Below are 57,671 nucleotides of genomic sequence, written 5' to 3' on the forward strand. Positions count from 1 at the left end.
TTAAAGGCCAAGAAGAAGGCGTGAAAATTAAAGTCGACCAAGTAGGAATTGCTCCGCTGCCAAACGGCGGCTCTGTCGGCGGATGGTTGTTGGGGATCAACAAGAACTCTAAAAATGTAGATGGAGCTTGGGAGTTCGTTAAGTTTGTTGCCGGTAAAGAAGGACAAAAAATTATGTCAACAAAAGGCGGATACCTTCCAGGATATAATGCACTTCTAGAAGACCAAGAAGTAATCGCTGCCAACGAGATGCTTTCTTATGAAGGCTTTAAGAAAGCACTTGCAAATACAATTGCCCGTCCTGTATCTCCTGAGTACTCAAAAGTTTCTGATACCATTCAAATTCAGGCCCATAAATATTTGAGCACTGGTGAAGGTCTTGACCAAGCTGTTCAAGAGATTCAGAAAGCATTAAGTGAATAATATGGGGTGTTGACTCTGGGCAAAGGCTCTAATTTTAGGTTAGGGCCTTTTTTTCCTGCAAATTCTTGTATATACATGGACCGGAGTTTCGTATTCATGAAAAGAGGTGTTCAACAATTGAAAAAGTTGGGCTTTAAGGAATACTTATTTATTATTCCTACAGTCGTTTTAATCGGGATCTTTTCTCTATGGCCGGTTCTTCAATCTTTTACGTACACATTTTTTGATTATCGGCTTAATGACCAACAAAAGGCCGGCTTATATATGAGTGAGCGGTTTAATGTTGAATTGTTTCATGAAACTCAAACTTATTTAACAATGTTTCTTGAGGAAGATAAAGAGCAAGTAACAGATCCTGCCCTTCAGCAAAAGATTGATCAATTGATTCGAAAAATTGAAAAGACAGCAGAAGCATATGAAGGAAAAAAGGGCGTTCAGAAAATTAGCAAAGAAGAAAAAGAAAACTTAGTCGCTTTATCGAAAGAAGCGAAACAAGTCGTGAAAGAAATGTCAGATAAGTATGATACGACAAATGAGGAGAATCTCCCTTTGATCGTGGAAGATATTGATAAGAGTATCATCTCTTCCAATTTTATTGGTTTAAAAGGTTACAAACAAGCGTTAACCGATGCTCGTCTCGGAAAGGCGCTTTGGAATACAACTGTTTTTACTTTTATTTCGGTGTTTTTGGAATTGGTTCTTGGATTGGCGCTTGCGTTAATCATGAATAAAGCGATAAAAGGCCAAGGGTGGATCCGGACAACTTCCTTAATCCCATGGGCTATTCCGACGGCTGTAGCAGCGCTGATGTGGAGCTATTTGTACGATGGGAGCAGCGGGATTATCGCAAATATTTTTGAAAAGATCGGACTTGTAGAAAACTCCCGTGAACTTTTAATGTCTGAAACAGGGGCAATGGTTTCGGCCATTTTGGCTGATGTATGGAAAACAACTCCTTACATGGCGCTATTATTGCTTGCCGGATTGCAGAATATTTCTCGGTCAACGTACGAAGCTGCTGAAATTGACGGGGCGAATGCGGTTCAAAAGTTCTTCCGTATTACGCTGCCGCTTTTAAAGCCTTCCATATTAGTCGCTCTATTATTCCGAACTCTCGATGCCTTCCGTGTGTTTGATTTGATTTATGTGTTAACAGGAGGAGGACCCGGCGGAGCAACGGAAACTCTGTCCATTTACGGTTACAAAACAATGTTCGCACAAACGAATTTCGGGTACGGTTCGGTCATTGTCATGATTATGTTTGTAAGTGTTGCGATTATTGCCGCTATTTATGTGAAAATACTTGGAGCAAATTTAATGGATAAGAATTAAGGAGGTTGCTCTATGGATACACGAGACAGGAAGCTTAAAGTGGCGATTGGACTCTTAATTGCGATGTTTCTGTTCGCAATGTTTTTTCCGTTTCTATGGGTTTTCATAACCTCCTTTAAAACCTCCGGCGAAATTTTCGGAGAAGGGGCGTTTCGGATTATTCCGGAACATCCGACACTCGGCAACTTTGCGAAAGTCATTACGGAAAAAGGGATTCTTGATGCGATTAAAACGAGTTTCATTGTTTCTTCAACAACAACAATTTATATTGTCATTGTTGCGACTTTCGCTGCCTATGCGATTTCCCGTTTTGATTTTAAAGGAAAAAATATTTTACTCGGTTTGATTCTTGCAGTTTCGATGTTTCCGCAAATGATCGTGATAGGCCCGGTATACAATCTGTTTTTAGACTTAGGATTGACGAACAGCTATGCGATCGTTTTGCCATATTCAACAATTACATTGCCTATGGCCGTTTGGATTTTGGTCACTCATTTTAACCAAATTCCCCTTTCGCTGGAGGAATCGGCGAAAATGGATGGAGCCACTTCATTCCAGACATTATTCAAAATCGTTTTTCCGCTGGCTGCCCCGGGCGTTTTTACAACGGCAATCATCGTATTCATATCAGCCTGGAATGAATTCCTGCTGACTATAACGATAAACTCAAACAAAAGTTATCATACCGTACCGGTTGCGATTTCCTTTTTAAGAACACAATTTGAAATTTTGTGGGGCGAAGTAGCTGCTGCAACAACGATTGTAACGATTCCTACATTGTTAATCGTCCTTTTCTTCCAGAAACAAATCGTTTCCGGCTTAACTTCCGGAGGTGTAAAAGAATAATAGTTTGGAGTGTAGCTTATGACCTGGACTTTGACTGACAATCAATTAACGGAACAATCTTTATTAACTTCAGAAAGCTTATTTTCATTAGGCAACGGCTATCTCGGCGTACGCGGCAATTTTGAGGAAGGCTATAGAGAAGGCATGAAATCGATTCGGGGAACATACTTAAATGCCTTTCATGATATTGTTGATATTTCATATGGCGAGAAACTTTATGCTTTTCCGGAAACTCAGCAAAAACTTCTCAATGTGATTGATTCTCAAACCATTCACATTTACTTTGGAGAAGATCAGGAACACTTTTCCCTTTTTGATGGGGAGGTCCTTTCCTACGAGCGAAAGCTTCATTTTGACCGTGGCTTTTCAGAGAGGATCATTCACTGGCGGTCACCTAAAGGCAAAGAGGTGAAGCTTGCGTTTCGCCGTGCAGTTTCTTTCGTAAAAAGAGAAGTGTTTGCGATCGACATTTATATAGATCCAGTTAATTTTTCCGGTTTAGTAAAAGTCGTTTCAACTGTAAATGGGGATGTTTCCAATTATAGTGAAGCAAATGACCCGCGGGTTGCTTCAGGACATTCCAAACGCCTTCATGTGAAGGAAACCGGTTTTGGCGATGCGTTTCAATATGTTTTAAATGAAGCGCAAGTTTCAAAACTGCAAACAGCTTGTGTCAGCACTTATCATGTGAAGGGAACATCATATAAGACTAATACAAGGAAAACAGAAAAGTCTGTTGAAACCGTAATAGTCTTTGAGTTAACAGATGCTGTTCAGCTGACAAAATGGAATGTATATACAGATACACTTCGCCATGAGGAAAACCTTGTCCAAAAAGCCATTCATATTCATCAAACATTGAATATGGACTTTGAAGGCTTATTGCAGCAACAAAAAGAATATTTGGACGATTTTTGGGACAGTGCGGATATAACGATCGATGGGGATGAAAAGCTTCAGGAAGGAATTCGCTTTAACTTATATCATTTGCTGCAGTCGGTCGGCAAAGATCGATTCAGCAATATTTCAGCGAAAGGCTTGTCCGGTGAAGGATATGAGGGACATTATTTTTGGGATACAGAAATCTATATTTTTCCGGTATTTCTTATGATTAAGCCGGAGCTTGCCCGCCAGCTCCTTATTTATCGTAATTCAACACTTGATGATGCTAGAAATCGAGCGAAAGAAATGGGGCATACGAAAGGAGCTTTGTTTCCTTGGCGGACAATTTCCGGAAGCGAATGCTCCTCTTTTTTTCCGGCAGGAACTGCCCAATACCACATAAGCGCCGATGTAGCTTACAGTTATATTCAATATTACCTTGCAACAAATGATGATAATTTCTTAAAACAGTTTGGTGCCGAGGTGTTGTTTGAAACGGCGCGTTTATGGATGGAAGTGGGCCATTATCAAAATGGGAAATTTAAGATTGATGCAGTGACCGGGCCTGATGAATATACTTGTATCGTAAATAACAATTACTATACAAATGTGATGGCAAAATATAATCTCAGGTGGGCAGCGGATGTCTATGAACGGCTGCATCAGATTGACTCGAAAAAGCTGCAGGAGCTGACAGACAGGCTTGAGGTTACGGAAGCTGAGGTTTGTCAGTGGAAAGATGCGGCTCGGAACATGTATTTACCGTATGATGAAAAATTAAAAATGAATCCGCAGGATGATACTTTCTTGCAGAAAGCGATCTGGGATTTTGAAAATACACCGAAAGAGCATTACCCGCTTCTTTTGCATTACCATCCTTTAACACTATATCGCTACCAAGTTTGCAAACAGGCGGATACGGTTCTTGCCCATTTTTTACTTGAAGATGAGCAAGATTTTGATACGATTAAGAATTCTTATGACTATTATGAAAAAATCACAACCCATGATTCTTCGCTGTCATCGTGTATTTTTAGCATTATGGCTTCAAGAATCGGCTATCGCAAGAAAGCATATGATTACTTCATTGAAACTGCCCGGTTAGACCTTGATAATACACATGGAAACACAAAAGACGGCCTTCATATGGCGAATATGGGCGGAACATGGATGTCAATTATCTTTGGTTTTGCCGGTGTCAGAATAAAGGAAACAGGATTATCGATGAGCCCTGATATCCCTGACAACTGGAACCACTATGCATTTAGCGTCCAGTATCAAGGGAGAAAGATTAAAGCTGAAATTAGCAAGACGGGAATCCGCCTGCAATTAGTTAAGGGTGACGATTTGAAGATAAAACTGTATGGGAAAGATGTTACACTCCTTTCTGGACAGCTTTTTGAAACGGATCTTTTGTTGCAAAAATAACATATTGGGGCTGATTCATAACACAGAAGGTCAGATCCATTTAATATATTGTTTTCGCAGAGGTAAAATAGTAAGAAGGTGCAGACAATGACGAAAACACTTCGAGCTGTTATTTTTGATTTGGACGGGGTTATTACGGACACCGCTGAATACCACTACTTAGCATGGAAAGCGCTTGCTGAAGATCTCGGAATTCCGTTCACGAGGGGATTTAACGAGGAATTAAAAGGGGTCTCCCGCATGGATTCGCTTGAAAAAATCCTCGCCCGCGGCGGAAAACAGCACGATTTTTCGAATGAAGAAAAAGAAAAGCTTGCAGATCAAAAAAACCGCCATTATTTAATGCTGATTAAAAACATAACTCCTTCCGACATATTGCCTGGAGTAAAAGAATTCATTTCGGAAATTAAAACAAGGGGAATAAAGATTGGATTGGCTTCGGCAAGCAAAAATGCTTATCAAGTTATGGAGTCTCTTCGGATGAAAGATCAATTTGATGCAATTGTCGATGCCAGAAAAATAAAAAACGGTAAACCCGATCCGGAAATCTTTTTGGCGGCAGCGAAGCTTTTGCAAGTGGAACCTGATGAATGCATCGGGATCGAAGATGCAGCTGCAGGAGTGGAATCGATTAAACGCGCAGGGATGTTTGCGGTGGCAATCGGGGCTAAAGAGAACTTTCCGGGCGCTGATCTCGTATACAGCAGTACCGCTGAACTTTCTTTTGAAAAAATACTTGAAATCTATAACAAAAATTTGACTCAATAGGCATTCGGAGACTTTTCCGGATGCTTTTTCAATGCTGCTACATCGGAACGTTTTGGAAGTGATTCATCGCACGAAGAAATGCAATAGGTTTTTGTTGAGCGCTCATCAGCGGAAAAATAAATGCAGGTGATCCAGCCCTCTTTTTGCGAAACTTAAAGGCAACCAGACGTCAGAACAAAGAACCAGGACGGCGCAAATTTTAATTGCCGGCCTGGTATTTTCATAGAAATGTAACAAAAAGCGCCAGTCAGCGCATTCTTTCGTACCTTATTAAAACGTATTATAAACATTTTCACATGTTTCGGCGGTTGGTTCATAAAAACAGTGAAGTTTGTAACGACCCGCATGCGGCTGATTATACCATGTAGGAGGACAGGCGCCCGGCGGCCTGAAATACCACAAACTGAATTTAGCCGGCCAATATCTTTCTCCTCTAATTGAGCGGCGGGCTAACTGTTTTTCACTTTCCCTTGCCCTCTGATAAAAATATCCTTTCGTAACAGCTTCAAAAGCATGCGGCTGATAAACCATTTGCGGGATCGTACGTATCCCTTTGAAATCGGAACAGTTTGCCCTAATACGATTTATGCCGACATTGCCGACAAGCAGCATTCCCAATCTGCCTTCTCCCTCAGCCTCTGCCCTTAACAATCTTGCCAAAAGATTAATGTCTGATTCCGTTGCCTTTACAACTGCCACAACATCACCTCCAATGTCTCATCACATTATCATATGTGATCAGTCAGATAGATGATAGAAAAAAATTTAGTGAGTCTTTTTCGTCATGTTGAATGGCAGTATGTCAAATTTTCTATCATCCTTAAAATTGAATGTCAGATTTTCTTACATAAATATGTTAATATTCAGCTGTAATTTGTATAATTGTTATTAAAGATGGTGATTTTGAAAGAGGTGTGAAAAGGCGATGGCAATTGATCCTTCCTATAAAACAAAAAAAGTAATCACGATAGGAATCGTCAGTGAACTAACAGGATTATCAGAACGGCAAATTCGATACTATGAGGAGAGGAAGCTTATTTTTCCCGAACGTACGGAAGGCGGCAACAGAAAATATTCTTTTGCTGATGTAGAACAGCTTATTGAAATTGCCAATAAGCGGGAAGAGGGTATTCAAACATATGAAATCAGGCAGGAAATGCTAAAAGCAAAAGAAAAGAGAAAAGAAGAAGAAAGAAAGGTGCGTAATCAAATGCTGAGGGGGCAAATAAACGCAAGGTTCGGGATTCAAAATAGAAATAACTCCCAGTACTAAAATATGGTTGAAATCCGCTTTTTTCGGGCAATATATTAAATACTCGTTTTTAACCTTCTCGATCGGTTCATATAATTTATTACAGGAGCCGGACTAGGCAAAACAAAAATTGGAGGAAAGCGGATGCCTGTTATAAAAGAGATTGACGAGATGTTATCAAAGAAGTTTTGGGAGTTTATGGGGGAAATAATTCGGAATACAAACCAAACAAAGAAGGTGCTTTACCACTATACAAGTTTAGATCGTTTTATGGGAATGATTGAAAGCAATAACCTCTGGATGTCCAAAGGTAATTTTCTTAATGATTCGAGCGAACTGATCTATATTGAAAAGATTGCCAATGATACGATAAATAAGCTCGAGGACCGGATTATCGAAAAGTATGGAAACAGCGGGACAGACGCTATATTAAGAAACGAATTTATTAAACAATTAAAGGTTTCAATCGGCAAATTTATTCATGATATCACCATTGATGACTTTGAGGTTTATGTACTCTCTTTAACGCAGAATCAAGATTCATTGACTCTCTGGTACCATTATTCTAAAGGAGACGGGTATAATATTGGCTTTTCGACAGAAGCATTGATCAATAAAATGAATGAGGTAAAAAAAAGAATTGAACATGAATTCAACCTCTTTTATGGAAAAGTCATTTACGATAAAGACCAACAAGAAAAAATGTTAATGGAAGCATTAATCCGTTCTTTTGATTGTGTTTATCAATTTAAAGACCGCATCAGCTTTGAGGAAATGGCTGAAAATTTGTACCATCATTTCTTTTTGGTTATCACGTCTTTCTCGATCTTTTTTAAGCACGATTCGTTCCGAAACGAAGAAGAGTATCGGATTGCCTTGACAAGAAGAAGAGAAAGAAAACAAGAGACTGAAGTACTTTTCAGAGCAAGAAATGGCATTATCATACCTTATATTCAGATTCATTTTGTTGAAAAACTTCCCGTACGCCATGTCACAATCGGGCCGAAAAACAATATTGCGATTGCCAAAAATGGTGTTGAATATTATTTGAGAAATAAAGGCTACAACTTGGATGAAATTACAGTCAGCAAATCAGTAGCCACATTAAGATATTGAAAAAGAAATTTTTTGTGATTGAGGCCTCGAAAAACGAGAGGCCTTATCTTTTGGGCTGCTTATTCATTAAACTTTGCTCAGCCATTTTTACTAGTTCACGTACCATGCTGCCCCCGATATTTCCGCCAATTTTTCCAGCTTGGTTGGCAGTCAGGTTGCCATTATATCCTTTTTTCAGAGGAATTCCAGCTTCTTTTGCAATTTCAAATTTTGCTTCATCGGGATTTTTTGCTCCGCTGACCTTTGCATTTAGCTGATTGAGTCCTTCTCTCGCTTCCGGAACGAGAATTTTATTTTTTCTTGCCATTTTGAATACCTCCTTTCTTTTAAGTATTTCCTATAGTCACGTTAAAATTTTTTATAGTTTTTTCCTATTTTTAAAAAAGGCAATAACGAGAAACAAAAGGGGGATGATTACTTGAAAAGGAAGATGCAAAACAAGCGGAACAACCTGTAATCCTTCTTTAAAGTGTTCCGGAAAATTGCTGGCAATTATGATGGATAAGAATAAAATAACAAGCCCAATCGGATAAACAAGCTGCGAAGGTTCTTTGACGCGAAATAAGTTTGCAATGCCTGTTACCGCTGCATACATATATACGGATATTTTAAAGAAGCCGCAGATAGTCAAGGCAAACATAAAAAAAACATCAAGACGTTCTAAAAACTCTGCTACTTGGATTGTTTGTATTGTACTGAGCAAAGGAAATTGCGAACGTGAAGTGAGATTAACACCGAGAACGCAGATGTTAATAGTCATTACAAGAGCCAAGTTGATGCCGCTTAACCCTAAGGCCAATATACCGGTGATTTTCACCTTTTTTGGGTTATTCAAATAAGGGAAAATCATCGCAAATACGATCGATTCCCCAAACGGAATGTACCAGGTTTCAGTATATACAGATTTCATTATCGGCCAAATTCCTTCTTCAAGTACCGGTTTTAAGTTATTGATATCAATCAAACCAGAAGCAATAATAAGAATAAAACCGGAGATAGCAAGAAAATATATGATAACAAAAAGCAATTCCCCTGTTCTTGCTAATACCTCGATTCCTTTTCGAACAGTATAAACAATCACGATCATTAATAATGAGTTCACAATGAACAAAGGAGTTTCTGGATAGAAAAATGTTACAAGCATCTCTCCGAAATCTCTCAAAACCCTTGCAGCAAGATAGGCAAAATAGAGTATGTAAAGAAAGGCAAATACCCGACCGAAAAATTTCCCCATTATTTTTTGTGCATATTCTGTTGGTAGGATATCAGGATAAAATTGATAAAGACGATGATAGACTAAAAATAATAAAAAGCCGCCTGCCATTCCAATTAGAATGGCAAGCCAAGCATCTTGCTTCGCCTCAATCGCAAGAGGGATCAACAAAGCACTGCCTAATTCAAATAATAAAATCAGGACAAACAGCTGGCTTGCGTTGATTTTCGCTTTCTCCACTGATTTGTCACTTCCTTTTCACTAACGATTCATTTCTATATCAGAAAGGTGCGGTTTATTCCTTAAACCGGTGCGGCGTATAAAAGCATCTACCGTCACGTCCACTTCTAATTCATGGAAGTGGACATCATTCCAATCGTGTTTCATCTTTTTCCAAGCTTTTGGATCGGAACGGCGTATCGTTTCGCCAAAACCAAAAATGTCCGATTTATTTTTCTGGGCGCGTTCTACGGCAACATATATCTCTTTTTTTATTTCTTTTTCCAATGCTTTTTCTATGTTCGACAGTACACGCGGATCGGTTAGATCAATAGGTAACGTTACCTCGCCAATGTCTCCTTCTGCACGGACATGAATCGAAATTTTTGGTTGTCCATTTTTCATGTTAGCAGAGACTTTCGTTTTTTGGCGGATTACTTGATAAGCGATTGCCTCTTTTTTTTCTTCCCAGTTGATATTGACATCGGTTGCTTTGATTTTATCAAGTCCCCATACTGCACCTCTTGCTGTTTTCCCTTGAATCCAGTCGATCAATTTCCCTTCTTTAAAAATGGCAATGCCGCTGGCTTCAAGGGATGCTTCGGGGGCGGTTTCTTGAATATTCTCCAGCTTTTTAGCATGTTTGGCAGACCCATCTAAGTGAAATCCGGTGATGACCGGTTCTTTTCCGGGAGATTCGAGAGATCTCATCACTTCTTGAATATTGACGTTCAAATGCTCTCCATATCTTTTTTCCGTAAATTTTAATGTTTTAATTACTTTATTAGCCGGAATTTTATCGAGAGGGGTCAACGTTTTAACGATATCAGCTGCTTTCGTATCACGGGCTATCACAACTGTTGCCGTGCTTCGGAATTCAGGATCGCGATCAAGAGCATCAAAAATAGTGGTGATGCCTTGTTTTTTTGCCAGTTCATCACTAATGACGACAAGGTTTGTATGAGCATAATAAAGCCTTCGCGAGAACTTGCTTGATGCATGCCGGCTCACTTCAACGATATTGTCCCCGGTGCTGGAATATATGATAATTGGCGGCCTCTCCCCGCCTCCTCCACCTTGCAGGCCCCCTGCCACGTTTCCTGGATTTATAATTTGAAAGGTTCCGACATACGTGCCATCTTCATTTATGTCAATACCGAAGGCCGCGATTAATGCAAGATCGGTTAGTTCCTTTTTACTCCAGCACCCTGAGAGCAATAGTGTGGCTGTCAACACTAAGAATAGAAATACTTTTTTATGATTCATTTCGGCCACCTTTTTCAATGTCACGATTGACCATCACACGTTTTTCAGGAGGCTGCGGTCTCTGGTTTTTCCCTTCACGAATCGGATTTTTATCGCCGATTAATCTTGCTCTATTCCTTAAAGCCCACCATGGAACCCGGACGAATGTATCACCCGCATTTGCCGGAATGAACGGCGCAAGCGGAGACATATAGGGAACGCCGAATGAACGAAGGCTGCATAAATGAGCGGTCATCATGATAATTCCTAGAATAATCCCATAGAAACCAAATGTTGCCGCACTGATCATAAACAAAAAACGGATTAATCGTGCGGAAATCGCAATCGCAAATGAAGGCGTTGCAAAGTTGGCGATTGCTGTAATGGCCACGACAATCACCATGGCAGGTGAAACAATTCCGGCCTGTACTGCTGCTTGTCCGATCACAAGAGCCCCGACAATCGATACTGCCGAGCCTACGGCTTTTGGCAATCGGATCCCTGCTTCTCGTAAAATTTCAAACGATACTTCCATTATGACCGCTTCAACAAATGCCGGAAAAGGCACCGCTTCCCTCTGAGCCGCAATTGCGATCAACAGCTGTGTCGGAATCATCTCTTGGTGAAATGTAGTAGCAGCAATATAAACAGCAGGTCCTATAAGGGAAATAAAGAGAGTTAAAATCCGCAAAAAGCGAAGGGCTGTTGCGATATCGAAACGCGCATAATAATCTTCAACTGACTGGAAAAACTGAATAAATACAGCAGGAGCTAAAAGCACGAAAGGAGTACCGTTTACAAAAATAGCAACCCTTCCTTCAAGCAGATTGCCGGCAACGATATCCGGTCTTTCTGTATGATAAAGTGTCGGAAAGGTTGTCAACGTCTGATCTTCAATCAGTTGTTCAATATAACCCGATTCTAAAATGCCGTCGATGTCAATCCTTTTTAGTCGTTCACGTACTTCTTCGACGATTTTCTCTTCGGCAATTTCATTTATATACATAATCGCAACATCTGTTTTCGTAATCTTGCCGATTGTCATCGACTCAAGCCATAAGTCCGGATTTTTAATAATCCGACGCACCATCGCTGTATTTGTCTGAATGTTTTCCGTAAACCCTTCTCTTGAACCACGGACCGATATCTGTGTACTTGGATCTTGAACCGCCCGTTTTTCACCGCCCTTTGTACTAGCGCTCAGAGCCTCATTTATTCCATCGACTAAGATTATGGTTTCTCCTGACATTAACGATAAAAATAACTCATCCCAGTCACTTACTGTTTTTACTTTACCGACAGCAACCATCTCTTCTGCGATGATTTCCAAAGCATTTTTTCGAATTAGCTTTTCTTGTAAATCACGATTCATCGTCATGGATTCGATTATGAAATCGTTGATGAATTGAGTGTCCACAATGCCTTCGAAATAAACAATTGCGGTTTTAATCTCAGAATGATTGCCGATTTTCAACGTTCGGATGACTAGGTCTGAACTTTTTCCTGTTTTCTGTTTTATGATTTCAAGATTTGCTGACAAGGAATAATCAATAGGCTCTAAAAAACGATTATTGGACTGTTCTTGACTGTTTTTCTCTTGTTTTTTCCGTTTAAAAAATGAAGGCATACCATAAAATACCTTTCTTTTTTTATTATATTTTTCGCAGTATATACCTCAGTTATGCATTTATTTCTTATAGGTATAACAGTTTTGTGAAGGAAAAAGATATGGATGGAGAGTGATTAGAAATGAAAAACATTGGTATTGCAATTTTGATGATGGGGCTTTTAATGGGATTGTCTCTAGGAATCGATATTCTTCAAGGGTTTGATATCAGCACTGCGCTGCGCAATGCTTTTAATCCTTTCCTTTTGATGGAAGTTATTGAATTATTTATACTCTTTCTTTTTATTTTCACCTTATTGATTAAACCTGTTCTTTTCTTTTTTCAAAAAAGAAAAGAACAAACAAGCAATCCTCAGTCTGAAAAATAATAAACGGGAACAGGTTGGCCTGCTCCCGAGGGATATGTTGGATTCTGAACAATACTCTAATATTTTTTATAAAGGTCAATAACTGCGTTTATCCCTTTAAAACATACGAGTTTCCGTCTTCATCAAGGAATGTTGCAAAAGTTCCCCATTGCATTTGCTTCGGTTCACTTTCGAATTGGACTCCATTTGCCTTCATTTTTTCATAAGTTGCTTGTATATCATCACACACAAAAACGATGGAAGGCTTCATTTGCTCCCAGCCTTTCATCATTGCTTTCGGGTAAAGAACAAGTGCAGTTTCGGCGCCTTTTGGACCAACTTCAAGCCAGCTTCCGCCAGGACCCATTGGAGTTTCGAGAATAACTTCAAATCCGACTTTTTCAGTCCAAAATGTTTTTGCTTTTTGTTGGTCTTCTACATAAACTGCAGCAGTTGCTATTTTAGTTATCATTGTTTTTCCTCCCTATAAAGTTTTGACAAATGAACTTTATCATGTCGATGAATTTTCGTCTTGTAAAAAAACGACATCCTTTGATTCTCTAATAAGAGTTCATAAACAAATTATAACAACAATTACACATAGCGGTGAAGGGGTCTGGCCCTCAACGCTTTAACGCGTTAACGCTTTTATGCAGAGCGGGCCTGGCCCTCAATATCTGAAAATTAAGATGAATTTAAGGTTGGCTGAACGTGGAGTTAAGGTAAGGTGTTTATATTCAATTTGTAAAGAATGGAGGAGGAAGGTTGTAATGGAGAATTTGATTATTGAAACTAGGAATCTTTCAAAGAGGTTCGGAAGTTTTACGGCGGTAGATGATATTGATTTGAGAGTTCCAAAGGGAAAAATTTACGGTTTTCTTGGTCCAAATGGGGCCGGCAAGTCCACAACCATTCGAATGCTTCTCGGTCTAATCAAGCCGTCAAAGGGCGGCGTCCGCCTGGTCGGCAAACCAATTGACAAAAACAGAATGGAAATTCTCAAGAAAATCGGTTCTCTTGTAGAAAGCCCTTCTTATTACGGGCATTTAACGGCATATGAAAACCTTGAGATTACAAGAAAAATTCTTGGGGTAGATAAAAAAGAGATTGACAGAGTATTAGACATCGTGAAACTCTCAGATGTTAAAAATAAATTGGTAAAAAAATATTCGTTAGGAATGAAGCAGCGCCTTGGAATTGCACAGGCTCTTCTTGGAAATCCTGAACTGCTGATTCTGGACGAACCGACAAACGGCCTTGATCCAGCAGGCATTCAAGAGATACGCTATTTGATTAAAACCTTGCCGGAAAAAACGGGAATGACGGTAATGGTGTCAAGTCATATCTTAAGCGAAATCGAGCTGATTGCAAACCACGTTGGAATTATCCATAAAGGAAAACTAATCTTTCAGGGAACAATGGATGAACTTCGCTCAAGAGGAGAGTCGCATATTACGATCGGAGCAAGTCCGGTCCACGAGGCTGCCAATTTTTTAAAAGAAAAAGGATATTCCATAAAGATAAATGAGAATGGAATTATTGTGAAAGATCACTCCGTCAATCCTGCACAAATTAACAGAGAACTCGTTCTTGGTGAATTTGATGTTTATCACCTGAGCCAAAAGAAAGAGACGCTCGAGCAAATCTTCTTGAATATTACTGCAAAGGAGGACGGGAGATGAGGTTCTTAAATCTGGTAACAGCCGACTTTCTCAAGCAAAAAAGAGGGCTCATTTGGCTGTTTTTACTCGTGATTCCGCTCGGAACGACTTCAGCCATGTTTTTGGATATGTACATCAGATACGATGATTACCTATATTTCCGGGCGCAGGAAAAGGGTGTTTCCTCTTGGGAAATGCTTCTCGCTGAAAATCATGGAGTCTTAAACTGGGGTTTGTTTTTGCCGGTATTCGTAGCTGTGATAAGTGCCATCATCCATTATACCGAAACAAAACAAGGCGCCTGGAAGAGTCTATTAAGTTTGCCGGTTTCAAGAACTTCAGCGTTTCTATCTAAATTTTCGGTCATTGTTTTTTTCAGCTGGCTATTGATCACTTTGAATTCGCTTGGTCTATTTCTTGTTGGTAAAGTCATTGGCTTTCCGGAGCCGTTTGAAGCCGATTTGTACATGGAATATGTTTTGTACCAATTTGCCGGTATTCTTGGTTCAGCAGCCATTCATAACTGGGTAAGTACACTGTTGAAAAATCAAATAAATGCCATTTTGATCGGATTTCTCGGTATGGTCATTTCAATGATTCTATTATTTCAAGCACCTGATTTAAAGGAATTTTCACCTTATCTTTACCCTTATTTTGCTTATTCGCTTGAGGGAAATGAGCTAGCTGCAGCCATTGTTGGCGGAGTTTTGTCTTGTGCCGTCTTTTTATTAATTGGAATTTTTGAATTTAATAGAAGGGATATTTTATAAGGAGCTATTCCTGTAATGAAGAAATTTGAGGTTTGAAACAAAAAGAGCCCTCTTGGTATAGTACAGGGTGTCAATGCATTGACCCCGAATTAATAATTACCAAGGAGGACTCAAGATGAATTATACGCAAAATCGTAAAATCTCGCAAATTACACCATCAACATTAATTGTAGGCATTGATATCGCCAAAGACAAACACGTCGCTCGAGCTCAGGATGATCGAGGAATCGAATTTGGAAAAAGACTGATCTTTGAAAATCGCATACATGGCTATCAAAAACTGCTTGATTGGGTTTCGAGGCATCAAAAGGAACACCAAAAAACACATGTCATTTTTGGTGTTGAGCCGACCGGTCATTTCTGGCTGAGTCTGGCCTATTTCTTGACTGCTAAAGGTTATGACTTTGTCTTGGTCAATCCTATGCATGTCAAAAAAACTAAAGAGCTGGATGATAACTCTCCAACTAAAAACGATACGAAAGATGCACGTGTGATTGCACAGCTGATTAAAGATGGGCGATACTCCGTACCAAATCTCTTAGATGGCATCTATGCAGAGCTAAGAGAAGGCGTCAAATTAAGAGATCAGCTCATCCAGCAGCTTATGATCACAGAAGGTCGTATTCAAAATCACATCCAGCGTTACTTTCCGGAGTTTTTCGATGTATTTAAAGACTGGGAAGGAAAGGCAGCTCTTTGTACATTAAGAAACTTTCCATTCCCCTCTCAGATTAAAGAAATGACATCAGAAGAAGTTCTTGCGAAATGGAAACAAGAAGTAAACCGTGGTGTAGGAATCAAACGAGCTACAAAGTTAATAGAAGCAGCGAAAAAGAGCATTGGTATCCAAATTGGTATCAAGTTTGCTAAACGTGAATTGGATTATTTACTCGATCAATATGAGCTATACAAAGAGCAATTAGGACAGTTAGATAAGGATCTGGAAGCACTTGTAGTAACGATACCTGGAGCGAAGGAAATGATCAATATTCAAGGCTTAGGTCCTACAACAGTCGCGCTATTCTTCGATGAGGTCGGGGATATAACAAAGTATAGTCATCCCCAGCAATTAGTAAATCTGGCAGGGCTGTCATTACGTGAACATAGTTCCGGGAAGTTTAAGGGGCAAACCAAGATCACAAAACGAGGACGAAGTCGATTGCGAAGAGCTTTATACTTGGCCATTCGTCCACTCGTTGCCCATAATCCAACGTTTAAAGCCCTGCATCAATACTACACAAAGCGTCCTGATCGACCTTTGAAGAAACAGCAGTCACTGATTGCCTTGTGTTGTAAATTACTACGTGTCTTATTTGTCATTGGTCAAAAACAGTGTGAATTTGATGGTTCAAAGTTATTGAGAGGTTTGCCTCAAATCGATTCATTACAGGCAGCTTAAGGCTTTATTAAGTTCATGAAATCATTTCAGAATACCGTAATTATCTCAAATGACAAACACCAATAGTGCAGAGTTGGAGCTTATTTATTCCATACGGGCATGTGACCCAGCAAAGGAGCATATCCAACCTCCACCTCATGGATACGCAGGACGAAGGAATGTATGGAATTCAATCCGGAGAGATGTGGGAGGGTTAGCGACCGTGAGTGATGTGGAGATGATGAAGCACGGTTATACCTTATTTTTACCAAATAAATACAATTTGGTTGATAGGATGCCCCCTACCTTGTAAATTATTTAAAAAAATTCAACATATATCCATTAAATGAGGTGTGTATTCTATTAAGTGTCTATGAAATTTTGAGAAAAAGCGAGTATTCGGGAGAAAAATAAACTTTATTGAGGGAGGAAGAAACATGTTAAAGGTGCTTAAGATCGAATGGTATAAATTAAGGCGAACAAAATTAATTCTTACGGCAACATTGCTTCCGCTTCTTGCCGTTTTTCAAGGCCGGTTATTTGCCTTATCTAAGGAAGAAACCGAACCAAACTTATGGGGAACGATGTTTATCGGAACCATGTCTCAATATACATGGCTTCTTTTTCCAATCCTTATTACCGTTGTCATCGCGATTATGGCAAGAATGGAACACAGCAATAACAGCTGGAAACAGCTTTTATCCTTGCCTGTAAAAAGAGAATCCGTCTATTTTTCAAAATTAATCATCAGCCTGTTCATTATTTTTTACAGTATTTTCGTTTTGATAGCGGGAATGGTTTTAGCTGGAATTTCAATCAGGGCAAGCGGACCGATACCGATTGAAATGGTTGTTAATAGGCCGATTATATCTGCCATTGCTTCACTTCCTATTATCTCGCTGCAATTCTATTTAAGCTATCGCTTCTCTCATTTTGGAATTCCGCTCGCAGCAGGGATAGGAATGAGTTTGCCTTCGATGCTGGTTGTCAACTCAGGAAAATATTGGATTTATTACCCATGGACCTATCCGATTGTATCCGGTTTGAGCGAGATGTTTGGAACAGACGGAAAAGGTCCAATCATGTATACTGTGTGTTTTGTATCGTTTCTTCTGTTCATTTTGTTTGGTCTTTATCAGTTTAGGAAAAAAGATATCTTTTAGGGGAGAAATTTTATGCATGTTGAGGGAATTGCTGATCGGAAAATACTCTTGATTGATGATGAAGAGGATATCTTGAATCTTCTTGAAACAGTACTGTTAAAAGAAGGTTTTCAGCATATTTATAAGGCCACAACAGGCGGGGAGGGCATTCAGCTCTGCAAAGAGTTAAAGCCGGATATGATTGTTCTTGATATTATGCTGCCTGATATTGATGGCTTTGAAGTTTGCAGGAGGATTCGGAAATTTTCATTTGTACCAATTATTTTTCTGTCTGCCAGGTCGGATGACCTCGACAAGCTGCTTGGACTAGGAATTGGCGGGGATGATTATGTGACAAAACCGTTCAGCCCAAAAGAAGTTGCGTTTCGAATGAAAGTTCACTTCAGGAGAAAGCAGTATGACGGGCTGGAAGACGAAAAAGAAAATCGGAAATATGTGTTCGGTGATATTGAAATTGATCCTAAACGGGGCGAAGTGACAAAAAGCGGCAAACCCGTGATTTTAACAGCCAAAGAGTATCAGCTTCTCTTGTTTATGGCGGAAAATCAGAATCAGATATTAAGCAAACGGAAGATTTGCGAACGGGTTTGGGGAGAAGATTATTTTGGCTATGATAATACGATTATGGTTCACATCCGCCATTTAAGAGAAAAACTCGAGGATGACCCGGGAAATCCGGTTTATATTAAGACGGTAAAAGGGCTCGGATACAAGTTAGTTGCAAGGAGAGAATAACGTGAAGTGGAAAATTACAAGCAGATTCCTTGCTGCAATTATTATTACTATCATTATTTCTTTATTTGGCATTATGTTTTTAAACATAATGATATTTTATAAGGGTCCGAAAGATCCGGAAAAGCTTTTAAGTGTAAATGCTTCTTCGATCACATTGGAGTTTGGCGAAAATATAAAGTACCAGGATGGAAAAATTCACATACCGGAAGATAAACTTCAGGAATTGGAAAACTATCAGAGCTGGATTCAGGTTCTTGACGAAGACGGAAATGAAATTTTTCAAAAATATAAGCCGGCCCATGCACCAAATCATTATACACCAGGCAAGCTGATTTTTTACCATAAGTATTCAGGTGCAATTAAGGGATATACGATCTTTGTAGGAATTTTAGATGTCGGTGGGCGCAATCTCAGTTATATTATGGGGTTTCCGGTTGAAACCGTTGCAAAGGCCTCATTTTATTTCAACCCAAAGACAATCATTAGGGATATGCTTCTTTTTTTCGCAGGAACAACGGTTATAATTATATTGATTTCATCGATTGTCGGTTATTTGTTTAGTGCCCAGTTAGCGAAACCGATTCTAAAGGTCATCAGCGGAATTCAAGCTTTGGCAGAGGGGAAATATGTAAAAAAAGAGGCTCCGAAAGGGATTTATAAGGATGTCCATAAGAGTTTGAACCACTTATCAGATACTTTGGAGCAAAATGAAATGGAAAGGCGAAAAACGGAAAAAATGAGGGAAGAATGGATTACAAACATTACTCATGATTTGAAAACGCCGCTTGCTTCTATTAAAGGTTATTCTGAAGTGCTTGTCGATTCTAAGTACGATTTGGTAACAGAGGAGAGAATAAAGTACGCAAGTATTATTTTAAGCAAGTCAAAATATATGGAAAACCTTGTGGAAGATTTGAAGCTTACGTATCAACTCAAAAATGAACTTATTCCGCTGAACCGAAGCCGTGAGAATATCGTAGAGGTGGTAAGAGACACGATTATTGATATTTTAAACCATCCACAATACGAAGAAGCACCTATATCGTTTGAGGCAGGAGCAGAGGGGATCATGTTTTTTGGGGATCAGCTGCTTTTGAAGCGGGCAATCTCCAATCTTATTTATAATGCGCTTGTTCATAACCCGAAAGGTACTGAAATAAGGGTAAGAGTTAAGAAAGCTGAACAAATAATCATCGAAATTGAGGACAATGGAAAAGGGATCGAGCCAGAGGAACTCGACAGATTGTTTGACCGATATTACCGCGGAACGAACACAGGAGAAGCCCACAAAGGCTCCGGCCTCGGCCTTGCCATCGCTAAACAAATTATCGAAGTACACAATGGTGACATATACGTCGAAAGCAAACTCAATTACGGCACAAAAGTAACGGTTTTATTTGGAGGTCAGACCCGCGACGCTTTACCACTTTAACGCTTTTAAGTAGAGCGGGCCAGGCCCTCAATGCTTTACAGCGTTAACGCAACGCGGGCCGGACCCTCAATGTGGTGATGGTATTCCTTTTGTTGTTTTTTCAAAAGGGTATTGTTTAAGTAATATTGCTTCTTCTAATGCTTGATCTGTGATTTCAGTTTTTCCGCTTAGATCGGAAATGGTTCTCGCAAGACGAATGATCTTGATTTGATGCCTTGTACTCAAATTTTCTTTGATTGAAACTTGATTTAAGAATTTTTTTTGATACGGCAAGAGAGGGGATTGTTCTAAGAGTAAATCAATGGGAACTCTGGCATTGCTGATTGTAGTACCATATCTTGCATATTGAAACTTTCTCGCAACCGCAACTCTTCGCTGAATAGAGGCGGAGTCTTCGTTATGCTTTTGGCTTTCTTCTTCTATGTTGACTGATTTTAAGGTTAATAGTATATCCATCCGGTCTTTAATTGGACCGGAAATTCTTCTTTGATATGAAAAAATTTGTCTGGGGGAACATACACAGTATTGAGTATTAGAATTCAAATAACCGCAAGGACAAGGGTTCATGGCACCAACAAGAATAAATTTTGCCGGATAAGAAACGGTTGATTGGACTCTGCTTATCGTTACTTCCCCGGTTTCCAGTGGCTGCCGCAGCATATCAAGCGTTTTCTTTGAAAACTCTGCCATTTCATCTAAAAATAAAACACCATTATGAGCCAAAGAAATTTCACCGGGACGAGGGAAGGAGCCTCCGCCAATAATAGAAACAGAGGAAGCTGAATGGTGGGGATTTCGAAACGGCGGTTCATATACGAACGGATACTGTTGTCCGGCTAATTGATATAAACTCAATACTTCAAGACTTTCTACTTCTGTTAGCTGCGGTAAAATAGTAGGGAAAGCTTCAGCTAACATACTTTTCCCGCAGCCCGGAGGCCCAATTAGCAGAATATTATGTTGGCCGGCAGCAGCAATTTCTAAAGCTCGTTTTGCCTCTTTATGTCCATAAATATTGGAAAAATTTCTATCATATGAATGACTAGTTTGAGTGGAAGGAAGAGGATCGCTTCTTCTTGGAAGTATTAGAGTCTTTTCCCCTTGAAGATACCGAATTGTCTCTTCCAAGGAATTGATAAAAACCAATTCGACTCCGCTCAATTTTTCAAACGGGATAGAGTCATCAAACGGGCAGAATATTTTCTTAATGCCTTTTTTCTTTGCCCCTATAATGGCAGGTAAAATGCCACTAACTGGCTGTACAGTGCCATCTAACGACAAGGCGCCCAAAAAAGCACTATTTTCCGGGATTTCTTCTTTTATAAAATGAATATTTTTTAAAATTCCGATTGCAATGGCCAAATCAAAAAAGGGTCCATTTTTCTTCTGTTCAGGCGGTGAAAGGTTCACGATGATCTTTTTTTCGAATAATCCTTCCGAAAAAGATGAAAGTATTGCCGCCAGCACCCTCTGTTTTGATTCTTTAACTGAAGTGTCCGGCAATCCGACGATTCTAAAAGAATGCGGACCATCAAATACTTTTACTTCAACATTTACGATATATCCTTCCATTCCTTTCAGACCTAAGCTTTTTGTAACAATAGACATGTATGATCATCCCTTTTCGTTTTATTAAAGTTTACTGAAATGAGAATTTTTCAAAAATGGATTTTTTGCTAACAAAGGCGTTAGGAGTTCACTATTTCTTTCTTCTAATATCAAATAACGCATATAATTCTTATTTGAAGGAGAAGAAAAATATGAAAGGATTCTTTCCGTGGAAATAAGAGGATTTGTTTTTTGAGGTGCAATATAAGCTGCGCAGCTGCTCCAACGGTAGTATTCGGGACTTTCAACCATTTTCGCTTCAACGGGGTTTAAGTGAATATACTTGCTTGCCTCCAACATATACCAATCGTCAAGTATTAATCTTGCCCAATATCTGTCTTGAAAGACATGTCCAATTAATTCAAACTTCTTGTTAAAATAAATAGCGTATCGGCTATTTATAATTCTCATTATGTCACTTAAAGGGGTTTCTTTTGTTTCTAGCTGGAGATGAATGTGGTTAGGCATTAGACAGTAAGTGTGGAGAATAAAGGGTAGTTTTTGCTGCGTTTCTTCTATTAGTCCAAGATACTTTAAATAATCCTTGTTGTCATAGAAGATTTCGGATTTTCTATTTCCGCGCAGAGTAATATGGTAAATAGCACCCGGGTACCATATTCTCGGTTTTCTAGGCAATGAAACCACCTTCCTTTCAAATATTTGCAATACACTATTTCTCCATTGATTCAAGAAATCCTTCTTGCAAAAAGAGAAGATAAAACAAACAAAGGCCGGTATCAAAACACTAACACTTTAACGCATTAACGCAGAGCGGGCCAGACCCTCAGTGCTTTAACGCATTAACGCAGAGCGGGCCAGACCCCTAATCTGAAAGGAATTGATTGATGTGATTGAGCTTTTGTTTTTGATGCTTGAGCGGGTTGGTATTTTGATTATCATGGCGTTTTTGCTTTCGAGGATGAAATCATTTCGCCAAATCGTTCATAATGAACACAGGTTTAAAGAAAAAATGATCTTGATCGCCATTTTCGGAACATTCGGAGTGATCAGCAACTATACGGGAGTTGAAATTGAGGAAGGATTGATTTCTTCCCGATCGTGGCAGACGGATGTCCATTACGACGGCGCTCTGGCCAACACAAGAATCATGGGAGTCGCCATCGGTGGATTACTCGGCGGACCTCTTGTCGGCTTGGGCGGTGGACTTATTGCCGGTCTGCATCGTCTGACACTTGGGGGCTTTACAGCTGCCGCATGTTCGATTTCAACGATTTTGGCCGGAATTGCGACCGGCCTGATTGGCAAGCGTTTCAACATTCAAAAAGAAAAATCACCATTGTGGGCGATGTCGATTGGAGTTTTGATGGAATGCATTCAAATGGGAATCATTCTTCTTATTGCAAGGCCTTTTGAATCTGCATACCACCTTGTTGAAGTCATTGCCTTACCTATGATCACCATTAATGGGTTTGGAACGCTTGTCTTTATATTAATCATCCAAACGATACTTTTAGAAGAGGAAAAAACCCGTGCATTGCACACTCATAAAGCGTTGAACATCGCTGAGCAAACTCTTCCTTTTTTTCGCCAAGGGCTGAATGTTGAGTCTTGCCGGGAAGCAGCAGAAATTATTTTAAAATGTACGAATGCTGATGCCATATCGATAACGGATGAACATCTTGTTCTAGCTCATGTCGGCATTGCATCAGACCATCATAAACCAATGGAAAGCCTGAGAACCCAATTAACAAAAAAAGTATTGGAGCAGGGAAGGATCATAAAAGCGAAAACACGTGAAGAAATCCAGTGCGTGAAAAAGGATTGCCCATTACAGGCAGCCTTAGTCATGCCGCTCAAAGCTCATAATCAAACGGTAGGAACGCTAAAACTATATTATTCTCATCCGGACAAGCTCGATCAGGCAGAGCAGGAGCTTGCGGAAGGGCTAAGCAGACTTTTTTCCACACAATTGGAGCTTGCAGAAGCCGAACTGCAGCGAAAGCTGTTAAAAGACGCAGAAATTAAAGCGCTGCAGGCCCAGGTCCATCCGCATTTCTTATTTAACGCAATTAATACGATCTCAAGTCTTATTCGAATAGACGCAGATAATGCAAGAAAGCTTTTAATTCAATTAAGTGTGTTTTTTAGAAGCAATCTTCAAGGGGCCAGACAAATGCTTATCCCACTTGAGAAGGAGATTGAACATGTAGAAGCATATTTGTCGTTGGAACAAGCCCGTTTTCCGGAAAAGTACACAGTCAAGATCGAAATTGATCCATCCTTAAAAAAAGTATATGTTCCGCCTTTTACTCTCCAGCCTTTAGTTGAAAATGCCATCCGCCATGCTTTTGCAAAAAGCAAAAAGGGCGAAGTCACCATAAAGGGCTGGTCTGAAAATGGAAAAATGATTCTAACAACGGATGACAATGGAAGGGGAGTTCCGCCGGAACTTTTAAGTTCACTTGGGAATACAACGATAAAATCTTCTAATGGAACGGGAACTGCATTGTGGAACATAAAAAAGCGGATCGAAGAAATTTTTGGGCCTGATGGGGCTTTTATAATTGAAAGCGAGCCTGAAGCGGGCACAAAGGTTACAATTACCCTTCCACTTGTACAAACGAAGGAGAGTGAGGAATATGCTAAAGGTTTTTATCGTTGATGATGAACCTCTGGCTAGGGATGAGCTGGCATATTTGCTTCGGAGGACAAAAGAGGTAGAAATAGTTGGAGAGGCAGACAATGTCGCAGCTGCTTTGGAACAAATCAAAATGGTAGAGTCAGATGTTATTTTTCTAGATATACAGCTCGCTGATGAAAGCGGCTTGGATATTGCCCAAAAGATGTTTGAACTTGACCGCCGGCCTGAAATTGTTTTTGCAACCGCTTATGACGATCATGCTCTAAAAGCATTTGAGTTAAATGCGGCCGATTATATATTAAAGCCTTTTGATGAAATACGGGTTAAGCAAACAATTGAAAAATTGAACAAGCTATTTAAAAAACGGGAAGAAAAGCAGGAGGTTATGCAAAAATCGTTTAATAAGGACCGGACGGAAAAACTGGCTATAAACGTTGAAAATAAAATTGTTTTGATTAACATTAAAGATATTTTATATATTTGCACGATTGAAGGAAAGACAGTGATTAAAGCAAATAACAAAAAATATCAGGTTGCCGAGCCACTCGTTACATTTGAGCGGAAGCTTCAAAACACCCCGATTATCCGTGTTCACAGGGCCTACCTTGTTAACCTGAATGCCATTACGGAAATTGAGCCGTGGTTTCATTCCACATATAACTTAATCATGCAAGATGGTGAAAAAGTTCCAGTCAGCCGGACATATACAAAAGAACTTAAGGAGCTACTTGGATTTTGATAAAGTGCGGGTACAAAATATTCACAATACACAACAAAATTATGAAAAAAGAGTATTGCCTGTAAGCCAAAATTCATTTTTGCATTTCAATATTATAATCTTGCTTTCCAGCCCTCCATTTTAGCATTTTGACATGAAAATCGTTTATGAATGTTTTCATCAGGTATGATGAACTTAAAGAATAAATGGAGGTTAAAGAAAAAATGAATGCGGTTACAATTGTTATCGGTTCTATTTGTATTTTAATGATCGCTTACCGTCTATATGGAACATTTATGGCGGTGAAAGTCATGAAGCTGGATGATTCAAAAGCTACTCCGGCACATGAGTTAAGCGATGGCAAGGATTATGTTCCAACAAATAAATGGGTTACGTTTGGGCATCACTTTGCAGCAATTGCCGCAGCAGGTCCTCTTGTTGGGCCGATTTTGGCAGCGCAATTCGGATATTTGCCTGGACTCGTCTGGCTTTTAATCGGTGCGGTAATTGGTGGAGCCGTTCATGATGCGGTCGTTTTATTTGCATCAATGCGGAAAAAAGGGAAATCACTTTCTGAAGTTGCAAAAGAAGAATTGGGGCCTGTGGCCGGTTTTTGTACTGGTCTAGCCATGTTGTTCATCATCACGATAACAATGGCCGGTCTTTCTATGGTTGTCCTTCACGCTCTTGAAAATAACCCTTGGGGAACTTTCGCCGTTGGAATTACGATTCCGATTGCAATGGGAGTAGGAATATTTTATAAAAAGACAGGCAATTTAAAACTTGCATCGACTGTTGGATTTATACTTCTAATGATTGGGGTCTTGATGGGTCCTTCCATTCAAGAAACGGCTCTTGGGAAAATGCTGACTTTTGATTCAAAAACATTAGCAATTATTCTTCCTGTTTATGCTTTCTTTGCGGCAGCTCTGCCGGTGTGGTTGTTGCTTGCACCGCGTGATTATTTAAGCAGTTTTATGAAAATAGGTGTATTTATAGCGTTAATTGTCGGTGTGTTTATTATCAATCCATCGATTGAAATGCCTGCTGTAACTAAATTTATTAACGGCGGCGGTCCTATTTTGGCCGGTCCTGTCTGGCCGTTCATTTCAATAACAATTGCGTGTGGTGCGATTTCCGGATTCCATGCTTTTATTGGTTCCGGGACAACACCGAAAATGCTTGACCGCTGGAGCGACATTAAAGTTGTTGGATTTGGCGCAATGCTTGTTGAAAGTCTAGTTGGGATTATGGCATTAGTTGCTGCAACGTCGCTTCAGCCTGCTGATTACTTTGCGATTAACTCAACTCCGGAAGTATTTAAAACACTTGGAATGAATGTTGCTCATTTGCCTGAATTAAGCAAGGAAATTGGTTTGGATCTTGAAGGCAGAACTGGCGGTGCTGTAACACTGGCGGTTGGGATGACGTATATTTTTACAAAAATACCATGGTTCAGCCATCTTGCTTCTTATTTCTTCCAGTTTGTCATTATGTTTGAAGCGGTTTTCATTTTAACAGCAATTGACGCCGGAACACGTGTTGCCCGTTATTTAATTCAGGATTTCTTCGGTGAGTTATATAAGCCGTTGAAAAAAGTCGACTCGATTCCTGGTTCCATTTTTGCCAGTGCATTGGCATGCTTTATGTGGGGATACCTCCTGTATTCAGGAGATATTGGTTCCGTTTGGGCCTTGTTCGGGGTTTCAAACCAGCTGATGGCATCAATCGGTTTGATTGTTGGAGCTACCGTTATTTTGAAAATTGCGGATAAACGAAGATATATGCTTACATGCCTCGTTCCGTTAGGTTATTTATTCTTAACTGTAAATTATGCAGGGTATTGGATGATAACGAATGTTTACTTGAATCCGGCAGCAGCTGGATACAGTGTGCTAAACGGTATTTTATCCATCATCATGTTGGCTCTTGGGGTTATTATCATGGTAACAGCCATCAAAAAATGGGTTGAAATTTGGAATTCGCCGCAAGCTCGATTGGAAGCAAAAGCCGCGTAAATTTAAAGAAAAAAATGAGCCTCAAATGGCTGACTGATAAGGGTCTGACTCTCTCCTTTGTATTGGAGGGGTCTGACCCTTTTTATATTTAAAAATAAATAATGTTAGATTACAAATATTATTTTTGAAAATATTGACTATTATTTGAACTTTTTTAAAAATTATTGCTTTTTTACAAAAAAATTATTATTATCTCAATATAGAAAACCACGAAAAATGTCGAATGTTGTTTTCTGAAAATTATGACATATATACGGAGGTCTTTTATGAGCTTATTTAGAAAAAAATCGATTGACGCTCTTTTAAGAGAAACTGACCAAAAGGAAGTTTCTTTGAAAAAAGATTTAGGTGCTTTTGATCTAACAATGCTTGGGATCGGCGCCATTATTGGAACAGGTATTTTCGTACTGACCGGAGTTGCAGCTGCTAAACATGCAGGGCCCGCTCTTGTTCTTTCTTTTGTATTATCCGGATTGGCGTGCGTATTTGCAGCTCTTTGTTACGCTGAATTTGCTTCAACGGTTCCGGTCTCAGGAAGTGCATATACGTACAGTTATGCAACATTTGGTGAATTAATTGCTTGGGTATTGGGATGGGATCTGATTTTAGAATATGGTCTTGCTTCGTCAGCCGTCGCCAGCGGGTGGTCAGGATATTTTCAGGGCCTGCTTGCCGGATTTGGTCTAGAGCTTCCAAAAGCTTTGACGAGTGCTTATGACCCGGCAAAAGGAACTTTTATTGATGTTCCTGCTATCTTGATAGTTTTTTTAATCACATTGCTTTTAACTCAGGGTGTAAAAAAGTCAGCACGCTTTAATGCGATTATGGTTTTTATCAAAGTTGCTGTCGTCTTAATGTTTATCGGTGTCGGTGTTTGGTATGTTAAACCGGAAAACTGGGTTCCGTTTATGCCATTCGGCTTTTCAGGAGTCACTGCAGGAGCTGCAACTGTATTTTTTGCTTATATAGGCTTTGATGCGGTATCAACGGCAGCGGAAGAAGTACGAAACCCGCAGCGGAATATGCCAATTGGAATTATTGCGTCTTTAGCAATTTGTACATTACTTTATATTATCGTTTCCTTAATTCTAACGGGTATCGTTCCTTATGAACACCTCAATGTAAAAAACCCGGTTGCATTTGCTCTTAATTATATTAACCAAGATTGGGTTGCCGGATTTATTTCTTTAGGTGCTATCACAGGTATCACGACAGTACTGCTTGCGATGATGTATGGACAAACTCGCCTGTTTTATGCAATCAGCCGTGATGGTTTACTTCCAAAAGTTTTATCTCGTGTTGATAAAAAGAAACAAACACCTGTTATTAATTCCTGGATTACGTGCCTTATTGTCTCGTTTTTTGCAGGTGTTGTTCCATTAAACAAACTTGCTGAATTAACAAACATTGGTACATTATTCGCGTTTATGACTGTGTCAATCGGTATTTTGTATCTTCGTAAAGCGAAAATTTCTTCTGGAAGAGGATTCAAAGTGCCATTTGTTCCGTTGATTCCTATATTGGCATTTTTATTCTGCGGATATCTTACCCTTCAATTGCCGTCTACAACATGGATCAGTTTCGTTTCATGGCTTGTAATTGGTCTAGTAATCTATTTTGTATACGGAAGAAAACACAGCACATTAAATAACACAACAATCTTAGAAAGAAAAGTCGGTTAAAAGCAAAAAAGCTTGCAGAAGTACTTCTGCAAGCTTTTTCATTGTTGAAGGGGTCAGACCCTTAATGCTGTACCGCGTTAAAGTACTGCGGGCCAGACCCTCATCGCAGTAACGCGTTAATTGATTAGAGATTGTAGTGGGGCTGGAATTCTGCCGCCCCGCTGAATAAGTTTTTCTGATTGAAATGGATTTACGCCTATTACCGGGGCACGGCCGAGAAGCCCGCCAAATTCGACGATATCTCCTTCACGTTTACCGGGAACAGGAATGACTCTGACTGCTGTTGTTTTTTTGTTGATCATTCCGATCGCCATTTCATCAGCGATAATTGCGGATAGGGTGGAAGGAGTTACATCTCCTGTCAGTGCAATCATGTCAAGGCCGACAGAGCATACGCAAGTCATCGCTTCAAGTTTTGACAAAGATAGCGCGCCATCAAGGATTCCCCGGATCATTCCATTATCTTCACTGACCGGGATAAATGCGCCGCTTAACCCGCCAACGTAGGAGCTTGCCATCGCGCCGCCTTTTTTCACCGCATCGTTCATGAGTGCCAGTGCCGCAATCGTTCCATGTGTTCCAACTCGTTCAAGGCCAATTTCTTCTAAAATTTCTGCGACACTGTCATTCATCGCATTTGTCGGTGCAAGGGATAAGTCCATAATGCCAAAAGGAACTCCCAAGCGTTCAGCGACGACCCGCCCGATTAATTCTCCTGCTCTCGTAATTTTGAAGGCTGTTTTCTTAATAATTTCAGATACTTGGCCAAGATCTGCTTCAGGATGGCGCTTCAATGCATTTAATACAACACCCGGCCCGCTGACCCCTACATTTATCACGGCTTCTCCTTCACCGGCGCCATGGAAAGCTCCAGCCATAAACGGATTATCCTCAACAGGATTACAAAAAACTACGAGTTTTGCACAGGCGATCCCGTTCCGATCGCTTGTTTTTTCTGCGGCTTCCTTTATAATCAATCCAAGCTGGCGCACTGCATCCATATTGATGCCGGTTCTGGTGGTTGCGACGGATACGGAAGCACAAACACGTTCTGTTACACTCAATGCCTCTGGAAGGGCAGCGAGCAGTGTGTGATCTCCTTTCGAAAAACCTTTATGTACAAGGGCTGAAAATCCACCGATAAAATCAACGCCAAGGTTGCGAGCAGCAAGGTCAAGTGTTTTTGCAAGCTCAACGGCCTGTTCAACTGAAGCATTGCCGAGAATTTCTGCAATTGGAGTAATTGAAATTCGCTTATTAATAATCGGAATGCCGAATTCTTTTTCCACTTCCTCAGCAGTAGATTTCAAATTCTGGGCAAAACTCATGATTTTCTCATAGACAAGTTGATTCATTTTTTCGAAATTAGAATCCGTACAGTCACGAAGGCTGATTCCCATTGTAACGGTTCGAATATCGAGGTTTTCCATTTGAACCATTCGGATCGTTTGGAGCATTTCATCCATTGCAATCGTCATTAGAATCTCTCCTTAAAAGTTATATCCGATGCATTGCCTGAAAAATTTCTTCAAGTTGAATATTTATTTTTAAACCCATTTCATCTCCCAGATCATTGAATTGCGTGCGTAATGTATCTAAATTTTCGATTCCGGAAACATCAACTATCATCATCATCGTAAAAAATTCCTGAAGGATCGTCTGGCTAATGTCGAGAATATTAATTCTATTCTCGGCGAGAATCGTCGTCACTTTCGCAATAATACCAACCTGGTCTTTCCCGATAACACTTACAACAGCACGTCTTTTTTCCATAAACTCCACCTCTTCACTTTTTGTAATAACAAAAAAGATTGGATGATTCATCCAATCTCAACAAATAAGAAGAGTGCAGTTTTCCACTCTTCTGTCCTTTTGCCTGAGATTGTGAATCCTTCGGCGCCGCAATCGTGCGGTCTCTCCAGAAGCTGCTCCAGTTATAGTTTTACCCACAACCTTCATCGCCTGCTTTATTAAGTTAATTATAAAGATAGTATCAGTATAATGCCGGTTCGGTCAATAAAAATTTTACCGCAATAACGCAGCGCGGGCCAGACCCTCAACGCATTAACGCTTTAAAGCAGCGCGGGCCAGACCCTCAATACGTTAATGCTTTAATGCGGAATAGGGGCCAACCCTCTGGCCCCTGCTTTTATACTGCTTTTTGTTTTGTATTTGCTGCTACTGTTTCGAGTGGCGCATGAAATTCGTTTTCCATTTTGGACACTACCACTGTAGCAACTCCGTTTCCGATTAAGTTGGTAATTGCACGGGCTTCTGACATGAATCGGTCAACACCGAGCAATAACGCAATTCCTTCAACCGGAATCATTGGGAAAGCGGCTAGGGTAGCAGCCAAGGTAATGAATCCAGATCCGGTTACACCGGCAGCCCCTTTAGAAGTCAGCATTAATACTCCAAGAAGGGTAAGCTCTTGCCAGATCGTTAAATCGATTCCATAAGCCTGAGCGATAAAAATTGCAGCCATGGAAAGATAGATCGACGTACCGTCTAGGTTGAAGGAATATCCTGTCGGAACGACAAGTCCGACTACCGACTTTGAACAACCATATTTTTCTAATTTTTCCATCAATTTTGGAAGAGCGGATTCAGATGAAGATGTTCCTAGTACAAGCAAGATTTCTTCCTTAATATAAGCCAAAAATTTAAAAATATTAAACTTGTAAAATTTCGCAATCCCACCCAATACGAGGACGATAAACAGGAACATCGTAATATATACGGAACCCATTAATTTTCCAAGTAAAAATAATGAACCGAGGCCAAACTTTCCGATAGTAAACGCCATTGCTCCAAATGCAGCAATTGGAGAAACTTTCATAATCATATTTACTATTCCGAAGAAAACATCCGTTAATTTTTCGAAGAGAGTGACAACAGGCTTGGCTTTTTCGCCCATTGCTGACATGGAAATCCCGAACAGGACGGCAAAGAATAAAATTGGAAGTAATTCACCTTTTGCCATGGCTGCAACGATATTATCGGGAATAATACCCACTAAAAACTCGATAGCACCGTGGCTTGTTGCTTCCGCTTGCTTAGTATATTCAGAAATGTTCCCGCCTTCAACAGCACTTGTATTAAAACCTACACCAGGCTTTACTAGATTGACTACAATGATGCCGATAGCAAGCGCAAACGTTGTTACAATTTCAAAATAAATCAGCGCTTTTCCGCCGATTCGGCCAACTTTCTTAAGGTCGCCTATGCTGCCAATTCCAATAGCAACCGTGAAAAAGATAATCGGCGCAATCACCATTTTGATTAATTTAATAAAAACATCAGCTAAAACCTTTAATTTTTCACCGTACTCAGGGAAAAGAAAACCGACTATAATACCGAGTATAATCCCGATAATGACTCTTACCGTTAAGTTATTTAATAGATTTTTAGATTTCACCATTTCATCCTCCTTATGTTAATGTTAGCGCTTTCGGAATTTGTTTATTCAATATTAGCAGACAATTAAGAAAATAAGTTTTTATGGTTATATTGTTCTTTTTGTTCATTTTGGTCGAAATTTCGGAGCCAAAAAAAGAACACGATTGATCGTGTCCTTTTAATCTCCAGCCTCTTTAATTTTTTCAATCATGTCTGATCCTACCTCTTGTTCAACTTCTTCATATAAAGGTTTGAATTTCTCGATCCATCGTTCCTTAGCTTCGGGAGGCAAATCATAGATTTTTAAATCAGACTTGTTTTTTAGTTCCTTTAGCTGTTTTTTATTCATCTGACTGGATTCATTTAAAATCCAGACTGTCGTTTCATCGAGCGCTTCTTTTATTTTATCCTGAATTGATGGAGAAAGCTCATTCCAAAAATCTTCATTTATAATGACTGCATAACCAAGATAGCCATGATTGCTCAGAGTAAGATTTTTTTGATGTTTATATAAGCTTTTGGAATAAATATTAGAGATCGTATTCTCTTGGCCGTCCACTTTCTGATTTTCCAATGTACTATATACTTCGTTAAAAGGGGTGGCTACAGCTTCTGCGCCAAGCATTTGAAATTGTCTCTCCAGCACTTCTCCAGACATGACCCGGAACGTCTGTCCTTTAAAATCTGAAACCTTTAGCAATGGCTTTTTTCTGCTTGTCATTTGCTTAAAGCCATTGCTCCAAAAAGCGAGTGCTTTCATTGATTTTTCGTCTAACATATTCAGCATTTCTCGGCCAATTTCACCTGTAAAAACGAATTTTACATGTTTATCATCGCGAAAAAGGAATGGTAAATCCAATACTTTCCATTCAGGAACAATATTCGTCATTTTTGTAAAGCTTGGAGCTGCCATTTGAATCTCTCCACGCTCTAAGGCGTCCAGTTCTTCGCCATCAGGATAAAGAAAACCGTTTGCGTACACTTCTACTTTTACCTTGCCGTTTGTTTTTTTCTGAACTAACTCAGCAAACTTTTGCGCCGCGAGTCCTTTAGGTGTATTTTCGGAAACTACGTGGCTTAAGCGAATAACAATTTGTTCCTTCAATCCTTTCTGCTCATCGTCTTCAGGAATTTTGCTTCCGAATCTCTCATTTTCATAAACTAAAAAGATCATTAATATAAAAACTGTTATGCAGCTTGTAATAATAAACCATCTCAAATTGATCACCCAGTTATTATTTTATCGCGTTAAACGTTAGTAGACTCTCATCTCTATAAGACCATATTTTTTCAAGAGAAATGATAAAGCTCCACCAATTGTAGAAGAGGGCATGTAATGTGTATTTTTGTTTTTGGTTCCATCATACCATTTTTTCAAGATTATTATTAAAATAATGAACATGGAACAATGTGAATGAAGTTTGAAAAAGAGAGATGGTCGTTCATCATTAGGCGTATGTCGATTCGCTGGAAAATTACGGGGTTAATATTTTTTTTGCTGGGCCTCTCTTTATTTCTACTTGGAATTTTTTTAGTAAGAGAATTTATCAAAGCAGAAGAAAATGAATTAAAAGAACAAGCCATGCTGACAGCAAGGACTGTTGCAGAGCTTCCGGAAGTTTCAGAAAATATCTCGCAGGGTGGTGCACGGTCAGAATCCCTTTCTTTAATTGTTGAGAAAATTCGGATGATCAATAATGCAGACTATATAACGGTACTCAATATGGATCGGATGCGTTTGACTCACCCGGTTAAAGGAATGGTCGGAACGATATCTGAAGGTGCTGACGAAGGGCCTGCTTTTGCAGAACATTCCTATACGTCGAAAGCAAAGGGTGAAATTGGAACGGTCATCCGTGCATTTACACCTGTGATGAACAAGGATCATGAACAAATAGGCGTGGTTATTGCAGGGTATAAGATCCCGAGCTTTTTTGAGACATTGTTATCACTCAAAAAACAAATAGTCTGGACGGGTGTGCTTGCATTATTTTTCGGTGGATGGGGTGCATGGCTTCTGGCGCGGCATATTAAAAAGCAAATGTTTCAGCTTGAACCGCATGAAATTGCCAGGCTGCTTGTGGAACGGACCGAAACATTTAATGCCATGCATGAAGGAATCATAGCGATTGATATGGAAGAAACGATTACGATTTTTAATAAAAAGGCTAAAGAGATGCTGGGAATTGATGGGGATGTTGTCGGGAAAAAGATACGGGATGTCCTCCCTGATACACGTCTTCCTGAAATCATAGAATTAGAAAAGCCAATTTATAATAAAGATTTGCAGATCCGGAATTTGGCAATTGTCAGCAACAGGATTCCAATTAAGGTGAATAATAAAACAGTTGGGGCGATTGCTATCTTCCAGGACCGTACTCAAGTAAAAAAACTGGCGGAAGAATTAACGGGGGTTAAAGCTTTTGTAAACGCATTGCGTGTCCAAAACCACGAGCATATGAATAAGCTTCATACGATAGCGGGATTAATTCAACTGGGAAATAAGGAAAAAGCGCTCGAATATGTTTTTGAAATAACGGAGGAGCAAGAAGAGCTGACTCGTTTTTTAAGCAAAAACATTCATGATGACAGCCTTACCGGTTTGTTGCTTAGTAAAGTCAGCCGCGGTAAAGAACTTGGCATTCAAGTTACAATTGACCGCCATAGTTCTTTGAAACAGTTTCCGCCATTTATGGACCATCATGATTTTGTGTTAATTTTGGGGAATTTAATTGAGAATGCATTTGATTCTTTTAAAAATGTGATGAATGATGATAAAGAAGTTTATGTAAGAATTCAGCAAAACGATCAGTTACTATGTATATTAGTAGAAGACAATGGAAGCGGCATACCTGAACATGTCCAGCCGTTTATTTTTGACCAGGGATATTCTACCAAGTCTGAGACCGGACGAGGAATCGGATTATATTTAGTAAAGCAGGTTGTTGAAAAAGGGAAAGGGGATATTCTTTTAGAGTCATCGGTAGGAAAGGGAACATCATTTTCGATAACATTTTCAATGTATACTGAACAAAAGGGGGCAGAAGGGTGATCAAAGTCGTGTTGATAGAAGATGATCCTATGGTACAGGAAGTAAATCGGCAATTTATTGAGAAAGTCGACAGCTTTAAAGTGGTCGGAGTGGCATCAAACGGCTTAGAGGGTATAAATTTGGTTCGATCGAAGAAACCGGAGCTTGTGATCATTGATGTGTATATGCCCCAGCAGGATGGGCTCCAGACTCTTCAGGTGATCAGGACGGAAAGGATAAATGTGGATATTATTCCGATTACAGCAGCCAGCGACATGGAAACAGTCCGCTCGTTTTTACAGCACGGAGCGTTTGATTATATTGTGAAGCCATTTAAATTTGAACGGATCAAAAAAGCACTGGAAAATTACCGGTCTTTTCGAATGAAGTTTGATGAAAAAGAGAGGATTTCCCAACAGGAACTAGATGAATTCTTTTTCCGCAAAGAACAGGGCAATACTTTTGATCTGCCAAAGGGGTTGAATGCCTTGACGCTTACAAAGATTTCGAAATTCCTGGCGGAAACAAAAGTGCCGATTTCAGCAGAGGAAGTCGCTGAAGGGGTGGGGATCGCCAGAGTAACGGCGAGACGCTATCTCGATTACCTTGAAAAATGCGGGCATGTCCAAATCGATTTCCAATACGGCGGCATTGGCCGGCCAATAAACCGATACAAACTAAACAAATAGTGGCCAGGCTCCCTCACTGCTTCACCGCATTAACGTGGTGCGGGCCAGACCCTCACCGCTTCACCGCATTAACGTGGTGCGGGCCAGACCCTCACCGCTTCACCGCGTTAACGTATCGAGGGCCAGACCCCTCATATCCTTTCCTCCCGCCTATTCCTTTACTTGCATTTTTGAGGGTGGAGGAGTAGACTTAGAATTAAATTGAATAGTTTACGGGAGCCCGCGGAAGCAGGCTGAGAGTGCGGCTATTCCGTCGCAGACCGTTTGAACCTGTTGGATAATGCCAGCGTAGGGAAAAGTGCTGAGGATATTTTCGGCTGTAAATTTTACATGATCCTATCAGTCTATTTAGAGACACTTTGCTTACGCAGAGTGTCTTTTTCGCTATTAGAGGCAATCTTCCATTTGCAAAACGTATAGGAAAAAAGCAAAATAAGAAATTCAAAAACTCAAAACGGATTGTTCATATTATTTGCTGGCGGCTCATCAGGTGATTTTCCTCTAACTTGCTAGAAAGGGTGCTTGATCAAGATGAATACTGAAACCATTGCTGCTTCACTTGAGAAAGTGAGAAAAGCGAATCCGCTCGTACATAACATAACGAATATTGTCGTCGCGAATTTTACTGCGAACGGCTTGTTGGCATTAGGAGCTTCCCCGTTCATGGCAGCCGCAAAAGAAGAAGTTTCGGATATTGCGAACATAGCAGGAGCACTTGTTTTAAATATCGGCACGCTGAATCCTAAGACCGTCGAGGCAATGATGTTCGCCGGAAAGGCGGCAAATGAAAAAGGCGTTCCAGTCATTTTAGATCCTGTCGGAGCGGGAGCTACCCCTTACAGGACAGCTGTAGCGAAGAAAATTGTCAATGATCTCAAAATTTCCGTCATCAGGGGCAACGCTGCAGAAGTTGCAAATGTGATCGGTGAAAACTGGTTTATTAAAGGCGTTGATGCAGGGGAAGGCAATGGAGATGTTATCGAACTGACCAAAAAAGCTGCCAGACAATTGGGAACAACCATTGCTGTTACAGGAAAGGAGGATGTAGCTTCCGACGGTGAAACGACATACCTCATCCGTAACGGACATCCAATTTTAACTAAGGTTACTGGTACAGGGTGTCTGCTGACTTCAATTATCGGCGCCTTTTCTGCCGTAGAAAAAAACCTATTAGAAGCTTCTGCCGCTGCATTAGCCTGCTATGGAGTGGCAGCTGAAATCGCGGCTGATAAAACATCTGACAAAGGACCATGCAGTTTTCAAATTGAATTTTTAAACCAGTTAGCCAAACTTTCATCTGATGATATAAGAAACTTAGCTTCGGTTGAACGAGTGTAAAGGAGGCCAGAATCTATGAAAAAAGTACACAAAGCTTTAACGATTGCCGGTTCGGACAGCGGAGGCGGAGCCGGGATCCAAGCCGATTTAAAAACTTTTCAGGAACTAGAAGTTTTTGGCATGTCTGCCATAACAGCTGTTACGGCCCAGAACACTTTAGGGGTTCAAGGTGTTTACCCGCTTTCCGTTCAGGCTGTTGAACAACAGATCGAATCGATAGGTACAGATCTTGGCGCCGATGCAGTGAAAACAGGCATGCTGTTCAACAGTGAAATCATTGAGGCTGTTGCCGGCAAAATCAAAAAATTCGGCTGGAAAAATGTTGTTGTCGATCCGGTTATGATAGCAAAAGGAGGAGCACCGTTATTGCAAAATGAAGCGATCAGCGCTTTGAAAAATCGCTTGCTCCCGCTTGCGGAAGTTGTTACCCCAAATATTCCGGAAGCAGAAGCAATAACAGGAATCAAAATTGAAACGATTGAAGACCGCTTTGAGGCAGCGAAGTATATTTTTGAACTGGGAGCCAGAAATGTTGTCATTAAAGGCGGACACGAAAACGCGAGTGAAGCGGTTGATGTGTTATATGACGGTCGGGAGTTTTACTATTTTAAAAGCAAAAAAATTGAAACTAAGAACACACATGGAACCGGCTGTACGTTTGCTGCAGCGATTGCTGCTGAACTGGCTAAGGGAAATACGGTACAAAATGCAGTCCAAACAGCAAAAGATTTTATCGCTGCCGCAATTGAAAATCAACTGGGAATCGGACTAGGACACGGGCCGACAAATCACTGGGCTTACCGGCAAAAACTAGTATCTGAAAAAAGGTGATATCATGGCTGGAATTTCAAAAGAGAATATGCGGGAGCTGTTAAAAGTTTATTTTATAATGGGGAGCAACAATTGTCTAAAAGATCCTCTTGAAGTTGTAACGGAAGCCCTTCGGGGAGGGGCGACTTTGTTTCAGTTCCGCGAAAAAGGAAACGGAGCTTTGACCGGAGAACAGAAAAAAGATTTTGCCAAGAAAGTTCAAAGCATTTGCAAAAAACACGGTGTGCCATTTATTGTAAATGACGATGTCGGCCTGGCAATTGAATTGGATGCCGATGGGGTCCATATTGGCCAGGAGGATGAATCCGCAGATTCTGTCCGGCAAAAAATCGGCAATAAAATCCTCGGCGTCTCCGCTCACAATCTCGAAGAAGTGCAGGCTGCAATTCAAGCGGGCGCTGATTATGTCGGCATTGGCCCTATCTTCCCGACAGAAACAAAAAAAGATGCTAAACAAGTACAGGGCACCGCCATGCTCCGTTTACTTCGAGAGAAGCGAATCGACATCCCGGCAGTCGGGATTGGCGGTATAAATGCCAAGAATGCCGCACAAGTTGTCGCAGCCGGTGCTGATGGCGTCTCTGTCATATCTGCCATCAGCATGGCCGCTTCTCCTCTGGAAAGCACAAAGCAAATTAAAGAAGCAGTAGTTTCTTTAGCCGGATTGCAAAAATAAATTCTTAAGTTCGAGGAAAGAGTGCTTTTTATAAGGCACTCTTTTTTAAACTCTTCCTTTCGATATTGAAAAAGATGTGGAATAATACTCTTTATAAAATATTCATAAGGAGATCCTACATGTCAGAAAAACAATCAATCATTGCAACATTACAACCGTTTATACAAGAAGCATGGAATAAATCAGGCTTTGAAAATCCAACATCAATCCAAAAGCAGGCGATTCCGCTTATTTTACAAGGAAAAGATGTGATAGCAGAATCCCCGACTGGAACGGGAAAAACACTTAGCTATTTGCTGCCTTTGCTTCATAAAATCGATCCGAATAAAAAAAGCGTACAAGCTGTGATTTTGGCTCCCTCTCAGGAACTTGTAATGCAAATTTTAGGTGAATTCCAAAAGTGGTCTGAAGGAAGCGGAATAAGAGGCGCTTCCTTTATTGGGGGAGCCAACTTGAAGCGGCAGCTTGAAAAATTAAAGAAAAATCCTCATGTTGTGATTGGCACACCGGGGCGTACATTTGAACTAATCAAACAGAAAAAGCTGAAAATGCATGAAGTAAAGATGGTCGTTCTTGATGAAGGCGACCAGCTTCTTATTCCTGAACATGCCGATACCGTTAAAAATATCATTAAAACAACGTTAAGTGACCGGCAGATCGCACTTTTTTCAGCAACACTTGCATCCAAAACAGAAGAAGCGGCAAAGGATCTTGCAAACGATCCTGAAGTCATTCGCGTGAAAAAGGATGAAACAATCGGCTCCTCGAATGTTGAACATATTTATTTTGTTTCGGAGCAGCGAGATAAGATCAAATTACTGGAGAAAGCCGCACGGCTAAAAGGGATAAAAGCACTTGTTTTTGTTAAGGATATCGGCAACTTACAGGTGCTTGCAGAAAAACTTCACTACAAAGAACTCCAAGCAGAGAAATTGCACAGTGAGATGAATAAAATCGAACGCCAAAAAGCATTAAAAAATTTCCGGACAGGAGAAAGTAATTTACTGCTGGCAACGGTTGTGGCAGCGAGAGGCCTTGATATTAAAGGGATTACACATGTGATTCATTTCGACTTTCCGAAAGACTTGAACCAGTACGTGCACCGTTCAGGGAGAACCGGTAGATTTGGCGAAAGCGGCACTGTCATTTCGTTTGTGACAGACAGGGAAGAGCGGGAATTAAAGAAATTCGCTAAAGAGTTGAAAATACCTGTTCATAAAAAAGTCTTTTATAAAGGAGCAATAACCGACGATCATGCGAAAAAAGAAATGAAAAGCTAGGCAGCAAGGCGCCTAGCTTTTTTATGGCGAAGTGAACGAATCGCTGTAAAATAGAAAAAATCGCAATAATACCCGAATTATCGCAGTTAAATTAAAATAATCGCAATAATATCCGAAAAATCGCAATTAAATTGAAAGAATCGCTGTAATATCGAAAAAATCGCTTTTATATATTTTACGGAATCTGCTTTACAGCGAAGCAAAAATATTGCTATGACAAGGAACGGAAGCAAAAAGATCACTTAATTAGGAAACGCTTGCCGGGAATAATAAACAAACGAAAAACCAATACTACTTTTGAAAATTAGTAAAGGAGTCGAGCTGCAATGGGACGTACAAAACCGGCAAATGCAAACGCACAAAGAAACAACAATGCGAAAAAAGGAAACAATCCGAGTGAAGAGTTGGTCGAATTTACTTCACCAAAAAACAAAAAAAATCAAAACAATCCCGAGGATTAACTGATGGGCACCGAAAGAGGATTCGTTCAAACGGACCTCTTTTAATCTTAAAAACCCAGTTGACGAATCAACTCGTTTTTTGTTATACTCCAGCTAATATTATGAATTTTAGAAATTATACTCTTATCAGGAGAGGCGGAGGGACAGGCCCTGTGAAGCCCGGCAACCTGCATGGTTCATTGCAAAGGTGCCAAATCCTGCAGACAGAAGTTCTGGAAGATAAGAGGAGGATATGAACTTTACGCCTCTTCTTTGTGAAGAGGTTTTTTATTATCATGTTCTAATCACCCGTAGTTCCTCACCTATATAGGTGGAAGGTAACGGGCGCTTGGATCTGATTTGTTCTACATAATATGAGCCTCGATAAAGTTTCAATTTTTTTGAAGAAGGTGGAAATGTTGACGGAGAGGTTTGAAACGAATTTATTGCACAGTGTAAAAAAACAAAAACTCCCGATCAAAAGTAAAGTTACCCCGATTTATCAAACTTCCGCGTTTACGTTTGACGATCTTAATGATCTTGAACGATATTACAAGGGAGAAGGCAACTACTTATATACCCGTACGGGCAATCCGAATACTGATGAACTCGGTGAAGCAGTGGCAGCTATCGAGGGGGCTCCAGCAGGTGTTGCGACATCTTCCGGGATTTCAGCGATTCTTGCCGGGGTGCTGTCAGCAGTTAAGAGCGGTGATCACATTGTTGCTGCAGATGACCTGTATGGAGGAAGCTTTCATTTATTAAAAAATGAATTGAACCAACTTGGAATTGAGACCACTTTTGTACCATTTTCAGACCTTCAACAGGTTGAACAGGCGATTCAGTCTAATACAAAGCTCCTTTACACAGAGTCAATTACGAATCCGCTGTTGAGAGTTGAAAATCTTGAAGCTGTTGTGGATCTTGCCAAAAAGTACAATCTTGTCACAATTGTTGATAACACATTTGCATCTCCTTACCATTGCAATCCTTATAAACTAGGGGCAGATTTAGTTATTCATAGTGCGACAAAATATATTGGCGGACACAGTGATATTACGGCCGGTGTGGTTGTCGGCAAAGAAGAGATGGTTGCCAAAGCACGGAAAAAAGTGGTGAATCTCGGTGCGAATGTCAGTCCGTTTGAAGCGTGGCTTACATGCCGTGGATTGAAAACTCTCGCTTTAAGAATGAAAAGCCAGTCTCAGAATGCCAGGAAGCTGGCCGAAGCTCTAAAGACAAATGAAAATGTGGCTAAAGTATACTATCCTTTTGACCATTCAGAAGAAGGCTTTGGGGCGATCGTCACAATCGAGCTATCGAAAATAGTGGATGTAAATAAGTTTTTCCGTGCACTTTCTTGGGTGAAAATTATTCCGACGCTTGCCGGAGTGGAAACGACTGTTTCACATCCGATGTCAACTTCCCACCGTGCTCTGCCTCCTAAAGCAAGAGAAGCATTAGGAATCACGAAAGAAGTTGTCCGTATATCAGTCGGAATTGAACATCCGGAAGACATCATTCAAGTGTTCGAAAAAGCGATTGAAAATTCTGTTTAATGAAAAATTATGTTTGACTTGATTCATAAACTAAATTATAATCCTTTATAAAGTTAACGAATTAATATTTTAATTGATTAAAATTAGAATATCAGCAATCTCTTATCAAGAGTGACGGAGGGATCAGGCCCGATGAAGTCCGGCAACCTTCAAGCAATGCTTGAAAAGGTGCCAATTCCTGCAGACAATTCATTGTCTGAAAGATAAGAGGAGGAACCCCCTCTTCTTATGAAGAGGGGGTTTTTTCGTAAATAGATTTCGGAATAGTAAAAAAACACAAATAAATGTAAGTATTAAACCTACTAAACCAATAAAAATAATTATATTTAGGAGGAAAAAACAATGGCAAAACAATATGATACGTACGATGTAGAGACGATTCTTTTACATGGAGGGCAATCACCGGATCCAACAACCGGTTCTCGGGCTGTTCCGATTTACCAAACAACCTCATATGTATTTCATAACACCGAACATGCCCAGAGCTTATTTTCGCTCGATGAACCTGGAAACATTTATTCAAGAATAGGAAATCCAACAGTCGATGTCCTCGAAAAGAGAATTGCCCTGCTTGAAGACGGAGTAGCAGCAGTTGCCACTTCATCAGGAATGGCAGCAATTGCTTTATCCATTATGAATATTGCTCAGGCAGGTGATGAAATTGTTGCAGCATCCAATCTTTACGGTGGTACATATAATTTATTCGCCGTTACACTTCCGAAATACGGAATTAATGTTCATTTTGTCGATCCAAAAGATCCGGAAAATTTCCGCAAAGCGATTACACCAAAAACGAAAGCTCTATATGGAGAGATTATCGGAAATCCGAGCCTTCATGTTTTAGATATTGAAGCGGTGGCAGAGATTGCGCATGAAAATGGAATTCCATTGATAATAGATAATACGTTTGCCACCCCATACATTTGCAAACCGATTCAATGGGGAGCTGATATTGTCGTTCACTCGGCAACTAAATGGATTGGCGGACACGGTACAGCGATTGGCGGCCTTGTTATTGATGGGGGGCGCTTCAACTGGAATAACGGAAAATTCCCTGGATTCACAGAACCTGATCCAAGCTACAACGGCATCAGATATGCAAATGATTTTGGAACGTTAGCCTTTAGTACAAAGCTGAGAGTTCAGCTGTTAAGGGACTTTGGTTCTTGCTTAAGCCCGCAAAATGCATTCCTGTTGCTGCAAGGGCTTGAAACGCTTCATCTTCGGATGGAAAAACATACTGAAAATGCGTTAAAGGTTGCTCAATTTTTGAAATCTCATCCGGCAGTAGAGTGGGTATCATACCCTGGCCTGGAAGACCACCCTGCTCACGAACTTGCGAAAAAATACTTGAGAAACGGCTTTGGTTCAATTGTGAATTTCGGAATTAAAGGCGGCCGGGAAGCGGGTAAAAAAGTAATCGACCATATAGCTTTATGGTCCCATGTTGCTAATGTCGGGGACGCGAAGTCACTCATTATACATCCGGCTTCAACGACACATCAGCAGTTGAGTGCAGAAGATCTTAAGAAAACAGGTGTCAGTGAAGAATTGATCCGTTTGTCTGTTGGGCTTGAATCGGTTCGTGATCTGATAAATGATTTAGACCAGGCTTTTTATCAGGCGACCGGAATTTCTTCAAAGGGTGCTGAAAAAGGAGATACGGCAGTAAATGACGAGGGGGTTATCCGCTGGGCGCTCCAATCGCCATTTGTCCGGGAAGTTGTTGATGGGAAAGAAATACAGCGGCCAAAAACGCTGGCAATTGTCGGTTTAAGCAGCAACCCGGGGCGTCCGAGCAATCGATTGGCACGGAAAATGAAGCGGCTTGGATATAAAATTGTTCCGGTCAATCCGAGAGAAACAGAAGTACTTGGAGAACAAGCATATCCTGATTTAAAATCAGTTCCATTTAAGATTGACATTGTGCAAATCTTCCGCAGCCCAGAGGCAGCAATTGAGATTGCAAAAGAAGCGGCAGAAGTTCAGCCAAAAGTTTTCTGGCTTCAGGAAGGCGTTATTTCACCAAAAGCAGTGGAAATTGCAAAAGAAGCAGGACTCGAGGTTGTTCATAATCGCTGTACGTATAAAGAAGCGCAGCGCCTCCGAGGAACAATTGTCACTTATGCATGCGAGATTTAAAGATTAGGAGAGAAGAGAGGAGACTAATGAGATGAAGAAATGGTTTGGAATATTGGCAGGATTGCTGCTATTGTTCGGAGTTGCCGGCTGCTCGAACAGCACGGGTGCAAAAGGAGAAAAACCTGAAAAAATTGTGCTTGATTATGCTTACTATTCCCCGACGAGCCTTATTTTGAAAGAGTTTGGCTGGGCTGAAGAAGTCTTTGAAAAAGAAGGTATTAAAGTGGAATATGTTCTTAGCCAAGGCAGCAACAAGGCGCTTGAGTTTTTAAACAGCAAAAGCGTGGATTTCGGTTCAACAGCAGGAGCAGCAGCCTTAATGGCAAAAGCAAAAGGAGCACCAATTGAATCGGTTTATATTTTTTCCAAGCCTGAATGGACGGCGCTTGTAACGAATAAGGATTCTTCAATTCAGTCAGTTAGTGATTTGAAGGGAAAAAAAGTAGCTGCAACCGTTGGTACAGACCCATACATTTTTCTTTTAAGAGCATTGGATGAAGCGGGACTTTCTGCTTCAGATGTACAAATCGTAAATCTCCAGCACAGTGACGGCGCAAGTGCATTGACGACAAAACAGGTGGATGCTTGGGCAGGGCTTGACCCTCATATGGCAAGAATGGAACTTGAAGCTGATACAAAGCTTTTTTATAGAAACGCAGATTTTAACACATACGGAACATTAAATGTTCGCAGCGAATTTGCCAAAAAATACCCTGACTACGTCAAGAAAGTCATTGAAGTTTATGAGAAAGCCAGAAAGTGGGCATTGGAAAACCCTGATAAAACGGCGGAAATTCTGTCAAAAGAAGCGCAAATCAGCCTTGACGTGGCGAAAAAACAGCTTGAGCGGACTGATTTTTCTAACCCGGTGCCTGGAGAGGAGCAAAAGCAGGCACTAAAATCGGCCGGAAAAGTATTGCAAAAGGATGACATCATCAAAGGAGACGCAAAAGTTGATTCGCTTGTCGACGAACTCATTAATCCGAAGTTTGCCGAAGAAGTAATTAAATAAAGCAATACAAGATGCAGCTTTAAAAAGCAGCTCCTTTCAGAAAGGGGGATCATTCAAATGAATAGCAAGTACACAACCGTCACGACACATATTCCTGTTAAAGAGAAAAAAAATTTATCGATTCAGCCAAAAATAAAAGCGGCCGTTTATGGAACCATTGTCCCTCTAGGATTGGTGATTGCTTGGGAGTATCTAAGCAAAATCGGGGTTTTCCCGCAGCATTTACTTCCTGCTCCAACTGCTATCCTTGATACAATTGCAGGAATGTTTCAGGATGGAACTTTATGGAGCCATCTCGGAATCACATTATATCGACTGATTTTTGGATTTCTAATTGGAGTCACTGCCGCTGTGTTACTTGGGGCGTCCGCAGGTTATTTTAAAACAGTAGAAAGCTTGATTGATCCGTTGATTCAGGCTTTCCGCTCTATTCCATCTTTAGCGTGGGTGCCGCTGTTTATTTTATGGATGGGAATCGGCGAGTCTTCAAAAATTGTTTTGATCGCAGTCGGAGTATTTTTCCCTGTTTATTTAAATATTGTTTCCGGCATTCAAGGTGTGGACCGGAAACTGATTGAAGTTGGCAAGGTTTATAATTTCAACTCGTGGCAATTAATTCGCAAAATCATTTTGCCTGCTTCGCTGCCTTCATTTTTAGTCGGAATACGCAGCGGCCTTGGACTGGGCTGGATGTTTGTTGTAGCAGCTGAGTTAATGGGAGCAAGTAAAGGGATCGGGTATTTGCTTGTGTACGGGCAGAATACGTATTCGCCTGAACTTATTATTTCAAGCATTGTCTTGTTTGCGATTTTAGGAAAACTAACAGACTCTCTGTTAAAAAGCCTGGAAGTAAAAGCCCTTCACTGGCAAGATACATTTACGAAAAAAACGTAAAGGAATGAAAAATATGCTGGCTATCGAAAATGTTTCCAGAACGTTTGCAAATGGTGAAACAGGCTTTAAAAACATTAATCTAACCGTGCAAAAGGGAGAGATTATCGGAATCCTCGGAACAAGCGGCTGCGGAAAAAGCACACTTCTGCGTGTTTTATCAGGCCTTGATGAAGGATACGCAGGCACTGTTAAAATTTACGGCGACATTGTCCGTTCTGTCCATGAAAAGATTGGTATCATCTTTCAGGAACCAAGGCTTCTTCCATGGCTGAATGTCATTGATAATGTCGCATTCGGTCTTAATAATAATGAACAAAAGATAGAAATAGCTAAAAAATATATCTCTTTGGTAGGTTTAGCTGGCTTCGAAAATCATTATCCGAAAGATCTTTCCGGCGGGATGGCCCAGCGGGTAGCTATTGCAAGAGCCCTTGTCACCGCTCCGGAAATATTGCTGCTTGATGAGCCATTTAGTGCATTGGACGCTTTTACAAAAATGCAGCTCCAGGATTTGCTCCTGTCAATCTGGGAGCAGTACCAATCTACGATGCTGCTAGTCACTCATGATGTAGATGAGGCTCTCTATTTATGTGACAGAATTATCATTCTCCGCGGACAGCCAGGTGAAATCTTCGACATGTTAACGATTGAACAGAAACGGCCCCGTACAAGAGGAGACGCTTATTTAGGCCAATTAAAAGAAAAAATTATTAATCTTTTAGATTTATCAACGAATTCATAAAGGAGTTTTTCCCATGACTGTTTTAAATCGGTACCATTTGCCCCCAGAAATAGGGGATTACAACCTAAAAGACTATCAGCAAACATACAGCCATTTTGATTGGTCAGAAGTAGAAAAACACTTCAGCTGGAAACAAACAGGACTTGTTAATATGGCCTATGAATGCATCGACAGGCATGTTGTGGAAGGTTATGGAGAAAAAACTGCTCTTTATTATTTGAACGGTGATGAAGAGTATAAACTTTCTTTTCGCGAAGTTAAGGAAAAAACAGACCATCTGGCAACTGTTTTGAAAAAGCACGGGGTGAAAAAAGGAGATATTGTCTTTATTTTTCTTCCTAAACACCCGGATTGTTATTTGACGATGATCGCCGCCATTAAAATCGGGGCGATTGCAGGCCCGTTGTTTGAGGCATTTATGGAAGAAGCCGTGAAAGACAGAATTTCCGATTGTGAAGGTAAATTTTTAATAACAGACCATATTCTTGGGAAACGGGTTCCAAAACATAAGCTTCCTTCTTTAGAAAAAATTTTTATTACAGGCGGACCGGAACATTGCAGAGAAGGCGAAATCTCCCTTCAAGCAGAACTTGAAAATACAGTTCGTGAGGAAAATATCATTGAATGGGTCGATTTAGAAGCAGGACTAAATATCCATTATACAAGCGGATCGACTGGGAAGCCAAAGGGTATCGTACATGCGCACCGCGCGATGATTCAACAATACCAAACTGGCAAATGGGTGCTTGACCTAAAGGAAGATGATATTTATTGGTGTACAGCTCATCCCGGCTGGGTGACCGGCACCGTTTACGGAATTTTTGCTCCATGGCTCAATCGTGCAACCATTGTTGTGAATGGAGGAAGATTTAATGCTCACTCATGGTATAGAACAATTGAAAAAGCGAAAGTATCGGTTTGGTACAGTGCACCGACCGCTTTCCGAATGCTGATGGCTGAAGGAGAAGCTGTCCAGAAACAATATGATTTGAGTTCACTACGCCATATTTTAAGCGTTGGAGAACCGCTGAATCCTGAGGTTATTTACTGGGGTAAAGAAACTCTCGGATTGCGGATTCATGATACATGGTGGATGACAGAGACAGGTGCACAGTTAATCGTGAATTTGCCATCGGAAACGATTAAGCCTGGTTCGATGGGTCGTCCGTTCCCCGGCATTGAAGCGGCGGTTTTAGATGACAATGGAGTACCGCTTCCTCCCGGTGAAGTCGGCCATCTTGCCATAAAGGCTCCATGGCCCTCAATTATGAAGGAAGTTTGGAAAAATGAACAAAAGTACCAATCCTATTTTCCGTTTTCAGGCTGGTATGTTTCCGGAGATCTTGCTGTTATGGATGAAGACGGTTATATCTTCTTCCAAGGCCGAAGCGATGACATGATCAATTCTTCCGGTGAGCGGATCGGTCCGTTTGAAGTTGAAAGCAAGCTAATCGAACATCCGGCAATTGCCGAAGCAGCAGTGATTGGAAAGCCTGATCCTCTGCGCGGAGAGATTGTAAAAGCATTTATTGTTCTCAGGAAAGGGTATCAAGCGGACAATCAATTGCTTGAAGAGATTATTAAATTTGTAAAGCAGAATCTCGCAGCCCATGCAGCTCCTCGTGAGATCGAAATTGTCGATTCACTCCCGAAAACAAAAATCAGCGGTAAAATTTTAAGAAGAGAGTTGAAAGCACGAGAGTTGCAAAAAATGAGCCAGGGCCGATCAACGTAAAAATTGTCTTCACTTCATATAAATCAAAAAAGTTGGGAATAGACAGAGCGGAATCTATCATTAGCGGATCATCGCAAGTTCCTGGCCGATTTTATAAATGGTTTGATCAAAACAGCATGAAAAACAGGAATTACAAGGGAGATGAAAGAATGTCAACCATTCATATTGCACTCTTAGGCTACGGCACAGTCGGAAAGGGAGTTTATCAGACTATTAAAACACATCAAAACCGATTCAAAGCAATACTGGGGAAAGAAGTGAAGATTGAGGCTGTTCTTGTTAAGAATCTTGAAAAGCATAAGCTGCCTGATCAAGATGTGATATTGACAAACAAATTTGAGGATATTATCAATCTTCCTAAGCTTGATGTCGTAATTGACGCGATTGTCGGCAAGGAGCCGGGATTTTCGTATCTTTCACAAGCAATTAAAAGAGGCTGCCACATAATTACGGCAAATAAGCAAATGTTTGCACACTATGGAAGAGAGCTTCTTTCGCTTGCGGAAAAACACGGTGTTTCTGTAGGATTTGAAGCGACCGTTGCCGGAGGAATTCCTGTAATTCAAACGTTAAGGAAGCTTTTGAGCGTAAATCATATCAAAAAAGTTGATGGAATTTTAAATGGGACTTCAAATTTTATTTTAACAAAAATGCGGGAGGAAGGTCTTTCGTTTTCTGATGCCCTTTCGCTCGCTCAGGAAAAAGGGTATGCAGAAGCAGATCCGACTAACGATGTTGAAGGCTTTGATGCTTTTTACAAAGCCATGATTTTGAGTGAAGTGATATATGGGAAACAGCCGGATTGGGAAACAGTTCAGAAACAAGGGATTTCAAGTATCACTCTTGAGCAAATTGAGCTTTTTTCTAAATTAGGTCTGAGGTTTAAACATGTAGCAACACTGGAAAAAACGGCAAAAGGGATTCATTGTTCAGTTAAACCTGTGCTCGTTTCATCCAGCCATCCATTATTTCATGTCGAAGATGTCCAAAATGCTGTATCCATTGATGCAGACATTGTTGGGAATATCAGTCTGCAAGGCCCAGGTGCAGGAATGTTTCCCACAGCTAGTGCCATCGTTGAAGATTTAATTCAATTAGAGGCTGAACGTGCACGGCCTGAAGAAGGTGCAGATCACGAAATTTTCACGCATAAACCTCTGCTGACTTGGGTGCTATATGGGGAAGTGAACAAGTTTGAAATCCCTGATTCCCTCGAAATAATAGGGGAAATAAATTCGAAAACCTTGTTAGTTTTGGCAAAGGAAGAAAGCATTGAAAATTTTCAGAATCAAATAAAAGGCATCACCGTTTATCAGCTGTTAGGGGAGTTTACTTTTTCAAATGCTGAGGAAATCCCTTATTCTACAGCGAAACATTCTATCATTGGTTCATAAAACATATGGCTGGCCCTTACTATTGGCCAGCCTGATTGTTTTTTAACGAACATGCCAATTATGATTTTACAATTAGTTTTTTGCTAACCTATGATTTCTTCGTGTGATCTTCCTCTTCAGGTAAAAGGTCCACTTTAATTGAATCTTCCACGTTTAATGCTTGCCGTACAAAGTAGAAATGGACTCCGCCAACTATCCCTAAGCAAATGACAAATCCAATTGTGGTAATCCATAATATAACTATAAAAATCCCTCCCTTTGTTAGAAAGATATGCGAAGTTTCGCATCTTTTTTCCATGTGATTGAATAAAAAAAGGGTTATTGGCAATTGTAAAGAAATTATATAGATAGAATGAAGGAAAGGGTGACGGAACAAAATTCTCTGACGACTATGCTGCAAGATTTCATTCACAATTTACGAAAGGAGAAACATAAAATGAACTTTAAAACAGCTGATTTGTGCGATGATTATTCAAATGAACTGGAAGTTTGCGCTTTGGAATTTAATTCCTATGGAAAAAAGACAGCCTTTTACGGCCCAATTTATACCGTAAAAGTTTTTGAAGATAATGTTCTTGTAAAGGAAGCTTTAGAGAATGTACCTGCAGGGAGTGTACTCGTTGTCGATGGAGGAGGATCGAAACGCTGTGCACTTCTTGGAGATCGCCTTGGAGAGATCGCCGAAAGCCGGGGTCTTGCCGGTGTCATTATTAATGGATGTGTTCGCGACAGTGCTGAACTGAAAGACTTAAATGTTGGAATTCTAGCAATTGGCAGCAACCCATTAAAAAGCAAAAAAGAGGGTAAAGGGGAAAGGAACGTTTCCATTGCTTTCGGGGAAGTAGAATGGACGCCCGGAAAATTTGTGTACGCAGATGAAGATGGTGTGATTGTTTCAAACAAAAAGTTATTTTAAAGAGTTTGTTTGATAGGGGGTCTGGCCGGGAGGGCCAGACCCCCTAAGTCTTAGGTCTTAGTTGAAAATAAAGCTCGGGATCGTTATAGAATGTTGGTTCCAAAGGTAAGATGAAGTCATAGAAAGGAGGAAACGAAAAATGAAAAAATTTGGTTTGATTGTAGCAGGCGGGATTGCTGCGATGGTGTTGATTGCGCAACTTGGCCCGATGATCGGTTTGGCTGCCAGCTTACTGATTCTATATTTAGTTGTAAAACAATTTCTAAAAACGGAATCAACGCTAGGAAAAATTGGCTGGGGGATCGTCGGGTTTGCGGCTTTGATGGCTTCCGCATCAAATGTTCCAGCTATTCTTGGAGTCGCAGCTGCATATGTGTTATACGTTGTCTACAAAAAATGGAACGAAGACAAAATGGTGGTAAAAAAAGAAAACGACCCGTTTGCCAACTTTGAAAAGCAGTGGGCAGAATTAAATCGTTATTAATGGTTAAGGAGGATTCAAAATGACAAATTTAATTACACGTATTAAAAATTCGGTTATGGCAGATCTTCACGAGGTATTGGATCAAAAGGAGCAAAAAAATCCAATTGCATTGCTTAACCAATATTTACGCGAGTGTGAACATGAAACTGAGAAAGTTCGCAAATTATTGGAAAGACAATATACATTAAAAGAAGAGTTTACACGTGAATATCATCATGCACTTGAATTAGCAGAAAAACGCAAACGCCAGGCGGAAATTGCTTCAAAAGCAGGAGAAACCGAGCTTTATGAATTTGCTTCCCGCGAACAACATCAATATGAGGAACGTGCGGCAAGATTAAAAGAAGCACTGCAAACTGCATTACAGCAGCTAAGTGATCTCGAACGAAAATACGAAGAAATGAAGCACAAATTAAAAGACATGCACATTCAAAGAATGGAGCTAATGGGACGTGAAAACGTAACCCGCGCCTATCACCGAATGAATAAAGTCCTTGAAAACAATGCTTATTCAAACAAAGCTTATTCACGGTTCCATGAAATTGAATCTTATCTTGACCGTTTGGAACACCAAGTAAACAGCTCCTATTACCGCAGCACAATCGATGCCCGCATCGCCCAGTTGGAAAAAGAAATGAATAAAGAAGAATCGCATTCTCAATTGTAATAGAAACTGGTATTCTAAAAGGCGTAGAGCTCTGCGCCTTTTTTCATTAACCAATTTTTCCTAAGCTAGAAGAAGGGAGGAAACCACTATGATAAACAAACTTAAAAGCGACTATATCAGCTGGATTCTGCTTATTGGTTTCGTATTGCTTTTTATGGAAATCTCTTTTTTCAATAAGGGGATTATTTTCTCTCTTCTTGTGGCAGGTGGAATGATCTATTTTGGTCGAAAAATAATGCCTGGAACTTTTGGAACCCTTCTGTTCTGGGCAGGATTGATTTTTTTCGCTGCAAGCATACTTGGAATGATCACGTTTCGCTTCTTTCTTCTTGCCATTCTGATTCATTTAATCATTCAATTTTCTCAGTCCAAGCGCCATCCGGAAAAAATAATCCCCATCATAAAAGAAAATGAAAAATCTCAGGCAGGGGAAAAAACGGTAATTAAAAGGAAGCCTGTCCTTGAAAATATTTTTTTCGGACAGCAAAAAACGCCCGAACATGTTTATGAGTGGAATGATATCAATATTCAAGCAGGATTTGGCGATACAGTCATCGATTTAAGCTATACGGTACTGCCAAAAGGCGAAACAGTAATTGTTATAAGAAAAATGATCGGGAATGTTCAAGTGCTCGTGCCGTATGACCTGGAAGTGAGTGTGAATCACTCAAGTTTAGCCGGTTCAGCGATCATCTTTGATCATAAAGAAGAAAAGATTTTTAATCAGAACCTGCACATCCAAACCCCGGATTATAACAACCAGGAACAAAAAGTGAAAATCTTCACCTCTTTCATTGTAGGTGAATTAGAGGTGAAGCGGGTATGAATATTGTCCAGCGCCAAATTATTTGGGGAGCAGGTATCTCGATCATTATTTTCATTTTAATTACAGCGGCAATGATTGCTGCATTTCCATTGCCGGATTGGTCGCAATTATGGAAACGTGAATTAATGGACATTCCTTTTATTGTTTTTTTACCGAGCGTCAGTATTGCAATTGGCATCATTTTTGGGCTTATTTCCGGAATATATTGGCGCAAACACATTCAGACGGTTGAATTCTACCTGCATCAGATAGAAGAAGGAAGGCCTATAGATGGAATGGAACAGAACTCATTAGTTGAACTTGAAATAATTAATCAAAGAATCCAAAAAATCCAAAAACAGATTGTTGAACAAACGAAGCTTTCACAACGGCTTGCAACGGAGAAAGTAGAGGATCAGGAAAACAGAATTCAGGAAATCATTTCACAAGAACGAAACCGGCTGGCACGGGAACTGCATGATTCAGTCAGCCAGCAGCTGTTTGCGGCGTCCATGCTCATGTCCGCCATCAATGAGGGTAAGCCTTTATCGGATGATCGGGAAACAAAACAATTAAAAATGGTGGAGGAAATGATTCATCAGTCCCAGCTGGAAATGCGTGCTCTTCTTCTCCACTTGCGTCCTGTTGCGTTAAAAGGAAAAACGCTTAAAGAAGGAATTGAAGAATTATTAGTCGAATTATCCCAAAAAGTAACAATGAAAATCCACTGGAAACTCGAGGAGTTTCCAATGGATAAAGGTGTTGAAGACCATTTGTTCCGAATTTTACAGGAGTCTGTATCAAATACCCTCCGCCACTCAAAGGCAACGAAGCTTGAGGTTCTACTTATTCATCGGGATGATCTTATTATTCTTCGGGTCTCGGATGATGGAGTCGGGTTTGATGTAGAAGAAACAAAAGCAGGATCTTACGGAATCCAAAACATGTATGAACGGGCAGTAGAGATTGGCGGAACGTTAAAAATTGTCAGTGTTAAACAGAAAGGCACACGTCTGGAAGTAAAAGTTCCTATGATGATTGAAGGTGATACCGATGATTAAAGTGTTGTTTGTAGATGATCATGAAATGGTTCGAATCGGGGTTTCCTCTTACCTCTCTGCCCAGCCGGACATTGAAGTCATTGGAGAAGCAGATAACGGGAAAACGGCAGTTCAAATGGCTTTAGACTTGCGTCCGGATGTTATTTTAATGGATCTTGTGATGAAAGAAATGGATGGAATTGAGGCAACGAGAAAAATCATTGAAAGATGGCCCGAGGCTAAAATCATCATTGTAACTAGCTTTTTGGACGACGAAAAAGTGTATCCTGCACTGGAAGCAGGTGCGACAAGCTATATGCTTAAAACTTCGAAGGCAAGTGAAATCGCCAATGCAATCCGGGCTACATACCACGGCCAATCCGTACTTGAACCGGAAGTAACAGGAAAAATGATGATGAAAATGAGGCAAAAAAATTCTTGTGAACTTCATGACGAATTAACAAGCCGTGAAATGGAAATTCTGCTCTTGATGGCTGAAGGAAAAACGAACCAAGAAATCGCCGATGAGCTTTTTATTGCATTAAAGACAGTAAAAACCCACGTAAGCAATATTTTAAGCAAGCTCCAGGTCCAGGATCGAACCCAGGCTGTTATTTATGCATTTAAGCATTCGCTAGTTAAATAGTTTTTTAAAAAACAAAACTGCCTGTCCTATTAAGTGAAGGACAGGCAGTTTTTCATTTTTAAAATTATGAGAAATTTCAGTGCGCGTTTTTATTAATGAACACCCTTCATGTATTTTGTCATAACAGGTGAAATCATAAATAAAATACCACCTAAAATGACAGATATTACACCAATAGCTCCAAAGTAAACAATTTCAGTTTCTGGTTCATAGAAACGGACGATTTGTGCGTTAATTGCCTGAGCAGACGCACTTGTCAAGAACCATAAGCTCATTGTTTGGGCCGAGAAAGCTGCCGGCGCCAGTTTCGTTGTCGTTGATAGTCCGACAGGAGATATGCACAATTCCCCGAGAACAACTAGGAAAAAGCTCAGCACAAGCCATAACGGATTCACTAATGTTTCTGTACCGTTTACATATGACGGTATGATCATGACAAGGAAGGATAAACCGGCAAAAAGTAAACCGAGAGCAAACTTTTGTGTAGTTGTTGGCTGACGTTTTCCCATTTTAACCCAAAACCAAGCAAATACAGGTGCTAGAAAAATAATAAACAGCGGATTTAATGATTGGAACCAGGAAGATTGAATATCCAAACCGGCAAAATGCAGCTGTGTACGCTTGTCTGCATATGTCGCCAAAATAATGGATCCCTGCTCCTGGATAGCCCAGAATACGATTGCCGAAATAAATAGCGGAATATAGGCAATAAGCCTTGAACGTTCCACTTCTGTTGTTTTCGAGCTGCGGTACATAAAAATAAAATACAAAGTAGGAATGACAATTCCAAGGATACTAACAAGGAGCGTAAACCTGTCGATTGTTAAAATGCCAGTTGGAATGGTAATTCCAACTAAAATAATGATAATTAATGCGCCAATTCCTATTTTGGTAAATACGCTTTTTCTTTCTTCTTTTGTTAAAGGATTTGGAACATAAGTGCCTGCAAGTCCAAGGTTCTTCTTTTTCGTTAAAACAAAAACGATCAGTCCTAAGAACATACCGATTGCTGCAAGGCTGAATCCGAGATGGAAATTATATTTCTGGCCAACTGTACCTACGATCAGCGGAGAGAGAAATGCACCAAGGTTAATACCCATATAGAAAATGCTGAATCCGGAATCTCTCCGAGCATCTTCATCGCTGTATAATTCCCCCACGACAGTGGACACATTCGGCTTTAGTAGTCCGGTACCGATGACAATCAATCCCATTGAAATAAATAAAGCAGTGATGCTTCCAGGTAAAGATAAAACAATATGCCCAAACATGATTAGAATACCGCCGTAGAAAACGGTCTTCGCAGTACCAAACAGGCGGTCAGCCAACCAGCCTCCGATAATGCCGGACATGTAAACTAAAGATCCGTAAACGGCCATAATTGACGCTGCAGTTGCTTCATCAAGCCCTAATCCGCCTTTAGAGATTTCATAATACATATAGTAGAGAAGAATCGCTCTCATACCATAATATGAAAAACGTTCCCAAAACTCAGTAAAAAATAGAGTGGATAATCCTTTAGGGTGCCCAAAAAAACCTTTCTGGGGAACGCTTTCAAGAATTTTGTCTTTGTTATTCGTTGACATCATACAACCTCCTTATTCAACATATTCCATAATACTTTTTTAAAATTGTATTGTCAAAATATTATTTCAGTATAACAATAAATTCCATGAAAGATACTTTTTCTTTCTTCCATGATTAATTTGTGTAAAAAGTGAAAAATCATGAACAGCACTTCGGCTCATTTTACAAAGTTCAAATAATCTTGATACTTGTCTCATATGTTTATAAAGAATCAATCTTTATTAAGGAGAGACAACATGAGTTCTTTTTTAAAAGGAACACTGCTGTTAGCAGCAGCAGCTTTTTTTAGCGAGTGTATCGAATTTCTTGTGAATATGGTCCTTGCAAATGAACTGGGGGAACGGGGGATGGGATTGTATATGTCCATTCTTCCTTCCATCTTTTTTATCGTTTTGCTTGCAAGTCTGGAATTGCCGATATCCATCTCAAAATTTATTGCCGAGCGGGATGGCAAATACCATAAAAGCATGCTTCAGCATGCAATCCGATTAACCATCATTTTTACCGCTTGCTTGTTTATTGTAACGGCTATCCTTATCCCGCATATTCCAATATTTCAGCATTACCATCCACTTTTAAAATGGCTTGTCATTTTTCTTATCCCAGTCGTCTCATTTTCTTCGATTGCAAGAGGATTTTTTATGGGAAAACAGCAAATGGGGAAAATAGCTGTTTCCAATTTTTTGCGGAAAGTGGTCCAACTCGGCCTTCTCGTACTCGTTTATCAGCTTTTTCAATTTGAAATGGAAACAGCGCTCCTTGTTGCGTTTTGTACATTGGTTGGAAGCGAATTTATCGTTTTTGTGTATTTGATTCACATGTTTCTCGTTCAGTTTCAACACTTAAAGCAGGGGCCACAAAATATCATTAGTAAGAAAACCGTTTTGCAAAACTTGATGGCCGTGTCGATCCCGACTACTGCGATGCGGATTTTTCATGCATTTACCAATGCTATTGAGCCGTTTTTGATCAAAGCAGCATTAGTTCGGTCAGGCTTCAATGAAAATCTGGCAACAGAGCATTTTGGGATGTTAGCAGGGGTAGCAATAACGATTGGATTTTTCCCGGCATTTATTGCTCATTCGCTGCTTACCATGCTCATTCCAACTGTTTCAAAAGCGTATGCAAAAAAAGAAACACTTCGGATGCAAAGACTGCTGCAGCAGGTGATGATCCTAACATTTTCGTATGGAACTTTTGCGGTGATCATTATGTATTTTCTTGCCGAGCCTCTTGCCAGTTTGTTTTTCCATTCCGCAACTGCAGCGGGATATTTGCAAATGCTCTGGCCATACTTTTTATTCCACTTTTTTGTCATTCCGATGCAGGCGTATCTAATCGGCCTCGGCCTTATGAAAGATACCTTTATTCATTCCATTTGGTCTACCGTGATTTCCTTTTCGCTTATGTATTTTCTCGGGTCTCTTCCAGATTTTCAAATGGGAGGAATTATTATCGGTTTGAATACGGGAGCTGTATTATTGGCTCTGATGCATTATTTAACAATATGTAAAAAGATCGGCATTTCATGGAGTTTGAGAACCTATCCAAGAAATATTTAATTGCAAAAAAAATAAAAAGGTGCAGATCAAATTGGTCTGCACCTTTTTACTCAATATGGATTTCAAGGATTCCCAGGATCTTGTCTAGAATGTATCTAGTCATTCAAAGGTGTTTTTTTCTAGTTGACATTGCCCTTGTTTTTTCCTATAGTTACTACTGACAATTCTATAAAAATATATCCCGTGCTGACGGGAGAGGTTCATAGCACTAACCCTCTTTAAAAAACTATGGCTTTGATGAAAATCAACCATATCTTGAGGAGATATGGTTTTTCTTTTATGTAAGTGCACGACATAAACCTCTCCTTTATGACACGGATTCATATAAGGGAGGCTTT

52 protein-coding genes and 4 riboswitches (1 of these 56 only partly in view) are annotated in these 57,671 nt (G+C 40.2%); of the genes, 39 read left to right on the top strand and 13 right to left on the bottom strand.

The window, feature by feature from the left end; translation table 11 throughout:
- From C0966_RS00210 to pgmB, 5 genes are all read left to right on the top strand, one after another.
- Positions 1 to 422: the end of an extracellular solute-binding protein gene (locus C0966_RS00210; protein WP_274853141.1), read on the top strand. Its footprint begins 835 nt before the window's first position; only the last 422 of its 1,257 coding nucleotides appear in the window; its start codon lies beyond the left edge, outside the window; the stop codon is at positions 420 to 422.
- 117 nt (positions 423 to 539) lie between these two features.
- A complete protein-coding gene (locus tag C0966_RS00215; RefSeq protein WP_274855681.1) occupies positions 540 to 1,754 on the top strand; it encodes an ABC transporter permease subunit in 1,215 nt (404 codons plus the stop codon).
- 12 nt (positions 1,755 to 1,766) lie between these two features.
- Positions 1,767 to 2,600, top strand: coding sequence for a carbohydrate ABC transporter permease (locus C0966_RS00220; protein WP_274853142.1), 834 nt, complete (start codon positions 1,767 to 1,769; stop codon positions 2,598 to 2,600).
- 18 nt (positions 2,601 to 2,618) lie between these two features.
- Positions 2,619 to 4,910: a glycoside hydrolase family 65 protein gene (locus tag C0966_RS00225; RefSeq protein ID WP_274853143.1), complete on the top strand. Its 2,292-nt coding sequence runs from the start codon at positions 2,619 to 2,621 to the stop codon at positions 4,908 to 4,910.
- A gap of 87 nt (positions 4,911 to 4,997) precedes the next feature.
- Positions 4,998 to 5,678, top strand: a complete 681-nt coding sequence (gene pgmB, locus C0966_RS00230; protein WP_274853144.1) for a beta-phosphoglucomutase — start codon at positions 4,998 to 5,000, stop codon at positions 5,676 to 5,678.
- Positions 5,679 to 5,948: 270 nt separating this feature from the next.
- Here the strand turns inward: pgmB and C0966_RS00235 are convergent, their stop codons facing one another.
- The gene (locus C0966_RS00235) at positions 5,949 to 6,377 is read right to left on the bottom strand and encodes a cell wall hydrolase (protein ID WP_274853145.1); all 429 of its coding nucleotides are present in this window, start codon (positions 6,375 to 6,377) and stop codon (positions 5,949 to 5,951) included.
- A 226-nt stretch (positions 6,378 to 6,603) separates the two neighbouring features.
- Between C0966_RS00235 and C0966_RS00240 the strand changes: the two genes are divergently transcribed.
- Positions 6,604 to 6,951: a MerR family transcriptional regulator gene (locus C0966_RS00240; protein WP_274853146.1), complete on the top strand. Its 348-nt coding sequence runs from the start codon at positions 6,604 to 6,606 to the stop codon at positions 6,949 to 6,951.
- Positions 6,952 to 7,074: 123 nt separating this feature from the next.
- Positions 7,075 to 8,046, top strand: a complete 972-nt coding sequence (locus C0966_RS00245) for a DUF2971 domain-containing protein (RefSeq protein WP_274853147.1) — start codon at positions 7,075 to 7,077, stop codon at positions 8,044 to 8,046.
- Positions 8,047 to 8,089: 43 nt separating this feature from the next.
- Here the strand turns inward: C0966_RS00245 and C0966_RS00250 are convergent, their stop codons facing one another.
- Genes C0966_RS00250 through C0966_RS00265 form a run of 4 tightly spaced genes read right to left on the bottom strand, consistent with a single transcriptional unit; the run spans position 8,090 to position 12,350 of the window.
- The gene (locus C0966_RS00250) at positions 8,090 to 8,353 is read right to left on the bottom strand and encodes an alpha/beta-type small acid-soluble spore protein (protein WP_274853148.1); all 264 of its coding nucleotides are present in this window, start codon (positions 8,351 to 8,353) and stop codon (positions 8,090 to 8,092) included.
- 51 nt (positions 8,354 to 8,404) lie between these two features.
- A complete protein-coding gene (locus C0966_RS00255) occupies positions 8,405 to 9,499 on the bottom strand; it encodes a GerAB/ArcD/ProY family transporter (protein ID WP_274853149.1) in 1,095 nt (364 codons plus the stop codon).
- Between the two features lie 21 nt (positions 9,500 to 9,520).
- The gene (locus C0966_RS00260; RefSeq protein ID WP_274853150.1) at positions 9,521 to 10,744 is read right to left on the bottom strand and encodes a Ger(x)C family spore germination protein; all 1,224 of its coding nucleotides are present in this window, start codon (positions 10,742 to 10,744) and stop codon (positions 9,521 to 9,523) included.
- Complete coding sequence (locus C0966_RS00265; RefSeq protein ID WP_274853151.1) at positions 10,734 to 12,350, bottom strand: spore germination protein; 1,617 nt, start codon at positions 12,348 to 12,350, stop codon at positions 10,734 to 10,736. Before C0966_RS00265 ends, C0966_RS00260 begins: the two co-directional genes overlap by 11 nt.
- Positions 12,351 to 12,472: 122 nt before the next feature.
- Between C0966_RS00265 and C0966_RS00270 the strand changes: the two genes are divergently transcribed.
- Positions 12,473 to 12,718, top strand: a complete 246-nt coding sequence (locus tag C0966_RS00270; protein WP_274853152.1) for a hypothetical protein — start codon at positions 12,473 to 12,475, stop codon at positions 12,716 to 12,718.
- Between the two features lie 88 nt (positions 12,719 to 12,806).
- Here C0966_RS00270 and C0966_RS00275 read toward each other — a convergent pair whose 3' ends face one another.
- Complete coding sequence (locus C0966_RS00275; protein ID WP_274853153.1) at positions 12,807 to 13,169, bottom strand: VOC family protein; 363 nt, start codon at positions 13,167 to 13,169, stop codon at positions 12,807 to 12,809.
- Between the two features lie 298 nt (positions 13,170 to 13,467).
- Between C0966_RS00275 and C0966_RS00280 the strand changes: the two genes are divergently transcribed.
- The 6 genes from C0966_RS00280 to C0966_RS00305 all read left to right on the top strand — a co-directional run bounded on the left by C0966_RS00280 (position 13,468) and on the right by C0966_RS00305 (position 19,836).
- Positions 13,468 to 14,379, top strand: a complete 912-nt coding sequence (locus C0966_RS00280; protein ID WP_274853154.1) for an ABC transporter ATP-binding protein — start codon at positions 13,468 to 13,470, stop codon at positions 14,377 to 14,379.
- Entirely contained in the window at positions 14,376 to 15,128 is a 753-nt protein-coding gene (locus tag C0966_RS00285; RefSeq protein ID WP_274853155.1) for an ABC transporter permease, read from the top strand. The genes C0966_RS00280 and C0966_RS00285 overlap by 4 nt, the downstream gene beginning before the upstream one ends.
- Positions 15,129 to 15,243: 115 nt before the next feature.
- Entirely contained in the window at positions 15,244 to 16,527 is a 1,284-nt protein-coding gene (locus C0966_RS00290; RefSeq protein WP_274853156.1) for an IS110 family transposase, read from the top strand.
- A 416-nt stretch (positions 16,528 to 16,943) separates the two neighbouring features.
- Positions 16,944 to 17,669: an ABC transporter permease gene (locus C0966_RS00295; protein ID WP_274853157.1), complete on the top strand. Its 726-nt coding sequence runs from the start codon at positions 16,944 to 16,946 to the stop codon at positions 17,667 to 17,669.
- Between the two features lie 12 nt (positions 17,670 to 17,681).
- Positions 17,682 to 18,404, top strand: coding sequence for a response regulator transcription factor (locus C0966_RS00300; protein WP_274853158.1), 723 nt, complete (start codon positions 17,682 to 17,684; stop codon positions 18,402 to 18,404).
- A 1-nt stretch (position 18,405) separates the two neighbouring features.
- Positions 18,406 to 19,836: a sensor histidine kinase gene (locus C0966_RS00305; RefSeq protein WP_274853159.1), complete on the top strand. Its 1,431-nt coding sequence runs from the start codon at positions 18,406 to 18,408 to the stop codon at positions 19,834 to 19,836.
- A 66-nt stretch (positions 19,837 to 19,902) separates the two neighbouring features.
- Here C0966_RS00305 and C0966_RS00310 read toward each other — a convergent pair whose 3' ends face one another.
- Both C0966_RS00310 and C0966_RS00315 read right to left on the bottom strand, forming a co-directional pair.
- The gene (locus tag C0966_RS00310; RefSeq protein ID WP_274853160.1) at positions 19,903 to 21,444 is read right to left on the bottom strand and encodes a YifB family Mg chelatase-like AAA ATPase; all 1,542 of its coding nucleotides are present in this window, start codon (positions 21,442 to 21,444) and stop codon (positions 19,903 to 19,905) included.
- Positions 21,445 to 21,468: 24 nt separating this feature from the next.
- Positions 21,469 to 22,080 (bottom strand): REP-associated tyrosine transposase, encoded by a 612-nt coding sequence (locus C0966_RS00315; RefSeq protein WP_274853161.1) that lies wholly within the window; start codon positions 22,078 to 22,080, stop codon positions 21,469 to 21,471.
- Between the two features lie 211 nt (positions 22,081 to 22,291).
- On the opposite strand from C0966_RS00315, the gene C0966_RS00320 reads away from it, so the two are divergent.
- From C0966_RS00320 to C0966_RS00335, 4 genes are all read left to right on the top strand, one after another.
- Positions 22,292 to 24,067, top strand: coding sequence for a sensor histidine kinase (locus tag C0966_RS00320; RefSeq protein WP_274853162.1), 1,776 nt, complete (start codon positions 22,292 to 22,294; stop codon positions 24,065 to 24,067).
- Positions 24,045 to 24,785, top strand: coding sequence for a LytR/AlgR family response regulator transcription factor (locus tag C0966_RS00325; RefSeq protein WP_274853163.1), 741 nt, complete (start codon positions 24,045 to 24,047; stop codon positions 24,783 to 24,785). Before C0966_RS00320 ends, C0966_RS00325 begins: the two co-directional genes overlap by 23 nt.
- A gap of 203 nt (positions 24,786 to 24,988) precedes the next feature.
- A complete protein-coding gene (gene cstA, locus C0966_RS00330) occupies positions 24,989 to 26,782 on the top strand; it encodes a carbon starvation protein CstA (protein WP_274853164.1) in 1,794 nt (597 codons plus the stop codon).
- Positions 26,783 to 27,048: 266 nt separating this feature from the next.
- Positions 27,049 to 28,464: an amino acid permease gene (locus C0966_RS00335; protein ID WP_274853165.1), complete on the top strand. Its 1,416-nt coding sequence runs from the start codon at positions 27,049 to 27,051 to the stop codon at positions 28,462 to 28,464.
- 116 nt (positions 28,465 to 28,580) lie between these two features.
- Here C0966_RS00335 and C0966_RS00340 read toward each other — a convergent pair whose 3' ends face one another.
- The 4 genes from C0966_RS00340 to C0966_RS00355 all read right to left on the bottom strand — a co-directional run bounded on the left by C0966_RS00340 (position 28,581) and on the right by C0966_RS00355 (position 33,088).
- A complete protein-coding gene (locus tag C0966_RS00340) occupies positions 28,581 to 29,942 on the bottom strand; it encodes a PFL family protein (protein ID WP_274853166.1) in 1,362 nt (453 codons plus the stop codon).
- 19 nt (positions 29,943 to 29,961) lie between these two features.
- A complete protein-coding gene (locus C0966_RS00345; RefSeq protein WP_003350963.1) occupies positions 29,962 to 30,237 on the bottom strand; it encodes an ACT domain-containing protein in 276 nt (91 codons plus the stop codon).
- 81 nt (positions 30,238 to 30,318) lie between these two features.
- Positions 30,319 to 30,396: riboswitch (glycine riboswitch) on the bottom strand.
- 217 nt (positions 30,397 to 30,613) lie between these two features.
- The gene (locus C0966_RS00350) at positions 30,614 to 31,885 is read right to left on the bottom strand and encodes a dicarboxylate/amino acid:cation symporter (protein WP_274853167.1); all 1,272 of its coding nucleotides are present in this window, start codon (positions 31,883 to 31,885) and stop codon (positions 30,614 to 30,616) included.
- A gap of 156 nt (positions 31,886 to 32,041) precedes the next feature.
- The gene (locus C0966_RS00355; RefSeq protein ID WP_425535928.1) at positions 32,042 to 33,088 is read right to left on the bottom strand and encodes a DctP family TRAP transporter solute-binding subunit; all 1,047 of its coding nucleotides are present in this window, start codon (positions 33,086 to 33,088) and stop codon (positions 32,042 to 32,044) included.
- Positions 33,089 to 33,310: 222 nt separating this feature from the next.
- Between C0966_RS00355 and C0966_RS00360 the strand changes: the two genes are divergently transcribed.
- The 20 genes from C0966_RS00360 to C0966_RS00455 all read left to right on the top strand — a co-directional run bounded on the left by C0966_RS00360 (position 33,311) and on the right by C0966_RS00455 (position 54,184).
- Entirely contained in the window at positions 33,311 to 34,915 is a 1,605-nt protein-coding gene (locus tag C0966_RS00360; protein WP_274855684.1) for an ATP-binding protein, read from the top strand.
- Positions 34,912 to 35,583, top strand: a complete 672-nt coding sequence (locus C0966_RS00365) for a response regulator (protein ID WP_274853169.1) — start codon at positions 34,912 to 34,914, stop codon at positions 35,581 to 35,583. The genes C0966_RS00360 and C0966_RS00365 overlap by 4 nt, the downstream gene beginning before the upstream one ends.
- A gap of 202 nt (positions 35,584 to 35,785) precedes the next feature.
- A riboswitch (TPP riboswitch) is annotated at positions 35,786 to 35,895 on the top strand.
- Positions 35,896 to 36,114: 219 nt separating this feature from the next.
- Positions 36,115 to 36,921, top strand: a complete 807-nt coding sequence (thiM, locus tag C0966_RS00370; RefSeq protein ID WP_274853170.1) for a hydroxyethylthiazole kinase — start codon at positions 36,115 to 36,117, stop codon at positions 36,919 to 36,921.
- Positions 36,922 to 36,936: 15 nt separating this feature from the next.
- Positions 36,937 to 37,752, top strand: a complete 816-nt coding sequence (gene thiD / locus C0966_RS00375; RefSeq protein ID WP_274853171.1) for a bifunctional hydroxymethylpyrimidine kinase/phosphomethylpyrimidine kinase — start codon at positions 36,937 to 36,939, stop codon at positions 37,750 to 37,752.
- A 4-nt stretch (positions 37,753 to 37,756) separates the two neighbouring features.
- Entirely contained in the window at positions 37,757 to 38,428 is a 672-nt protein-coding gene (gene thiE / locus C0966_RS00380; RefSeq protein ID WP_274853172.1) for a thiamine phosphate synthase, read from the top strand.
- A gap of 119 nt (positions 38,429 to 38,547) precedes the next feature.
- Complete coding sequence (locus tag C0966_RS00385; protein WP_274853173.1) at positions 38,548 to 39,708, top strand: DEAD/DEAH box helicase; 1,161 nt, start codon at positions 38,548 to 38,550, stop codon at positions 39,706 to 39,708.
- A gap of 326 nt (positions 39,709 to 40,034) precedes the next feature.
- Positions 40,035 to 40,169, top strand: coding sequence for a hypothetical protein (locus tag C0966_RS00390; RefSeq protein WP_274853174.1), 135 nt, complete (start codon positions 40,035 to 40,037; stop codon positions 40,167 to 40,169).
- A gap of 120 nt (positions 40,170 to 40,289) precedes the next feature.
- Positions 40,290 to 40,395, top strand: a riboswitch (SAM riboswitch).
- 169 nt (positions 40,396 to 40,564) lie between these two features.
- The gene (locus C0966_RS00395) at positions 40,565 to 41,707 is read left to right on the top strand and encodes a trans-sulfuration enzyme family protein (RefSeq protein WP_274853175.1); all 1,143 of its coding nucleotides are present in this window, start codon (positions 40,565 to 40,567) and stop codon (positions 41,705 to 41,707) included.
- Positions 41,708 to 41,806: 99 nt separating this feature from the next.
- A riboswitch (SAM riboswitch) is annotated at positions 41,807 to 41,917 on the top strand.
- 132 nt (positions 41,918 to 42,049) lie between these two features.
- On the top strand, positions 42,050 to 43,849 hold the full coding sequence (locus C0966_RS00400) for a PLP-dependent aspartate aminotransferase family protein (protein WP_274853176.1): 1,800 nt from the start codon (positions 42,050 to 42,052) through the stop codon (positions 43,847 to 43,849).
- Between the two features lie 31 nt (positions 43,850 to 43,880).
- Entirely contained in the window at positions 43,881 to 44,861 is a 981-nt protein-coding gene (locus C0966_RS00405; RefSeq protein WP_274853177.1) for an aliphatic sulfonate ABC transporter substrate-binding protein, read from the top strand.
- Positions 44,862 to 44,918: 57 nt separating this feature from the next.
- Positions 44,919 to 45,755 (top strand): ABC transporter permease, encoded by an 837-nt coding sequence (locus tag C0966_RS00410; RefSeq protein ID WP_274853178.1) that lies wholly within the window; start codon positions 44,919 to 44,921, stop codon positions 45,753 to 45,755.
- Positions 45,756 to 45,768: 13 nt separating this feature from the next.
- On the top strand, positions 45,769 to 46,497 hold the full coding sequence (locus C0966_RS00415) for an ABC transporter ATP-binding protein (protein WP_274853180.1): 729 nt from the start codon (positions 45,769 to 45,771) through the stop codon (positions 46,495 to 46,497).
- Positions 46,498 to 46,510: 13 nt separating this feature from the next.
- A complete protein-coding gene (gene acsA, locus C0966_RS00420) occupies positions 46,511 to 48,232 on the top strand; it encodes an acetate--CoA ligase (RefSeq protein WP_274853181.1) in 1,722 nt (573 codons plus the stop codon).
- A 149-nt stretch (positions 48,233 to 48,381) separates the two neighbouring features.
- The gene (locus C0966_RS00425; RefSeq protein WP_274853183.1) at positions 48,382 to 49,626 is read left to right on the top strand and encodes a homoserine dehydrogenase; all 1,245 of its coding nucleotides are present in this window, start codon (positions 48,382 to 48,384) and stop codon (positions 49,624 to 49,626) included.
- 436 nt (positions 49,627 to 50,062) lie between these two features.
- Positions 50,063 to 50,542 (top strand): ribonuclease E activity regulator RraA, encoded by a 480-nt coding sequence (gene rraA, locus C0966_RS00430; protein ID WP_274853184.1) that lies wholly within the window; start codon positions 50,063 to 50,065, stop codon positions 50,540 to 50,542.
- Positions 50,543 to 50,681: 139 nt separating this feature from the next.
- Positions 50,682 to 51,026 (top strand): flagellar basal body rod protein, encoded by a 345-nt coding sequence (locus C0966_RS00435; RefSeq protein ID WP_274853185.1) that lies wholly within the window; start codon positions 50,682 to 50,684, stop codon positions 51,024 to 51,026.
- A gap of 19 nt (positions 51,027 to 51,045) precedes the next feature.
- Positions 51,046 to 51,693, top strand: a complete 648-nt coding sequence (locus tag C0966_RS00440) for a PspA/IM30 family protein (RefSeq protein WP_274853186.1) — start codon at positions 51,046 to 51,048, stop codon at positions 51,691 to 51,693.
- Positions 51,694 to 51,781: 88 nt separating this feature from the next.
- Positions 51,782 to 52,519, top strand: a complete 738-nt coding sequence (gene liaF, locus C0966_RS00445; RefSeq protein ID WP_274853189.1) for a cell wall-active antibiotics response protein LiaF — start codon at positions 51,782 to 51,784, stop codon at positions 52,517 to 52,519.
- Entirely contained in the window at positions 52,516 to 53,559 is a 1,044-nt protein-coding gene (locus tag C0966_RS00450) for a sensor histidine kinase (protein ID WP_274853191.1), read from the top strand. Before liaF ends, C0966_RS00450 begins: the two co-directional genes overlap by 4 nt.
- Positions 53,552 to 54,184, top strand: coding sequence for a response regulator transcription factor (locus tag C0966_RS00455; protein WP_274853193.1), 633 nt, complete (start codon positions 53,552 to 53,554; stop codon positions 54,182 to 54,184). The genes C0966_RS00450 and C0966_RS00455 overlap by 8 nt, the downstream gene beginning before the upstream one ends.
- A gap of 92 nt (positions 54,185 to 54,276) precedes the next feature.
- Here the strand turns inward: C0966_RS00455 and C0966_RS00460 are convergent, their stop codons facing one another.
- The gene (locus C0966_RS00460; protein WP_274853195.1) at positions 54,277 to 55,770 is read right to left on the bottom strand and encodes a peptide MFS transporter; all 1,494 of its coding nucleotides are present in this window, start codon (positions 55,768 to 55,770) and stop codon (positions 54,277 to 54,279) included.
- Positions 55,771 to 56,007: 237 nt separating this feature from the next.
- On the opposite strand from C0966_RS00460, the gene C0966_RS00465 reads away from it, so the two are divergent.
- Positions 56,008 to 57,333 carry a polysaccharide biosynthesis protein gene (locus tag C0966_RS00465; RefSeq protein WP_274853196.1) on the top strand — a complete coding sequence of 442 codons (1,326 nt, stop codon included), beginning with the start codon at positions 56,008 to 56,010 and terminating at the stop codon, positions 57,331 to 57,333.
- The last annotated feature ends 338 nt before the right edge of the window (positions 57,334 to 57,671 follow it).

The sequence above is a fragment of the Bacillus methanolicus genome, assembly GCF_028888695.1.
Classification (GTDB): Bacteria; Bacillota; Bacilli; order Bacillales; family Cytobacillaceae; genus Bacillus_Z; species Bacillus_Z methanolicus_B.

Bases quoted from the DNA above. Each gene is read 5' to 3' on its own strand.
- C0966_RS00220 (WP_274853142.1), top strand. From the start codon at position 1,767: ATGGATACACGAGACAGGAAGCTTAAAGTGGCGATTGGACTCTTAATT.
- C0966_RS00225 (WP_274853143.1), top strand. From the start codon at position 2,619: ATGACCTGGACTTTGACTGACAATCAATTAACGGAACAATCTTTATTA.
- pgmB (WP_274853144.1), top strand. From the start codon at position 4,998: ATGACGAAAACACTTCGAGCTGTTATTTTTGATTTGGACGGGGTTATT.
- C0966_RS00240 (WP_274853146.1), top strand. From the start codon at position 6,604: ATGGCAATTGATCCTTCCTATAAAACAAAAAAAGTAATCACGATAGGA.
- C0966_RS00245 (WP_274853147.1), top strand. From the start codon at position 7,075: ATGCCTGTTATAAAAGAGATTGACGAGATGTTATCAAAGAAGTTTTGG.
- C0966_RS00250 (WP_274853148.1), bottom strand. From the start codon at position 8,353: ATGGCAAGAAAAAATAAAATTCTCGTTCCGGAAGCGAGAGAAGGACTC.
- C0966_RS00260 (WP_274853150.1), bottom strand. From the start codon at position 10,744: ATGAATCATAAAAAAGTATTTCTATTCTTAGTGTTGACAGCCACACTA.
- C0966_RS00265 (WP_274853151.1), bottom strand. From the start codon at position 12,350: ATGCCTTCATTTTTTAAACGGAAAAAACAAGAGAAAAACAGTCAAGAA.
- C0966_RS00270 (WP_274853152.1), top strand. From the start codon at position 12,473: ATGAAAAACATTGGTATTGCAATTTTGATGATGGGGCTTTTAATGGGA.
- C0966_RS00275 (WP_274853153.1), bottom strand. From the start codon at position 13,169: ATGATAACTAAAATAGCAACTGCTGCAGTTTATGTAGAAGACCAACAA.
- C0966_RS00280 (WP_274853154.1), top strand. From the start codon at position 13,468: ATGGAGAATTTGATTATTGAAACTAGGAATCTTTCAAAGAGGTTCGGA.
- C0966_RS00285 (WP_274853155.1), top strand. From the start codon at position 14,376: ATGAGGTTCTTAAATCTGGTAACAGCCGACTTTCTCAAGCAAAAAAGA.
- C0966_RS00290 (WP_274853156.1), top strand. From the start codon at position 15,244: ATGAATTATACGCAAAATCGTAAAATCTCGCAAATTACACCATCAACA.
- C0966_RS00295 (WP_274853157.1), top strand. From the start codon at position 16,944: ATGTTAAAGGTGCTTAAGATCGAATGGTATAAATTAAGGCGAACAAAA.
- C0966_RS00300 (WP_274853158.1), top strand. From the start codon at position 17,682: ATGCATGTTGAGGGAATTGCTGATCGGAAAATACTCTTGATTGATGAT.
- C0966_RS00310 (WP_274853160.1), bottom strand. From the start codon at position 21,444: ATGTCTATTGTTACAAAAAGCTTAGGTCTGAAAGGAATGGAAGGATAT.
- C0966_RS00325 (WP_274853163.1), top strand. From the start codon at position 24,045: ATGCTAAAGGTTTTTATCGTTGATGATGAACCTCTGGCTAGGGATGAG.
- cstA (WP_274853164.1), top strand. From the start codon at position 24,989: ATGAATGCGGTTACAATTGTTATCGGTTCTATTTGTATTTTAATGATC.
- C0966_RS00335 (WP_274853165.1), top strand. From the start codon at position 27,049: ATGAGCTTATTTAGAAAAAAATCGATTGACGCTCTTTTAAGAGAAACT.
- C0966_RS00340 (WP_274853166.1), bottom strand. From the start codon at position 29,942: ATGACGATTGCAATGGATGAAATGCTCCAAACGATCCGAATGGTTCAA.
- C0966_RS00345 (WP_003350963.1), bottom strand. From the start codon at position 30,237: ATGGAAAAAAGACGTGCTGTTGTAAGTGTTATCGGGAAAGACCAGGTT.
- C0966_RS00350 (WP_274853167.1), bottom strand. From the start codon at position 31,885: ATGGTGAAATCTAAAAATCTATTAAATAACTTAACGGTAAGAGTCATT.
- thiM (WP_274853170.1), top strand. From the start codon at position 36,115: ATGAATACTGAAACCATTGCTGCTTCACTTGAGAAAGTGAGAAAAGCG.
- thiD (WP_274853171.1), top strand. From the start codon at position 36,937: ATGAAAAAAGTACACAAAGCTTTAACGATTGCCGGTTCGGACAGCGGA.
- thiE (WP_274853172.1), top strand. From the start codon at position 37,757: ATGGCTGGAATTTCAAAAGAGAATATGCGGGAGCTGTTAAAAGTTTAT.
- C0966_RS00385 (WP_274853173.1), top strand. From the start codon at position 38,548: ATGTCAGAAAAACAATCAATCATTGCAACATTACAACCGTTTATACAA.
- C0966_RS00390 (WP_274853174.1), top strand. From the start codon at position 40,035: ATGGGACGTACAAAACCGGCAAATGCAAACGCACAAAGAAACAACAAT.
- C0966_RS00395 (WP_274853175.1), top strand. From the start codon at position 40,565: ATGTTGACGGAGAGGTTTGAAACGAATTTATTGCACAGTGTAAAAAAA.
- C0966_RS00400 (WP_274853176.1), top strand. From the start codon at position 42,050: ATGGCAAAACAATATGATACGTACGATGTAGAGACGATTCTTTTACAT.
- C0966_RS00405 (WP_274853177.1), top strand. From the start codon at position 43,881: ATGAAGAAATGGTTTGGAATATTGGCAGGATTGCTGCTATTGTTCGGA.
- C0966_RS00410 (WP_274853178.1), top strand. From the start codon at position 44,919: ATGAATAGCAAGTACACAACCGTCACGACACATATTCCTGTTAAAGAG.
- C0966_RS00415 (WP_274853180.1), top strand. From the start codon at position 45,769: ATGCTGGCTATCGAAAATGTTTCCAGAACGTTTGCAAATGGTGAAACA.
- acsA (WP_274853181.1), top strand. From the start codon at position 46,511: ATGACTGTTTTAAATCGGTACCATTTGCCCCCAGAAATAGGGGATTAC.
- C0966_RS00425 (WP_274853183.1), top strand. From the start codon at position 48,382: ATGTCAACCATTCATATTGCACTCTTAGGCTACGGCACAGTCGGAAAG.
- rraA (WP_274853184.1), top strand. From the start codon at position 50,063: ATGAACTTTAAAACAGCTGATTTGTGCGATGATTATTCAAATGAACTG.
- C0966_RS00435 (WP_274853185.1), top strand. From the start codon at position 50,682: ATGAAAAAATTTGGTTTGATTGTAGCAGGCGGGATTGCTGCGATGGTG.
- C0966_RS00440 (WP_274853186.1), top strand. From the start codon at position 51,046: ATGACAAATTTAATTACACGTATTAAAAATTCGGTTATGGCAGATCTT.
- liaF (WP_274853189.1), top strand. From the start codon at position 51,782: ATGATAAACAAACTTAAAAGCGACTATATCAGCTGGATTCTGCTTATT.
- C0966_RS00450 (WP_274853191.1), top strand. From the start codon at position 52,516: ATGAATATTGTCCAGCGCCAAATTATTTGGGGAGCAGGTATCTCGATC.
- C0966_RS00455 (WP_274853193.1), top strand. From the start codon at position 53,552: ATGATTAAAGTGTTGTTTGTAGATGATCATGAAATGGTTCGAATCGGG.
- C0966_RS00460 (WP_274853195.1), bottom strand. From the start codon at position 55,770: ATGTCAACGAATAACAAAGACAAAATTCTTGAAAGCGTTCCCCAGAAA.
- C0966_RS00465 (WP_274853196.1), top strand. From the start codon at position 56,008: ATGAGTTCTTTTTTAAAAGGAACACTGCTGTTAGCAGCAGCAGCTTTT.